Origin of the sequence: uncultured Paenibacillus sp., from assembly GCF_963515335.1 — a bacterium.
Taxonomy (GTDB): domain Bacteria; phylum Bacillota; class Bacilli; order Paenibacillales; family Paenibacillaceae; genus Paenibacillus_I.
The window spans coordinates 1-43,733 of sequence record NZ_CAUPYC010000033.1; the positions used below are offsets into that span (position 1 = coordinate 1).

At 55.4% G+C, this 43,733-nt stretch carries 35 protein-coding genes, 1 pseudogene and 1 riboswitch; of the genes and pseudogenes, 34 read left to right on the forward strand and 2 right to left on the reverse strand.

Annotated features, from left to right (window positions below):
* The first annotated feature begins 136 nt into the window (after positions 1-136).
* The 23 genes from RWM61_RS11905 to argH all read left to right on the forward strand — a co-directional run bounded on the left by RWM61_RS11905 (position 137) and on the right by argH (position 25,604).
* The gene (locus tag RWM61_RS11905; RefSeq protein ID WP_314000961.1) at positions 137-1,264 is read left to right on the forward strand and encodes a glycosyltransferase; all 1,128 of its coding nucleotides are present in this window, start codon (positions 137-139) and stop codon (positions 1,262-1,264) included.
* 75 nt (positions 1,265-1,339) lie between these two features.
* Positions 1,340-2,311 carry a GDP-mannose 4,6-dehydratase gene (gene gmd, locus RWM61_RS11910; protein ID WP_314000963.1) on the forward strand — a complete coding sequence of 324 codons (972 nt, stop codon included), beginning with the start codon at positions 1,340-1,342 and terminating at the stop codon, positions 2,309-2,311.
* Positions 2,312-2,321: 10 nt separating this feature from the next.
* Entirely contained in the window at positions 2,322-3,287 is a 966-nt protein-coding gene (locus tag RWM61_RS11915) for a GDP-mannose 4,6-dehydratase (RefSeq protein WP_314000965.1), read from the forward strand.
* Between the two features lie 15 nt (positions 3,288-3,302).
* Positions 3,303-4,664, forward strand: a complete 1,362-nt coding sequence (locus RWM61_RS11920; RefSeq protein WP_314000967.1) for a sugar phosphate nucleotidyltransferase — start codon at positions 3,303-3,305, stop codon at positions 4,662-4,664.
* Positions 4,661-5,812 (forward strand): glycosyltransferase family 4 protein, encoded by a 1,152-nt coding sequence (locus RWM61_RS11925; protein WP_314000969.1) that lies wholly within the window; start codon positions 4,661-4,663, stop codon positions 5,810-5,812. The genes RWM61_RS11920 and RWM61_RS11925 overlap by 4 nt, the downstream gene beginning before the upstream one ends.
* A gap of 8 nt (positions 5,813-5,820) precedes the next feature.
* Positions 5,821-6,534, forward strand: coding sequence for an HAD family hydrolase (locus RWM61_RS11930; RefSeq protein ID WP_314000971.1), 714 nt, complete (start codon positions 5,821-5,823; stop codon positions 6,532-6,534).
* 6 nt (positions 6,535-6,540) lie between these two features.
* Positions 6,541-7,272, forward strand: a complete 732-nt coding sequence (locus RWM61_RS11935) for a glycosyltransferase family protein (protein ID WP_314000973.1) — start codon at positions 6,541-6,543, stop codon at positions 7,270-7,272.
* 1 nt (position 7,273) lies between these two features.
* A complete protein-coding gene (gene pseG, locus RWM61_RS11940) occupies positions 7,274-8,356 on the forward strand; it encodes a UDP-2,4-diacetamido-2,4,6-trideoxy-beta-L-altropyranose hydrolase (RefSeq protein WP_314000976.1) in 1,083 nt (360 codons plus the stop codon).
* Positions 8,353-9,405, forward strand: a complete 1,053-nt coding sequence (pseI, locus tag RWM61_RS11945; protein ID WP_314000978.1) for a pseudaminic acid synthase — start codon at positions 8,353-8,355, stop codon at positions 9,403-9,405. The genes pseG and pseI overlap by 4 nt, the downstream gene beginning before the upstream one ends.
* Before the next feature lie 29 nt (positions 9,406-9,434).
* Positions 9,435-10,379 carry a GDP-mannose 4,6-dehydratase gene (locus RWM61_RS11950; protein ID WP_314000980.1) on the forward strand — a complete coding sequence of 315 codons (945 nt, stop codon included), beginning with the start codon at positions 9,435-9,437 and terminating at the stop codon, positions 10,377-10,379.
* Positions 10,380-10,424: 45 nt separating this feature from the next.
* Positions 10,425-11,606, forward strand: a complete 1,182-nt coding sequence (pseC, locus tag RWM61_RS11955) for a UDP-4-amino-4,6-dideoxy-N-acetyl-beta-L-altrosamine transaminase (RefSeq protein WP_314000982.1) — start codon at positions 10,425-10,427, stop codon at positions 11,604-11,606.
* 136 nt (positions 11,607-11,742) lie between these two features.
* The gene (locus tag RWM61_RS11960) at positions 11,743-11,940 is read left to right on the forward strand and encodes a cold-shock protein (protein WP_028599014.1); all 198 of its coding nucleotides are present in this window, start codon (positions 11,743-11,745) and stop codon (positions 11,938-11,940) included.
* A gap of 191 nt (positions 11,941-12,131) precedes the next feature.
* The gene (hpf, locus tag RWM61_RS11965; protein ID WP_314000988.1) at positions 12,132-12,686 is read left to right on the forward strand and encodes a ribosome hibernation-promoting factor, HPF/YfiA family; all 555 of its coding nucleotides are present in this window, start codon (positions 12,132-12,134) and stop codon (positions 12,684-12,686) included.
* A 227-nt stretch (positions 12,687-12,913) separates the two neighbouring features.
* On the forward strand, positions 12,914-15,430 hold the full coding sequence (gene secA / locus RWM61_RS11970; RefSeq protein ID WP_314000990.1) for a preprotein translocase subunit SecA: 2,517 nt from the start codon (positions 12,914-12,916) through the stop codon (positions 15,428-15,430).
* Between the two features lie 62 nt (positions 15,431-15,492).
* Positions 15,493-16,600 (forward strand): peptide chain release factor 2 gene (gene prfB, locus RWM61_RS11975; RefSeq protein WP_314000992.1). Its coding sequence is split into 2 segments (ribosomal slippage): positions 15,493-15,564 and positions 15,566-16,600, totalling 1,107 coding nucleotides; the frame shifts between segments, so codons are not numbered across the junction.
* Between the two features lie 139 nt (positions 16,601-16,739).
* The gene (locus tag RWM61_RS11980) at positions 16,740-17,042 is read left to right on the forward strand and encodes a hypothetical protein (protein WP_314000994.1); all 303 of its coding nucleotides are present in this window, start codon (positions 16,740-16,742) and stop codon (positions 17,040-17,042) included.
* 227 nt (positions 17,043-17,269) lie between these two features.
* Positions 17,270-18,319 carry an N-acetyl-gamma-glutamyl-phosphate reductase gene (argC, locus tag RWM61_RS11985; RefSeq protein ID WP_314000996.1) on the forward strand — a complete coding sequence of 350 codons (1,050 nt, stop codon included), beginning with the start codon at positions 17,270-17,272 and terminating at the stop codon, positions 18,317-18,319.
* Between the two features lie 63 nt (positions 18,320-18,382).
* On the forward strand, positions 18,383-19,621 hold the full coding sequence (gene argJ, locus RWM61_RS11990; protein ID WP_314000998.1) for a bifunctional ornithine acetyltransferase/N-acetylglutamate synthase: 1,239 nt from the start codon (positions 18,383-18,385) through the stop codon (positions 19,619-19,621).
* 46 nt (positions 19,622-19,667) lie between these two features.
* Complete coding sequence (gene argB, locus RWM61_RS11995; RefSeq protein WP_314001000.1) at positions 19,668-20,459, forward strand: acetylglutamate kinase; 792 nt, start codon at positions 19,668-19,670, stop codon at positions 20,457-20,459.
* 66 nt (positions 20,460-20,525) lie between these two features.
* Positions 20,526-21,719 carry an acetylornithine transaminase gene (locus RWM61_RS12000; protein ID WP_314001002.1) on the forward strand — a complete coding sequence of 398 codons (1,194 nt, stop codon included), beginning with the start codon at positions 20,526-20,528 and terminating at the stop codon, positions 21,717-21,719.
* 73 nt (positions 21,720-21,792) lie between these two features.
* Positions 21,793-22,725 (forward strand): ornithine carbamoyltransferase, encoded by a 933-nt coding sequence (gene argF, locus RWM61_RS12005; RefSeq protein WP_399538499.1) that lies wholly within the window; start codon positions 21,793-21,795, stop codon positions 22,723-22,725.
* A gap of 111 nt (positions 22,726-22,836) precedes the next feature.
* Entirely contained in the window at positions 22,837-24,075 is a 1,239-nt protein-coding gene (locus tag RWM61_RS12010; RefSeq protein ID WP_314001004.1) for an argininosuccinate synthase, read from the forward strand.
* A gap of 113 nt (positions 24,076-24,188) precedes the next feature.
* Positions 24,189-25,604: an argininosuccinate lyase gene (gene argH / locus RWM61_RS12015; RefSeq protein ID WP_314001007.1), complete on the forward strand. Its 1,416-nt coding sequence runs from the start codon at positions 24,189-24,191 to the stop codon at positions 25,602-25,604.
* Positions 25,605-25,992: 388 nt separating this feature from the next.
* Here the strand turns inward: argH and RWM61_RS12020 are convergent, their stop codons facing one another.
* Positions 25,993-27,492, reverse strand: coding sequence for a VanW family protein (locus RWM61_RS12020; protein WP_314001009.1), 1,500 nt, complete (start codon positions 27,490-27,492; stop codon positions 25,993-25,995).
* Positions 27,493-27,757: 265 nt separating this feature from the next.
* Here RWM61_RS12020 and ftsE point away from each other — a divergent pair, with 265 nt between their 5' ends.
* The 11 genes and pseudogenes from ftsE (at position 27,758) to merA (ending at position 42,736) form a co-directional block, all read left to right on the forward strand.
* Positions 27,758-28,444 (forward strand): cell division ATP-binding protein FtsE, encoded by a 687-nt coding sequence (gene ftsE / locus RWM61_RS12025; protein WP_314001011.1) that lies wholly within the window; start codon positions 27,758-27,760, stop codon positions 28,442-28,444.
* Positions 28,434-29,351 carry a permease-like cell division protein FtsX gene (ftsX, locus tag RWM61_RS12030; protein WP_314001012.1) on the forward strand — a complete coding sequence of 306 codons (918 nt, stop codon included), beginning with the start codon at positions 28,434-28,436 and terminating at the stop codon, positions 29,349-29,351. Before ftsE ends, ftsX begins: the two co-directional genes overlap by 11 nt.
* A 12-nt stretch (positions 29,352-29,363) precedes the next feature.
* Positions 29,364-30,572 (forward strand): peptidoglycan DD-metalloendopeptidase family protein, encoded by a 1,209-nt coding sequence (locus RWM61_RS12035; RefSeq protein ID WP_314001014.1) that lies wholly within the window; start codon positions 29,364-29,366, stop codon positions 30,570-30,572.
* A gap of 134 nt (positions 30,573-30,706) precedes the next feature.
* The gene (locus tag RWM61_RS12040) at positions 30,707-32,218 is read left to right on the forward strand and encodes a S41 family peptidase (protein ID WP_314001016.1); all 1,512 of its coding nucleotides are present in this window, start codon (positions 30,707-30,709) and stop codon (positions 32,216-32,218) included.
* Positions 32,219-32,337: 119 nt separating this feature from the next.
* Positions 32,338-33,618 (forward strand): PDZ domain-containing protein, encoded by a 1,281-nt coding sequence (locus RWM61_RS12045; protein WP_314001018.1) that lies wholly within the window; start codon positions 32,338-32,340, stop codon positions 33,616-33,618.
* 587 nt (positions 33,619-34,205) lie between these two features.
* Positions 34,206-36,191, forward strand: coding sequence for an excinuclease ABC subunit UvrB (gene uvrB, locus RWM61_RS12050; RefSeq protein ID WP_399538496.1), 1,986 nt, complete (start codon positions 34,206-34,208; stop codon positions 36,189-36,191).
* Between the two features lie 55 nt (positions 36,192-36,246).
* A complete protein-coding gene (gene uvrA / locus RWM61_RS12055) occupies positions 36,247-39,135 on the forward strand; it encodes an excinuclease ABC subunit UvrA (RefSeq protein WP_314001022.1) in 2,889 nt (962 codons plus the stop codon).
* 264 nt (positions 39,136-39,399) lie between these two features.
* Positions 39,400-40,375 (forward strand): annotated as a pseudogene (locus tag RWM61_RS12060) (arsenic resistance protein).
* Between the two features lie 97 nt (positions 40,376-40,472).
* On the forward strand, positions 40,473-40,814 hold the full coding sequence (locus RWM61_RS12065) for a metalloregulator ArsR/SmtB family transcription factor (protein ID WP_314001024.1): 342 nt from the start codon (positions 40,473-40,475) through the stop codon (positions 40,812-40,814).
* Positions 40,815-40,871: 57 nt separating this feature from the next.
* Positions 40,872-41,132, forward strand: a complete 261-nt coding sequence (locus RWM61_RS12070; RefSeq protein WP_314001026.1) for a hypothetical protein — start codon at positions 40,872-40,874, stop codon at positions 41,130-41,132.
* A gap of 71 nt (positions 41,133-41,203) precedes the next feature.
* Positions 41,204-42,736 (forward strand): mercury(II) reductase, encoded by a 1,533-nt coding sequence (gene merA, locus RWM61_RS12075; RefSeq protein ID WP_314001028.1) that lies wholly within the window; start codon positions 41,204-41,206, stop codon positions 42,734-42,736.
* An 85-nt stretch (positions 42,737-42,821) separates the two neighbouring features.
* On the opposite strand, the gene RWM61_RS12080 is transcribed toward merA, so the two are convergent.
* A complete protein-coding gene (locus RWM61_RS12080; protein WP_314001031.1) occupies positions 42,822-43,394 on the reverse strand; it encodes a M23 family metallopeptidase in 573 nt (190 codons plus the stop codon).
* Between the two features lie 10 nt (positions 43,395-43,404).
* Positions 43,405-43,567: riboswitch (cyclic di-AMP (ydaO/yuaA leader) on the reverse strand.
* Positions 43,568-43,733: the final 166 nt, after the last annotated feature.

The following is a 43,733-nucleotide window of genomic DNA, read 5'->3' on the forward strand; positions in this document are numbered from 1 at the left end:
ATATTGAAGATCAATATCCCGTAGCAAAGCATATCAATGAAAACGGCTTGTATATACCATGCCATCAAGGTATGAGTCTCGAAGATGTAGAATATGTCGCCGAATTGACGGAGTTCTTTTACAAGGGGATGTAACAATGAAAAGACCAAGCGGGATTGTATGGGCAGGGCCCGTAGCGGATATGGGTGGTTACGGAAATGTATCCAGGAACTTCTTGAAATCATTAAGTATGTTTAATATACCTATACACATTGTAAATTTTAGTTCAGTAGATCATGAAATTGGTAAAGAAGATTTAAAGTTTTTACAGGAGTTGAATCGGCCCCTATCGGAGTTAGGGAATGAATCTGTTCTCATCACGCACTGGACCCCGGAGTTGTTCTCGCAATTAAATTACCCGGGCATCGTAAAAAAAATTGGTGTGACTATTTTTGAAACAGACAGAATACCGGCTCACTGGACCTCTTTATGTAATAGGATGGATGAGGTTTGGCTGCCGAGCGAATTCAACTTTGATACATTTACGAAGTCAGGGGTAGACGTCCAAAAAGTACGAATTATTCCCTATGCATTAGACAGTAGAGACTATCTGAAAACATGGAATAAATTTAACTTTCCGGAAGGAACAAAAAAGTTTAAGTTTTTGTATACTTGCGCGTTTGATTACCGTAAAGGCATAGACTTATTGATTAGAGCCTATTGTAACGAATTTTCAGAATCGGAGGATGTCTCTCTGATATTGAAAATCTATGTTCCATCACACTACAAGAATTTTGATATCGATAAGTTTTTAAAAGATAATATACCGGCAAAAGAATCTAGGCCGCATATTTACGTATATACGGAACGTTTTCCAAGAGAGCAATTATATTCTTTGATGCAAAGTTGTGATGCTTATGTTTCGTCGGACCGTGCGAACGGATGGGGGATGCCTTGTATGGAAATGATGGCTTTCGGGATTCCAACGGCCACAATCAATTGGAGCGGTTCAACCGAGTTTATGAACGAAAATAATTCATTCTTGATAGAGCCTGAAAATGAATTTGAACCTGTCCATCCTATGCTGCAAGCAACCAGATTTGAGTTGTACGGCGGACATCAATGGAGAGTGGTGAGGGAAAAAACGATACAAACGGTATTGCGAGAGATATACGAAAATAAAGAAAAAAGAAATGTGATTGCAAGATGTGGGCAAGATACCATTATAGAACAATTTTCTGTAAAAGCTATATATGAGAAAATTTCAAAGATTATGTACATATAATGGTGAAACTCTTCAAATGCTTGATAACAAATATAGTGAATTTTATATGAACAAAGTTGAACAAGAGGTGTGTTTATGAAAAAAACAGCACTAATAACTGGAGTTACAGGTCAAGACGGCTCGTATTTAGCGGAGCTGCTGCTCCAGAAAGGCTATCAAGTGTACGGGCTCCGAAGACGGACAAGCATACCGATAATGGATAACCTGAAGCATATACAAAATGAAATCGAATTTATTGATGGCGATATATTGGATGCACCCTCCTTGTTTGAGGCCATAAGAAAATCAAAGCCCGATGAGGTTTATAATCTAGCGGCTCAATCGTTTGTCGGTTCCTCGTGGAACCAGCCGATACTGACGGGTGAAACAACAGCGCTTGGCGTAACGAATATGCTGGAAGCGGTCAGAATGATTAAGCCCGAAGCAAGGTTCTATCAAGCTTCCAGCAGCGAGATGTTCGGTAAAGTTCTCGAGACGCCCCAAACCGAAACGACCCCTTTTTATCCAAGAAGTCCTTACGGTGTCGCAAAGGTTTACGGTCACTGGATTACCGTCAATTACCGCGAAAGTTACAACATGTACACCTGCTCCGGCATTCTCTTCAACCATGAATCGCCGAGAAGAGGTATTGAGTTCGTAACAAGAAAAATAACCGATGCTGTAGCGAGAATAAAACTGGGAGCTGCAAATGAATTACGGTTGGGGAATCTCGATGCAAAGCGTGATTGGGGGTATGCGGGGGATTACGTTAAAGCAATGTGGTTGATGCTCCAGCAAGAACAACCGGGAGATTTTGTGATTGCAACCGGGGAGACCCATACTGTTCAAGAATTTGTTGAGATCGCTTTTGAGCATGCAGGCTTAAATTGGCGCGATTACGTTGTGATTGATCCCCGCTTTGTTCGGCCGGCTGAAGTGGACTTGCTCTTGGGCGACCCGAAGAAGGCTAAGAACCAGTTAGGCTGGAGGCAAGAGGTTAGTTTTGAACAACTTGTCGTTATGATGGTGGAGAATGACCTAGAGAGAGTTCATAAGTCACTAAAATAAGGTGAAGTTCATGAAAGCGATCATTACCGGAGTTAACGGTTTTGTGGGAGGTCATTTATCCAACTTGCTGTGTTCCGAAGGTGTGCAAGTTTGGGGAACAACAAGAGGGTTCAGTCACAATTATTATCTGAACAATAAGACGACATTGATCAAAACCGATATGAATGATGTAGATGAACTGGTCGGACTATTAAATCAAATCAAACCGGATTATCTTTTTCATTTGGCGGGAGAAAGCAATGTAAAAAAATCATGGGGAAATAAGGCGCAAACATTCGATGCGAATGTCATTAAGACATTGCGTCTACTCGAAGCAGTAAGAAAAAGCAAGGTAGCAGAGAATATACGGATATTGACGGTGGGTTCATCGGAAGAGTACGGAAGAGTTAACGCCAAAGCTGTTCCGATTCAGGAGAATACGCCACTTAAACCGGTCAGTCCTTATGGAATATCCAAGGCGACCATATCGATGATTGCCAGACAATATAATACGGCATATCAATTGAAAATTATACATGCGCGTCCCTTCAATCACATTGGCCCCGGACAAAAAACGGGATTCGTTGTTCCGGATTTTGCTGCGCAAATTGCGGCCATCGAAAAGGGAATGCAAAAGAATGTGCTCCGTGTCGGCAATTTGGACGCGCAACGTGATTTCAGCGACGTAAGAGATATCGTACGTGCTTACAAAATGTTGTTGGAACACGGTGAGTTCGGAGAAATCTACAATGTATGCTCGGGTGTCGGAGTAACGATCCAACATATTTTAGAAAGTCTGATTCGTTTATCAACGGTTTCAATTGAAGTGATCAAAGATGAAAACTTATTGAGACCTACAGATATCCCCGTGTATATAGGGGATAGTGGAAAAATAAAGAGTGAAGTAAATTGGAATCATGAAATTCCGTTAAATGACACTTTGTTTGATACATTACAGGACATAAGAAGACATCATAATAACGCAAGCTTGATATGAGAAGGATGGATGAATATGAAGCTGATCCTATTATCCGGCGGTTCCGGCACACGTCTGTGGCCAATCTCAAACGATGCGCGTTCGAAACAATTCTTAAAGGTTTTGGCGAATACACAGGGCGATAGGGTGTCGATGCTTCAGCGGGTATGGAGTCAGCTTGATGCTGTTGATTTGTCTCATTCGGCTATTATCGCTACAAGTAAATCCCAGGTTGACATGATTCATAACCAAATTGAAAATGATGTTCCTGTTATTGTTGAGCCGGAGCGCCGTGATACTTTTCCGGCCATTGCATTGGCCGCTGTTTATCTCTATTCCGTAGGAGGGGTCGGTTTAGATGAAGTCATTACGGTGTTGCCGGTAGATTCCTACGTGGAGGATGCATTTTTTCAAAAAGTAAAGGAATTGGAGCAGGTGGTACGGTCCTCCGGAGCGGAGTTTGCCTTAATGGGCGTTGAACCAACGTTTCCGTCGGAGAAATACGGTTATATCGCCGTCAACTCCGAGCATCCCGCAGAACCCTGCTTCACGGTTCGTGAATTTCATGAAAAGCCGAAAACTGCAAAAGCAAAAGCGCTCATAGAAGAAGGGGCGTTTTGGAACTGCGGTGTTTTTGCATTTAAGCTGGATACCATTATTTCTATTCTTTCGTATAAAGGTTTTCCTGTCGTATATGAGAAACTGTTGTCGAATTACAGCGATTTGCCGAAAATCAGTTTCGACTACGAGGTGTTAGAGAAAAGCGGCAACATTGTGGTCATTCGATACGATGGGCATTGGAAGGATCTTGGAACATGGAATACCCTTACTGAGGAAATGGTTGAACCCCTTACGGGTAAAGGAGTTATAAGCCCTGATTGCGTAAATACGCATGTGATGAACGAGCTGGATATTCCAATTGCTGTCCTGGGTTTATCGAATGTGATTGTCGCAGCAAGTCCGGATGGTATTCTCGTCACGGATAAAAATGAAAGCGCCAGATTAAAAGAATTAATACGCTTTGATCAAAGGCCCATGTACGAAGAAAGACGTTGGGGATGGTACCGCGTATTAGATTATACGAAGATTGATGACGGCAGTGAAGTGCTCACCAGACGAATTAAAATAGATGCCGGCAAAAATCTAAGTTATCAGCTGCATTACAAGCGCAGCGAGGTTTGGACAGTGATCAGCGGGGAAGGCGAAGCAGTGGTCGACGGGAACCTGTTAAAGGTTAAACCCGGTGATGTTGTTAAGATCCCTCAGGAGACTAAGCACGGCATCAAGGCAATCACGGATCTTGAATTTATCGAAGTTCAGACTGGGATCGAAGTAATGGATGAAGATGTTGTTCGCATGCATGCTACATGGGATGAAGTGATGGGAGTTATTGTATGAAAATACTTGAAATGACGACTTTCTTGCGTGGTGGAGCGGGTGTTTTTGTTACTCGTTTGACGGAAAGCTTAAGACGTAGAAACCATCATGTACATGTCGTATCGACTGGTGAAGTTGAACAGCTGACGGACTGGGATGAACTGCTAAACTGTTTAGGGCAGATTGACACAACGCACCATCAATTTAACTTTTTCAAAAGGGAACCTGATATATTTTGGGCAGAGACTGAAAGGCTTAGCGAACTGTTATTGAAAGAGCAATTTGATGTCATACATGCGCATGCAGGTGTACCGGCGTTAGGCGCCTCGATTGCCCGGAAAATGGCAGGGTTGAATATTCCGATCATTGCAACCTTTCATAGTTGGAGCAAAGATCGGCCAAACTGGATGAATGTTCAGGACACTTATGCCTTTAATCAATGTCAGCATGTTTTCTTTGATTCGCAAGCCTATATGGCTTATGGCAGCTCATTCGGGTTGACTTCCCGTCATGAAGTTATATATCCGGGTTTATTGATTGATCCGACTCCGTATTTAGACAAACGTCAAAACTGTCGGTTAGCACTTCTGGAACAATTAAACCTGCCGAATAACGTGAGATTGATTTCGAACTTGGCGGAAATTACGGAAAGAAAAGGGCAGCTTGATTTGATCAAGTCGCTACCTCTTGTTCTTGAACAGGAAGATGTATACTTGTTATTTATTGGCGAATGCCGGAATGAGCATTATAGAAACCTGATTAACCAGACGATTGATGAGCATAAGTTGAGCGAGAAGGTACGTTTTATGGGCTGGGTGGACGACCCTTATGAAATCGTAGCGGGAACCGATTTGTTTGTATTTCCATCCTATAGCGAAGGTTTGGGAATGGCGATTGCAGAGGCTATTTCCCTTGGCGTGCCAGCGGTATTTTCTTCTATCGAAGGAATGAAAGATATTGAAGACATTTTGGGAGAATACAGCATGGGGACTTTTGAAGCCGGAAACATACCGGATATCGCTGAAAAGATCTTACAGGTACTGAGAAAGGACGCTTCGCGCAAGAGCGTTATGATGGACAAGGGCGCTGAGTTAATTCGGACAGCTTTCGCGTTTGACACAACGGTTACAAAATACGAGAAGGCAATGTACCACCTGGTTAACAGGTAGCGAATGCCATGATCAAAGTGCTTGTATTTGACCTTGATGATACGTTGTATGAAGAGTTGACTTATGTAAAAAGCGGCTTTTTGGCGGTTTCCAGTTGGTTGGAGCGGAACCTGGGTATTGATAACTCGAAGGCGTTAGCTTTTCTGTCGAATGCCTTGGCACAAGGCCGAGGGCGTATTTTTGACGATCTTTTGCTTCATTTTCAGTGTTTCACGAAAAAAAACGTAACGAAATGTATTCAGATCTACCGCAGCCATACTCCAATGATTAAGTTGGACCTTGCCGCTGAACGCTGTCTGGAGCGCTTTAATGAGTACCCTTTGTATATCGTTACGGATGGGAATAAAATCGTTCAGCACAATAAATTATTGGCTTTGGGTTTGTACAAACGGGTCCGGCGATGTTTCATCACCCACCGTTTTGGTGTGAAACATGCCAAACCATCCCCATATTGTTTTGAGAGGATTAACCGACTTGAGGCGGTTTCTCCCGCAGAGGTAGTCTATATCGGTGACAATCCGGCCAAGGATTTCGTCGGCATTAAAGCAAAGGGTTATCTTACCGTGCGGATTATGCAGGGAAATCACAGGCTGGTCGAGAAAGAAGAAGATTACGAGGCGCATGCCCGTATCGATTCATTGGATGAATTGCAGCCGGAGTTTTTGGACCGTTTAAGCGACACAGTTCGAGGTTCGCGTGTTGAGCCTGCGCAAAAGGGTTGATGATAAGTGAAATCGATCGTAATTATACAAGCCCGGATGGGCTCTGAACGGCTTCCGGGCAAAGTGCTGCTTCCTTTGGGCTCTTCCGTCATCCTGGATTATGTCGTGTCCAGATGCCGGGCAATCCCGGAAATTGCAGAGGTGATCGTGGCTACTTCCATTTTGGAGCCGGATGAAGCGATTGCCGACTGGTGCAAGGAGAACGGGGTGCCTTGCTTCCGCGGTTCGGAGGACGATGTGCTGTCCCGCTATTATGAATGCGCCAAACCGTACCGGCCGGATTATGTGCTGCGGGTTACGGCCGACTGCCCGTTCGTCGATTATGAGATGGCGGCTCAGATGATACGGTTAATGGAGGAGTATCCCTCCGATATGGTTCAAATCATGAATGAAGACGGACTGACCAGAGGGCTGGTCGTGGAAATGGTATCGTTTGGTACTTTGGAATATATGTACCGCCACAGCAAGGAGCCTCGGCACCGGGAGCACGTCACCTACTATGCGAAGGAGTATCCGCAACAATTCAAGCTGCCGCCGTATATGCCGCCTGCTTATATGCATCATCCGCAGTTAAGGATAACCGTCGATACGACGGCGGATTACGACCTGTGCCGGGCGCTTGTGGCGCAAGCCGGCAACGACAAGCTGATTCTTTCGCGGGACATTGTCGGGTTGCTGCTGAAGCATCCGGAAATTGCCGCCCTGAACGCCCATATTTCACAGAAGCCGGTGGTGTAAGATGCGCATAGTGATTCGGGCGGATGCATCCTCTCGCGTGGGTACCGGTCATGTCATGCGCTGCCTGACGTTAGCCGACTTGTTAAGGCGGCAGGGCTGTGTTGTACGCTTTCTCATGCAGCGGCTCGACGGTCATTTGCAGGAACTGGTTACGGCGAGCGGCTATGACGTCACCATGCTGGAAATCTCCGAAGGTGCCTCTACATGGGAAGACGATGCGGAAGCCTCCATACAGGCAATCGAAGAGTGGCATGGGCGTGTGGAGTGGTGCGTGGTGGACCATTACGGCCTTGACAGCCGCTGGGAACACAAGCTTCGGGGCTTCGCCGAATCGATTATGGTGATCGATGACCTGGCAGACCGCAGTCATGATTGTGACCTGCTGCTGGATCAAAACTTTGTCGAACAAATGGAGTCCCGATATGACGGCTTGGTGCCGGACAGCTGCCTGCAATTGTTGGGACCTAAGCATATGCTGCTTCGGGATGAATTCATACAGGCGAAACCACTGGCTTTCAGGCGACGGCGTGAAGGAGTCCGTAAGGTTTTGCTTTTTTTTGGAGGAGCGGATCCTACGAATGAAACCGAGAAGGTGATAACAGCGATCAAGCCGTTTCTGAACGATGGTCCCGTGGTCGACGTCGTTGTCGGCCGCACGAACCCGAACCGGTCGACGATTGAGGCGATGTGCGCCGGACACGATCGTCTGCATTTTCACCTTCAGGTAAGCAACATGGCGGAAATGATGGGCTCGGCCGATTTTTCGTTCGGGGCGGGCGGCGTAACGATGTGGGAACGCTGCTACTTGGGATTGCCGTCCGCTGTCGTCATCGTTGCAGACAATCAAGCGGCGTCTGTTGAAGCGGCTGCCAAGCTGGGCGCGGTCTGGAATTTGGGCCGGCATGAAGCTGTAAAAATCCCCGATATTGCCGATATATTTTATAGAGCCGTCATTGGCCGGGCGGAATTGCTAGAAATGAGCAGGATCGGCATGCGACTAATCGACGAACATTCCCCGGAGGACGACCGTCCGGGCGCCGAAGTTGTTAAGGTTATGCTTCGTCATAAAGGAGACTCGGAATGAAACAGGAGTTCAAGATTGGAAACAGACAAGTAGGATCCGATCATCCGCCGTTCATCATCGCCGAAATGTCCGGCAATCATAATCAATCGCTTGATCGGGCATTGGCGATTGTAGAAGCCGCGGCCAAAGCCGGCGTCGACGCGCTCAAGCTGCAGACCTATACGGCGGACACTATGACGATCGATATAGACGAAGGCGATTTTTTCATTGACGACCCGAACAGCTTATGGAAAGGCACATCCTTGTATAAATTGTACCAGGAGGCTTATACGCCGTGGGAATGGCATAAGCCGATATTCGATCGGTGCAAGGAGCTTGGCTTGCTTGCATTCAGTACGCCCTTTGACGAAACGGCCGTCGACTTTCTGGAGGAGCTGAACGTGCCGTGCTACAAGGTCGCTTCGTTCGAAAACACGGATATCCCGCTGATCCGCAAAATTGCCGCAACCGGCAAACCGGTCATTATTTCAACGGGCATGGCTTCGATCGCCGAGCTGGATGAAACCGTCCGCGCCGCGCGTGATGCGGGCTGCAAGGATTTGGTGCTCTTGAAATGCACCAGCACGTATCCGGCCACTCCCGAGAATACCAATTTGAACACCATGCCTCATCTGAAACAGCTGTTCGATTGCCAGGTTGGCATTTCCGATCACACGATGGGGATCGGCGTGAGTGTCGGCAGCGTCGTGCTTGGCGGAACTGTGATTGAGAAGCATTTTACTTTGTCCAGAGCGGAAGGCGGGGTGGATTCGGCGTTCTCCATGGAGCCGCATGAGATGGAGGCGCTGGTCGTCGAATCCCGCAGGGTATGGCAAAGTCTCGGACAAGTCATGTACGGTCCCACCCAGGCGGAACGTCCTTCTTTGAAGCACCGCAGATCGCTATACATTGTGCAGGATCTCAAAGAAGGAGATGTGCTCACCAAGGACAATATCAAGGCCATTCGACCGGGAGCGGGCATGCCTCCGAAACATCTAGATGAGATATTGGGTAAGCGTGTAAGACGGAATGTTTCCAAAGGCACCCCGCTTTCTCTGGAACTGTTCTAGTTAAAATAAGGATAAGCGAGGAACGGAATGTGAATATTCTACTCACCGGCGGTGCCGGTTTCATCGGGCGCTGGGTTGCTAAGCGTCTGCTCGCCGACGGCCACAGCGTCCGGATACTTGACGATTTGTCCAACGGAGCGGAAGCCAATCTCGCAGAATTCCGGGACAACCCGAAATTGAAATTCAGCAAAGGATCGATATTGGACGAGAGTCTGCTTGCACAATTGTTCGAGAATGACCGCTACGATATCTGTTATCATCTTGGCGCTTCCATTAACGTACAGGATTCCATAGACGACCCGCTGACCACATTCAACAATGACACGGTCGGTACGTTCTATATTTTGGAGCAATGCCGACGTCACCATGTGAAGGTCGTCTTCATGAGCACTTGCATGGTATATGACCGTTGCATGGACGACAGCGGGATTAACGAATCGCATCCGATCAAGCCGGCTTCTCCTTATGCGGGCGCCAAAATAGCGGCTGAGAATATGGTCCTCTCTTATTGGCATGCTTACGGCTTGCCGACGGTAGTCATTCGGCCGTTCAATACGTACGGTCCGTATCAGAAAACGGGCGGCGAGGGCGGCGTAGTCGCGATCTTCGTGAAAAACAAGCTGGCCGGAAAAACATTGAATATTTACGGCGAAGGCACGCAGACAAGAGATCTGCTCTTTGTCGAGGATTGCGCAAGATTCGTCGTGGAAGCAGGCTATTCGGATAAGGTGAACGGCGAGATCGTCAACGCGGGTCTGGGGCGCGACATTTCGGTTAACGACCTTGCCCTGTTGATTGCGGGCGACGCGTCCCGCATCACTCACGTGGAGCACATCCACCCGCAAAGCGAAATTCAGAAGCTGCTCTGCGATTATTCCAAAGCGGAGAGACTGCTTGACTGGAAGCCCGAAATTACGCTGGAAGAAGGTATTCGGCAGACGGAAGCATGGATTCGCAAGACGGACTTGATTTAAGGCAGCCGGGAATCGGACGGGGAGGTAATACGGGGAGGTAATATTGTGCGTAATAATCATAAGCCGATCAGAGAGACGCTGCTCCCCTACGGCAAACAGTGGATCGATGACGAAGACATTGCCGCCGTTCTGCAAGTGCTCCGCAGCGATTTTATTACACAAGGGCCTGCCATTCAAGCCTTTGAGAGCAAGGTAGCCGATTACGTCGGGGCCCAATATGCGGTCGCCTATTGCAACGGCACCGCCGCGCTGCACGGCGCGTGCTTTGCCGCCGGCATCGGACCGGGCGATGAGGTCGTCACGTCGCCGTTGACCTTCCTGGCGAGCAGCAATTGTGTGCTCTACATGGGCGGCAAGCCGGTGTTTGCGGATATACGGCCGGATACGTATAATATCGATCCGGACGACATCGCGCGCAAACTATCGGATCGGACCAAAGCGATTATTGCCGTCGATTTTACCGGCCAGCCCGCGGAGATGGATCGGATTACGATGCTTGCAAGAGATCGCGGTCTGACGGTGATCCAGGATGCCGCCCATTCACTGGGCGCCAGTTACGCGGGCAGCAAGGTTGGCACCTTGGCAGATATGACGATGTTCAGCTTTCATCCGGTGAAGCACGTCACTACAGGCGAAGGCGGCATGATCGTAACCGACAGCGAGGAATTTTACAGAAAGCTGCTTCTGTTCCGCAATCACGGTATGACGCGGGATCCGGAGCTGCTTAAGCAGAACGACGGTCCATGGTGCTACGAGATGCGCGAGCTAGGCTATAATTACCGCATGACGGACCTTCAGGCGGCACTCGGCGTATCCCAAATGGACAAGCTGGAACGCTTCGTAGAACGCAGACGGGAGATTGCGGCCGCTTATGACGGAGCATTCGGAAGTATGGGCGGGTTGGTTATTCCGGCACAGCATGCCGACGCCCGGTCGAGTTGGCATTTATATGTGCTACGCTGGCGCAGGGAAGCTTTCAAAGCGGATCGCAAAGTGATCTTTGAGGCGTTGAGAGCCGAGAACATCGGGGTCAATGTGCACTATATTCCGGTTTACCGGCAGCCTTATTATCGGGCAAACGGCTATGCGGATGTGCGTTGCGATCATGCGGAGAAATACTATGAGACTTCGCTTTCATTACCGATCTTCCCGAAAATGACCGACGAGGATATCCGGGACGTTATACAAGCGGCAACAAAAATTTATCAAACCTATGCGGTGAAATGATCCGTATATCTATCGCCGTTGTTATCGCTTTCAATTACCGTTTGACATTTCTGGAATGCCGATGTATAGTCAGATTGTGGGCCACGTACATAGCTGACGCCTCACAGTTACTTGAAGACGAAGGGAATGTTCAAGCATGCAAGGTAAAGTTAAATGGTTTAACGCAGAAAAGGGTTACGGATTCATCGAGACTGAACAAGGCGGCGACGTTTTCGTTCATTTCTCCGCAATCCAATCCGAAGGCTTCAAAACGCTCGAAGAAGGCCAATCGGTCGAATTCGACATCGTTGAAGGCGCTCGCGGTCCACAAGCTGCAAACGTAGTCAAACTGTAATCATCCGGTCAATCGACCGACGGATAGATGGTACACTTGACAAAGTGCTGGAGACAGAACCCTGGGAAACCGGGGTTTTTTCTTTTCTCGTCACAAGTTATCAAATTATTCAAAACTATCACTCGATTCTTTTGTTAATGCTTCGTGAATATGTTATGATGGAGTCAGTTAAAGTGCGAGGAGGAATGCAGATGAAATACAATATCCGAGGTCAGCATATCTTGGTTACGGACGCGCTGAGAGAGCATGTCGAGAAGAAACTGAGTCGCCTGGAACGGTATTTTGAAGCACCTTTAACCTCCGAAGTAAATGTAACGCTTTCGGTCACCAAGAACCGGCAAGGTGTCGAAGTCACGATTCCGCTCAGGGGCGTCATGCTCCGCGCGGAAGAGAAGCACGACGATATGTATGCGGCTGTCGATCTGGTGGTCGACAAGCTGGAGCGTCAAATCCGCAAGCACAAAACGAAGGTGAACCGCAAGTTCCGTACGGACGGCGGTCTGAAAACATTATTCAGGGAGGATTCAGGAGCGGCGGTCAGCGTACTGGACGAGGATGAGGAACTGGATGTGGGCGTCGTTCGGACGAAGCGACATACGCTGAAGCCGATGGATGTGGAAGAGGCAATTCTCCAAATGAACATGGTCGGGCACAGCTTTTACGTTTTCGCCAATGCGGAGACGAAAGAGGTGAACGTCGTTTATAGAAGAGATGACGGAAAATACGGGTTGATTGAGCAAGCTTAACATAATTGATGAACGGCATGGCTGCAAAGCCGGATCCCGCTGCCGCGGGATCCGGCTTTGTGCGTCCGGGCCGGCTGGCGCAACTTCCGCGTGCTGGTCTTCGTATAGATGGAAGCGGCACGAACCGCTTGACGCGCCTTGACGAGCCTTGCGTGCGCGTTGCGGCAGTCTCTACAAACTGTTACAATTTAAGTTATGAGTCGACTTACGAAAGGGGCATCCTTCCCATGCTCGGATTGGTAAAGAAAATATTCGGCGATCCGAATGAGCGTGAAATCAAACGCTGCATGCGCATCGTCGAACAGATTAACGGCCTGGAGCCCGAGTTCGTCAAGCTTACCGACGATCAGCTGCGCGCCAAGACGGACGAATTCAAAGCCCGTCTGGAGAAGGGCGAAGAGCTCGACAGCTTGCTGCCGGAGGCGTTCGCGACCGTTCGCGAGGCATCCAAACGGACACTCGGCATGCGTCATTTCGACGTCCAACTGGTCGGCGGCATGGTGCTGCACGACGGCAAAATATCCGAAATGAAAACCGGCGAGGGCAAAACGCTCGTCGCGACCCTTCCGGTATATTTAAACGCGCTGACGGGGAAAGGCGTGCATGTCGTGACCGTCAACGATTATTTGGCGCAGCGCGACAGCAATATGATGGGTCAGCTGTATCAATTCCTCGGCATGACGGTCGGCTGCAACCTGCACGGCCTGAACCATGACGAGAAGCAGGCAGCCTACGCGGCCGACATTACGTACGGAACGAATAATGAATTCGGCTTTGACTATTTGCGCGACAACATGGTGCTGTACAAGGAGCAGATGGTGCAGCGCCCGCTTTATTTCGCGATTATTGACGAGGTGGATTCGATCCTGGTCGACGAAGCGCGCACACCGCTCATCATTTCCGGACAAGCGGCGAAGTCGACCGAGCTTTATTATGCGGCCGACCGTTTCGTTGGCCGCCTGCAAGAGGAAGAGGACTACACGGTCGACGTGAAGCTTCGCAGCGTCACGCTGTCCGAGGCGGGGGTGGAGAAGGCTGAGCGCGCCTTCGGAATCGAGAACCTGTTCGACCATGCCCACGTGCTGCTCAACCACCATATCCAGCAGGCGCTTAAAGCGCACGCGATCATGAAGCGCGACGTCGATTACGTCGTGCAGGATGACGAGGTTATTATCGTCGATGAGTTCACCGGGCGGCTGATGGCGGGACGCCGCTACAGCGACGGCCTGCATCAGGCGATCGAAGCCAAGGAGCAGCTCAAGGTTCAGAACGAGAGCATGACGCTGGCGACGATCACCTTCCAGAACTACTTCCGGATGTACCGCAAGCTGGCCGGCATGACCGGTACGGCGAAGACCGAAGAAGAGGAATTCAAGAAAATTTACGGCCTGGACGTCGTGCAGATTCCGACCAACCGGCCGAATATTCGTGTCGACATGCCCGATGTCGTCTACAAGTCGGAGAACGGCAAATTCAAGGCGGTCGTCGATGAAATCGCGGCCCGCCATGCCAACAAGCAGCCGATACTCGTCGGCACCATCTCAATCGAGAATTCCGAGAAGCTGTCCGATATGCTGAAACGCCGAGGCGTCCAGCATAAGGTGCTGAACGCAAAATATCATGCCGAGGAAGCGGAGATTATTTCGCGTGCGGGACAAGCCGGCGCAGTGACGATCGCCACGAACATGGCGGGCCGCGGCACGGACATCGTGCTCGGCGAAGCGGTTCCCGAAACCGGCGGCTTGCATATTATCGGTACGGAGCGTCACGAATCCCGCCGAATCGATAACCAGCTGCGCGGCCGTTCGGGACGTCAGGGCGACCCGGGCTCGACGCAATTTTATTTATCGCTTGAAGATGAGCTGATGCGCCGCTTCGGTTCCGAGAATATTATGGGCATGATGGATCGGCTCGGCTTCGAGGAGGACCAGCCGATCGAGAGCCGAATGATCACGCGCGCGATCGAGTCCGCCCAGAAGCGGGTCGAGGGCAACAACTTCGATTTGCGCAAGGTCGTTCTGCAGTATGACGACGTCATGAACCAGCAGCGGGAAATCATTTATAAGCAGCGGCGCGAGGTGCTGTACTCGGAGAATATCCGCGATGTCGTGCTCGAGATGATCAAGCCGGTGGTCGAGCGCATCGTCGAGGCCCACACGCCTGCGGACGAGGTGCCGGAGGATTGGGATCTCCAGGCGGTGGTCGATTACGCGCACGGAACCTTTCTCCAGGAAGGCACGCTGACCAAGGATGACCTGTGGGGCAAGGAACGCGAGGAAATCGTCGAATTCCTGCTCGGCAAGGTGGGCGCCCTCTATGACGCGCGCGAAGCGCAGATCGGCGAGGAGACGATGCGCGAATTCGAGAAGGTCGTCGTGCTGCGCGCGGTCGACAGCAAATGGATGGACCACATCGACGCGATGGACCAGCTTCGCCAGGGCATCCATCTGCGCGCATATGGCGGTACCGATCCGCTTCGCGAGTATCAATTCGAAGGCTTCGAGATGTTCAAAGAGATGATCGACCATATCCAGGAGGAAGTCACGAAGTACATCATGAAGGCGCATGTTGAGAATAATCTGGAGCGCCAAGAGGTGGCTAAAGGGCAGACGGAGTCGGGCGGCGGCGGAGAGCCGAAGCAGAAGCGTCCGGTGAAGCGCGATGAGCAGCGGGTCGGCCGGAACGATCCGTGCCCGTGCGGCAGCGGCAAAAAATATAAGCAGTGCCACGGTGCGAACGCGTAATTCCCGTTCCGGGACGGCGTTTGCGTCAGTGCGGCTGCATACATTGAGGTGAAGCGATAACCATGATCGACGTATCGGTAAAACAGGACCTGCGCGAGATGGCGAAGCGGCTCCAAGAACTCAGGGGGTCTCTTTGACTTGGATCTCAAGCAAGAGATGATAGCCAACTTTGAAGAAAAAATGACCGCGCCCGATTTCTGGGACGACAACGAAAAGGCGCAAAGCGTCATTTCGGAGCTGAATGCGGTCAAATCGGTCGTGGAGCAGTACGGCAAGCTGGTGGCCGAGCAAGAAGATTACGAGACGATGCTGGAGCTGGCGGAGGAGGAAGGAGATGACTCGCTGGAAGCCGAGCTGGCGAGCGGAGTCGAGGAGCTTGTCCGCAAGGTGGGCGCTTTCGAGCTGCAGCTGCTGCTGAACCAGCCGTATGACAAGCTGGACGCCATCCTTGAGCTGCATCCGGGCGCCGGCGGCACCGAGTCGCAGGACTGGGGCCAAATGCTGTACCGCATGTACACGCGATGGGCGGAGAAAAAAGGGTTCAAGGTCGAGGTGCTCGACTACTTGCCCGGCGATGAAGCGGGGATCAAGAGCGTGACGATCTCGATCAAGGGCTACAACGCATACGGCTATCTGAAGGCGGAAAAAGGCGTGCACCGGCTCGTGCGGATCTCGCCGTTCGACGCCTCGGGCCGCCGGCATACGTCCTTCGTGTCGTGCGACGTGATGCCGGAAATTTCCGATGATATCGAGATTGAGATCCGCAGCGAGGATCTGAAGGTGGATACGTACCGCTCGAGCGGCGCCGGCGGGCAGCACGTCAACAAGACGGAGTCGGCCATCCGGATTACGCACATGCCGACCGGCATCGTTGTGGCGTGCCAGACGCAGCGTTCGCAGATACAAAACCGTGAGCGGGCGATGCAGATGCTGCGCTCCAAGCTTTATGAGCTCAAGATCGAAGAGCAGCAGAAGCATCTGGCGGAAATCCGCGGCGAGCAGTCCGACATCGCATGGGGCAGCCAGATTCGTTCGTATGTTTTTCATCCGTACAGCATGGTGAAGGATCACCGCACGTCGGTCGAAACCGGCAACGTCGGCGCGGTCATGGACGGCGATCTGGACATCTTCATCGACGGCTATCTGCGCAGCCAAATTCGCTCCGAATAGCTTGTCAAGGCTAGTCTTAAACACACTTCTAATGTATAATCGTGTCAGGAACACCAAACCCGTGACGACAGCTGCCGCATCGCATACGCACGCCTGTTGTCCGTTCCTATTCCATATCTGGAAGAGGAGATGAAGGAAGATGGAACAAAGCATTTTGCAGGCGCTCGAGCAGATGGAGGGCCGGATTATCCGGCACGTCGACCAACGGATCGATGATCTGCGCACGGAATTGAAGGCGGAGATCAACGACCTGCGCATGGAGGTCAACGACCTGCGCACGGAGATGAACCGCCGGTTCGACGAGATCGAGGAAAAGCAGACGGAACTGCTTGCGATCCACACGGAGAAGCAGGCGATCAAGCTGAGCGTTATCCAGTTGGAGTTCGAAGCGCTGACCAAACGGGTCGAGAAGCAGGAGCTCATTACGAAGCATCTTTTATAAAGCTGTAACGTCCGATCCCCGATTGTCAGCAATCGGGGATTTTTAATGTGTTGGAGGTCCTGTCTTCTTTGTACTATATTGATGGGTGCGGCTGAAGAGAGTTCCCCAAAACCATTGTATTTAAATAAATCAGAATGTATAATAATACAATCTTGAGCGCTATTTATTCGAACGGCCGCTTGGTGTAGAATGGTTACTTAGGAAGTTCAGGGATAGGAGAGAATGTTATGGATTCCAAGATAAAAGCCGCGATCGTCGGATCGACCGGATACGGCGGCGTGGAGCTGATTCGGCTGCTTGCGTCGCATCCGCAGATAGAGGTGACGTCGGTCATTTCGTCCTCGAACGCCGGGTCTCCGATTGCGGAAGGTTATCCGCATCTGACGGAAATCCGCACCGAGCTGCTGGACGGCATCGAGCCGGCCGCAATCGCTGCCAAGGCGGATGTTGTTTTTCTCGCAGCACCCGCGGGCGTAGCAACGAAGCTCGCGCCCCAGCTGCTTGAGGTCGGGCTGAAGGTGATCGACGTGTCCGGTGATTTTCGGTTGAAGTCGCCGGCTTTATATGAGGAATGGTACAAAAAGGAGCCTGCCGGGCAAGCGCATCTGGATCGCGCCGTTTACGGCCTCGCCGAAGTGTTCGGGGAAGAGTCGAAGGGTGCGGACTTGATCGCCAATCCGGGCTGCTATCCGACTGCAGCGCTGCTGGGACTCATACCGGCCGTGGCGGAAGGCTGGATCGATCCGGCGACGATTATTATCGACGCCAAATCGGGCGTTTCGGGAGCCGGCCGCGGCGCGAGCCTCGGCACCCATTATGCGGAAATCAACGAAAATTTCAAAGCTTATAAGGTCAATAAGCATCAGCATATTCCGGAGATCGAGCAGGTGCTGAAGCGCGTGGCCGGCAAGCCGGTGACGACGACGTTCACCGCGCACCTGGTGCCGATGACGCGCGGCATCATGAGCACCATGTATGCCACGATCTCAGGCGATCGCAGCGATCGCGATTTTATCGACTTGTACCGTCGTTACTACGAGAACCGCCGCTTTGTTCGTATCCGAAGCGAAGGGGTTCTGCCGGCTACCAAAGAGGTGTTCGGCTCCAACTATTGCGACATCGGCTTTGCCGTCGATAAGCGGACCGGCCGGGTCACGATCGTGTCGGTTATCGACAACCTGGTGAAGGGCGCGGCCGGGCAGGCGGTCCAGAACCTGAATTTGCTGATGGGTTGGGACGAGCAGCTTGGACTGGAATTCGTGCCGGTCTATCCGTAAAGCATCGCATCGAATCATCAGCATCCCATTATCATGGCTTACGTGAAGGAGAATTCGATCGGAATGGAAAATGGAACGCCAGCTTCGTACAAGGTCGTGCCGGACGGCTCGATCACGACGCCCCAAGGCTTCAGAGCGGGCGGTCTGCACTGCGGCTTGAAGAAAACGACCCGCCATGACCTGGGCGCCATCGTCTGCGAGGTGCCGGCTTCGGCGGCGGGCGTATATACGACGAATGTGTTTCAAGCGGCGCCGCTGCTGGTTACGCGCGAGAGCATTGGCAAGGAAGGCAAGCTGCGCGCGGTGCTCGTCAACAGCGGCAATGCGAATGCCTGCACGGGCAAGCAGGGCGAGGCCGATGCGTACAAGATGCGCGATTCCTTCGCGGATTCGATCGGCGTTCCCGCGCATCACGTCGCGGTAGCCTCTACCGGCGTGATCGGCGAGCTGCTGAAGATGGACCGCGTGCTGGAGGGCATCGTCCGAATGCCGGCCCGTCTGAACGGCGGCAAGAACGGCGCGGACGATTTCAGCCAGGCGATTCTGACGACGGACCTGGTGGAGAAAACGGTTTGCGTCTCCGTCGAGATCGACGGCCGCACCGTGCACGTCGCGGGCGCAGCGAAGGGCTCCGGCATGATCCACCCGAACATGGCGACCATGCTGGGTTTCGTCACGACGGACGCGGCGATCGGCAACGAGTCGCTGCAATATTTGCTCCGCCACGCGACCGATCTTTCGTTTAACATGATCACGGTCGACGGAGACACGAGCACGAACGACATGCTGGTCGCGATGGCGAGCGGCCTCGCGGGCAATGAAGAGCTGACGCAGCGCCATCCGGATTGGAGCAAGTTCTCCGACGCGCTGCGCTACGTATGCGAGGTGCTGGCGAAAGCGATTGCGCGCGACGGCGAAGGCGCGACGAAGCTGATCGAGGTGCGCGTGCGCGGCGCCCTGACCGACGAATCCGCGCGGGCCATTGCGAAGACGGTCATCGGTTCGTCGCTTGTGAAATCGGCGGTGTTCGGCGCGGACGCCAACTGGGGCCGCATTATCGCGGCTGTTGGACGCGCGGGCCAGCCGGTCAATCCGGAGACGGTGGATATCCGGCTCGGCGACATCGCGGTGCTGGAGCAGTCCCGGCCGATTCCGTTCGACGAGGAGCGGGCGCTTGAATATTTGAAGGGCAGCACGGTTCAGATTCATGTCGAGCTCCATTACGGCGAAGGCGAAGCGACCGGCTGGGGCTGCGACCTGACGTACGACTACGTGCGGATCAACGCCGCCTATCGGACTTAAGCGAACGGAACGGAACGGAGCGGAAAGGAAAGGAACGGTAAAGGCGATGACGGAACAACGTTTTGTGATGAAATGCGGCGGAAGCACGCTCGCGGCGCTGCCGGCGTCGTTTTTCGGCGAGCTGCGGCAGCTGCAGGAGGAGGGCGTCAAGCCGGTCATCGTGCACGGCGGCGGCCCTGCGATCTCCGAGACGCTGACGAAGCTCGGCATCGAATCGGCATTCGTCAATGGCTTGCGCAAAACCGACGAGGCGACGCTCGACGTCGTCGAGATGGTATTGGCGGGCCGAATCAATAAAGAGATCGTGCGCAAAATCCAGCAGAGCGGCGCCAAGGCGCTCGGCCTGTCCGGCGTCGATGGGGAGCTCATTCAGTCGAAGCCCGTGGCGAACAGCGACGAGATCGGTTTCGTCGGCGACGTGACCGATGTGAACGCCGTCGTCATCGAGGGCGTCATGAGCATGGGCTACATTCCTGTAATTGCGCCGATCGGGATCGATGAGGCCGGCCAGCGCTACAACATTAATGCCGACACCGCCGCCGGCGCTGTGGCATCGCATCTCGGCGTAGAGCGGATGATCGTCGTGACGGACGTGCCCGGCATTCTGAAGACGGTGGACGGCGAGAAGCGGGTGCTGCCGACAGTGACGGTGGCGGACATCGAAGCGATGATCGCAAGCGGCGAAATATACGGCGGCATGATCCCGAAGGTTCGCGCGGCCATCCAGTGCATTCAGGGGCGGGTGCGCGAGGTCGTGATCGTGAACGGCGACGAGCCGGGCGTGCTCGGCAAGGCGGTGCGCGAAGGCGGGATCGGCACGCGAATCGTGCGCGAATAGCTTTTCATCGTATCGGCAGGTAACCGGCAATTTAACAGACGACCATTATCCGGAGGTGGAACGATTATGACTGAATCCAACGCGCAAAGCTCGCTTTTTCCGACTTACGGCCGTTATCCGGTCGCGCTTGTGAAAGGGCGGGGCAGCTGGCTGTGGGATGATCAGGGCAACAAATATTTGGACTTCATGTGCGGGCTGGCGGTAACGAACCTCGGCCATGTGCCGCCGAAGGTGAAGGACGCGCTGGTCAAGCAGCTCGATGAGCTGTGGCATGTGTCCAACCTGTTCCATATCCCGAACCAGGAGGCGGCGGCCAGGCTGCTGACCGACAACAGCCATGCGGAAGCGGTGTTCTTCTGCAACTCGGGAGCGGAAGCGAACGAAGCGGCGATCAAGCTTGCGCGCCGTTACCACCAGAAGGTGCTCGGCACCGGGCGTTACGAGGTCATTACGTTCACGAAATCGTTTCACGGCCGGACTTTGGCGACATTGACGGCAACCGGGCAGGAAAAGGTGAAAGAAGGCTTCGCCCCTCTGCCGGAAGGCTTCGTGACGGTGCCGCTGCATGACGTGCCGGCGCTGGAGGCGGCGATCAGCGGGAACACCGCGGCGGTCATGCTCGAGATGGTGCAGGCCGAGGGCGGCGTCCATCCGGTCGACCCGGCATTCCTGCAGACGGTCGTGGAGCTGTGCGACAAGCATGGCCTTCTGCTGATCGTCGACGAGATTCAGACCGGCATGGGCCGGACCGGCAAGCTGTTCGCGTTCGAGCATTACGGCATTCAGCCGGATATTTTCACATTGGCCAAAGGGCTCGGCAGCGGCTTCCCGGTCGGCGCCATGCTGGCGAAGGGCAAGCTGGCCGAAGCGTTCGGCGCCGGCAGCCACGGCTCGACGTTCGGAGGCACGCCGATTGCGGCCGCGGTCGTCAAGGCGACCGTCGAGACGATCGTCGGCGACAACGTACCGGCGCGCGCCGCGGAAGCGGGCGACTATTTGCGGGAGCAGCTGCGCGGGAAGCTCGGCGGCAATCCGTTCGTGAAGGAAGTGCGCGGCAAAGGGCTGCTGATCGGCATCGAGTGCGCCGGACCGGTCGGCGACTTGGTAACGGAAGCGCGCAGCCGGGGGCTGCTTGTCGTGACGGCGGGTCCGGACGTGATCCGTCTGCTGCCGAACCTGCTCGTTACCCATGAAGAGATCGACCAAGCGGTCGGCATTTTGTCCGGCGTGCTGGAGGGCCAGGCTGCGGCTGCGAAGTAGGGGCGACATTTTCCGCTTAAGCGGGTGAAATATTAAGGGAGTGAAGGAAGTGCAAGATACGGTAAAAGAAGAGATGGCCGTCAATTTGAAGGGGCGGGATTTCCTTGCGCTGGCCGATTACAAGCCGGAGGAAGTCCGTTACCTGATCGACCTTGCCATTGAGCTGAAGCGCAAGCGGAAGGCCGGGGAAACGTACCAGCCGCTTAAGGGAAAGACGCTGGGCATGATTTTCGAGAAATCGTCGACACGCACCCGCGTATCGTTCGAGGTGGGCATGTACCAGCTGGGCGGGCACGCGCTTTTTCTGAGCAAGAACGACCTGCAGCTGGGCCGCGGAGAGACGGTATGGGATACGGCGCAGACGATGTCGCGTTACCTCGACGGCATCATGATCCGCACCTATGCGCACCGGACGGTGATCGAGCTGGCGCGCGGCGCCACGGTTCCGGTCATCAACGGGCTGACCGATTACGCCCATCCGTGCCAAGCGCTGGCCGACTACCAGACGGTGCTCGAGCACAAGGGGCGCCTGGAAGGGCTCAAGATCGCGTACATCGGCGACGGCAACAACATGGTGCATTCGCTGATGGTGGGCGCGGCCAAGCTTGGCCTGCACATGTCCGTGGCATCGCCGGAAGGCTACGAGCCGGACAAGGACCTGACCAGGCAGGCGAAGGATATGGGCGCGGAAACGGGCTCGACCATCCGGGTGGTGCGCGACCCGCGGGAAGCGATTGAAGGAGCTGACATCGTCTATACCGATGTGTGGGCGAGCATGGGCTTCGAGGCCGAGCAGAAGGAGCGCGAGATTGCGTTCCGGAACTACCAGGTCAACGAGGAGCTCGTGAAATACGCCAAGAGCGACTATGTGTTCCTGCACTGCCTGCCCGCGCACCGCGGCGAGGAAGTGAGCGCGGAGATTATCGACGGCAGCCATTCCATCGTGTTCGACGAGGCCGAGAACCGGCTGCACGCGCAGAAGGCGATCATGGCTGCGATTATGTGAAATAGGCGGCTCCGGCCGGCACGGGCGGCTGACCGGCGAACGGATGGACGGACGGACGAACGGCCCGGAAGCTGCCGCATTCATTTTGGCGAAGGAGAGAGTGGAATCGTTATGGCGAAGGAAAAAATCGTGCTGGCCTATTCGGGCGGCCTCGACACCTCGGTCATTCTGAAGTGGCTGAAGGAAACATACGACGCGGAGATCATCGCATTCACGGCCGACATCGGACAAAAGGAAGAGCTGGACGGCCTTGAGGAGAAGGCGCTCGCGACCGGCGCATCCAAAGTATACATCGACGACCTGCGCGAGGAATTCGCGAAAGATTTCATCTATCCGATGTTCCAGGCGGGCGCGCTGTACGAAGGGCAATACCTGCTCGGCACGTCGATCGCGCGTCCGCTCATCGCGAAGCGGATGGTCGACATTGCCCGCGCCGAGGGCGCGACTGCGATCGCGCACGGCGCGACCGGCAAAGGCAACGACCAGGTGCGCTTCGAGCTGACGGCGGCGGCATTGGCGCCGGACATCGCGGTGATCGCGCCTTGGCGCATTGAGGCGTTCCGGGAGCAGTTCCCGGGCCGCGCGGAAATGATCGCCTATGCCGAGAAGCACGGCATTCCGGTTCAGGCTTCGGCGTCGAAGCCGTATTCGATGGACCGCAACCTGCTGCACATCAGCTTCGAGAGCGGCATGCTCGAGGATCCGTGGTTCGATCCGAGCGCGGAAGCGAACAAAGACATGTACGTACTGAGCGTGTCGCCGGAGGACGCGCCGGATCAGGCCGAATACGTCGAGCTGGCGTTTGACGCGGGCAACTGCGTCGCCGTCGACGGCGAGCGGCTTAATCCGCTTGGCGTGATGGAGAAGCTGAACGAGCTGGGCGGCAAGCACGGCATCGGCCGCGTCGACATGGTCGAGAACCGGTTCGTCGGCATGAAGAGCCGCGGCGTATACGAGACGCCGGGCGGGACGATCCTGTTCACCGCGCACCGCAAAATGGAGTCGCTCACGATGGACCGCGACGTCATGCATCTGCGCGACTCGCTCATTTCCAAATACGCGACTTTGGTATACAACGGCTTCTGGTTCGCGCCGGAGCGGCTGGCGCTGCAGGCGCTCGTGACGGAAAGCCAGAAGAACGTCTCCGGCGTCGTCCGGCTGAAGCTATACAAAGGCAACGTGATCGGCGCGGGCGTCAAAAGCCCGGTCAGCCTCTACAACCCGGACATCGCCACGATGGAGGCCGATCCGTCCAAGGCGTACGACCAAGGCGACGCGACGGGCTTCATCCGCCTGAACGCGCTGCGGCTTAAAGTGTCTTCGGGCGTCGAGCAATCGAAACGAAAGTAATCGTGCTTGTTTGCCCGGGCGCCCGACGCCCGGGCAAGCTTTTATGGGGTCCCCGAAAAGTAATATCGAAAGTTACATTGGGGATGATTTTGCGTAAAGGAGCGTAACGAGACGTGAGTAAATTGTGGGGCGGCCGGTTTACGAAAAAAACCGACCAACTGGTGGAGGAATATACGGCGTCGATCACGTTCGACAAGGAGTTGGCCGAGGAGGATATCCAGGGCAGCCTTGCGCATGTGACGATGCTCGGCAAGCAGGGAATCGTGCCGCAGGAAGACGTGGAGACGATCAAGAGCGGGCTGAACCGGGTGCTGGATAAAATCAGGCGCGGCGAGCTCGAGTACTCGATCTCCGACGAGGATATCCATATGAACATCGAGAAAACGCTGATCGACGATATCGGTCCGGTCGGCGGCAAGCTGCACACGGGCCGCAGCCGCAACGATCAGGTGGCGACCGATATGCACCTGTACCTGCGCAAGCGGGTCGTCGAGTTCGTCGACCTGCTGCACAAGCTCCAGGCCGCGCTGATCGGGCAGGCGAAGGCGAACCTCGACACGATCGTGCCGGGCTACACGCATCTGCAGCGCGCGCAGCCGATCCTTTTTGCGCATCATCTGATGGCGTACGTCTCGATGTTCGGCCGTGACGCCGAGCGGCTGCAGGACAGCTACAAGCGCATCGACATGCTGCCCTTGGGCGCGGGCGCGCTGGCCGGCACGACGTTCCCGATCGACCGCCATTTCGTGGCGTCGCAGCTGAACTTCGGCCGCGTGTACGAGAACAGCCTTGACGCGGTCAGCGACCGCGACTTCATCCTCGAGTTTCTGTCGCATGCGTCGATCATCATGATGCATTTGTCCCGTCTGAGCGAGGAGCTTATTCTGTGGTCGAGCACGGAGTTCCGCTTCGTCGAGCTGGACGACGCCTTCTGTACGGGCAGCAGCATCATGCCGCAGAAAAAAAATCCGGACGTGCCGGAGCTTGTCCGCGGCAAAACCGGCCGAGTATACGGCAATCTCGTCGGCCTGCTCACGGTGTTGAAGTCGCTGCCGCTTGCGTACAACAAGGACATGCAGGAGGACAAGGAAGGCATGTTCGATACGGTGCGCACGCTGCAGGGCGCTTTGCAGCTGTTCGCGCCGATGATCGCGACGATGAAGGTGAACAAGGCGCGGATGCGGGAAGCGGTCAACAAGGACTTCTCGAACGCGACCGACATCGCCGACTTCCTCGTCGGCCAAGGGCTGCCGTTCCGGCAGGCGCATGAGGTGATCGGCAAGACGGTGCTGTACTGCATCCAGCAGAACAAGTACCTGCTCGATCTGACGCTGGACGAGTACAAGCAGTTCTCGGAGCTGTTCGACGAGCGCATCTACGAGGTGCTGCAGCCGGAGAGTGTCGTCAACGCGCGCAACGTGTACGGCGGCACCGCGACCCCGCAGGTGACGGAGGCGATCGCCCGCGCCGAAGCGGAGCTGGAGCGCAGCGCCGCGTGGGTGAACGAGTATGCGGAGAAAAGCAAATAAAGCAGCAAGCGTGAAAAAAGGCTGTTCAGTCCGCAGGATGCGGGGTTGAACGGCCTTTTTACGCCAGAAGCGGAGGGGCGGCGGGAAATAAGCGGCGGAATGCAGGCTAGAGAGCGGCGGACGGGGTGGATGACGGAAATAAGCGGCGGAATGCAGGCTAGAGAGCGGCTAACGGGAGGGTGGACGGAAATAAGCGGCGGAATGCAGGTAAGAGAGCGGAACGGGAGGCAGTGGAGAAAGCTGCAAATGTCCTGGCGCACGTTAGCGGGGGAATTGGAGGTAGTGGAGGTAGTGTCCCGGGCGCACATAGTGCCTTGGCTGAGGGTCCGCCGAGAGCCGAAGGCAACGCAGCGCTTAAGGGCGGTCTTTGCAGACCGCCCCCTTACGGCTACTCTTGCGTCTGTACGCCGTCTTCCAGCAGCGGCGTCCTGTTCACGCCGCCGCCGCGGGCGCCTCCACCGCCGCCGTCTGCTGAGTCGGAGCCGGGGCGCGCGCCGCCGACGAGCACGACGCTCGGCGTCGGCCGGTACGTGTCGCGCGACACCCGTTCGCGGCTCACCTTTTTGCCGTCCCGCACAAGCGTGCGGTACGTCTCGACGACGAAGCCGGCTTTGCCGGCCTGCAGCACTCTTCGGCTGCCCGACGGGGCGTAAGCGTTGGGGATTTCACGCACCGGCGGCTCCAGCAGCCTCACTGTTCTCGACTCGATTTCATAGCGGACGTTCGCCGGCATCGTGCCGAAAAGCTTGACGGTGAGCTGCCGCCCTTCCACCTCGGAGCGGATGACGATATATTTGCCGGTCGTATTCTTGAACCGGAAGTTGATGGCGCCCTCGGCAAAGGTGGCGTCCTGCCCTTTGGGCACATAGGAGACGGGCAGCGAATGGTTTCGCCGCTCGACAATTTCCAGTCCGGCGCGCAGCACGGCGTTGTACAAGGTGCTGGACACCTGGCAAATCCCGCCGCCGATGCCCGGCACCAGTTTGCCGTTCAGGATGACGGGCGCCTCGCGGTAGCCGTATTTCACCTGAACGGCCTTGACGACCTTGCCGTAGTCGAACATCTCGCCGGGCGCAAGCGTCCAATCGTTCAATGTACGCGCGGTGATCGCGACATTGTGGATCCTTCCGGCGGCGCTGCTGCCGAGTCCGGTGGTGAACGTCATGATTTTCCGCTCTACGCCCTCCGCCTTCAAACGCTCCAGCGTCACGTCGGGCTCGATCTTTTTTAGCGGCAGCTTCACCCGGATATTCCGCGCGTCAACCGCCCCTGTCCCCGACTTCGGCTCATCGTCCGCCGACCGGGAAGCGTCACCCGAAGAAGTCCCCGAATTCGCCGCCTTCACAACCGCGGCGAACAATCCGTCATAATCGGCCCGATAGGCAACCGAATGCGGCCTGTACACGATCCGGTCGTCATCCGTAATCGTGCGGACCGCGTCAACCGGCTGAACCGCATCCAGCCAGCCCCATTCCCGCCGGGCAGCCGAGACGAACGTTTTTTCGTCCCATGCCGCTTCTGCGGCGAGCGATTTGGGGAATCCATAACGGTATCGCGCCCTTTTCCAAACGCCGCCCTCCCGCAGACGGCGGATCGCGTTCAACGATTCGTCCCGGCGGATGCGGAAGCCGAGCTCCGAGCGCGTCCATTGCGACGTTTTTCCGTTGATGCCTTCTACCGCTACGTTCCCCGACTCCAGATCGTCCCATGCCGCGACAAGCTTTTCCAACGCCCGGTCAACCGGCAGTCCGCCGATCGGAACCCCGCCCGCGATTACGCCGTCCGGTATGCTGTTCGGCGAGGCATACATAACCAGCGCACCCCAACCGGCTGTTGCGAGTACCGCTGCCGACAAGGCCGCGATGATGAGCACGCTTCTTTTTTTCATGGACAAGCCACCTCGATTGCCGCATCTTATTTCTCTCATAGGTATGAAAATCGAAGACAAACCATTCCAACCCCGCTTCTTCCGACCCTTGCCTCCCTGCCCCGTCGACAAATTGCGACTTCCTTTTTCTGCGAAAAAAGTCAGTCGGCATGCGGTGCAAACCGATTATGAGAATTGTTAAAAATGCAACTTTATGACCGGTTTTAAAGGAAATTCGATTTTTATGTCGAATTCATAAGACTGACTCTCAACAGGATGTGATACAGTGATCGAAATGCACGATGTTTGGAAGACCTATGCCGACGGCACACATGCGCTCCGCGGCGTATCGGTACTTATAGATCGAAACGAATTTGTCTATCTGGTCGGGCCGTCGGGCGCCGGCAAGTCGACGTTCATGAAGCTTATCTATCGGGAAGAGGTTCCGACGAAGGGACAGATTTCGGTCAACGGCTTTAACATCGGGAAGCTGAAGCAGCGCAAAATTCCGTTCGTCCGCCGCAATATCGGCGTCATTTTCCAGGATTTCCGGCTGCTCCCGAAGCTTTCCGCCTACGAGAACGTCGCGTTCGCGATGGAGGTCATCGAAGCGCCCCGCCGGCTGATCAGGAAACGGACGATGGAGGTGCTCGATCTCGTCGGCCTCAAAGCCAAGCATGCCAGCCTGCCCGCGCAGCTGTCGGGCGGCGAGCAGCAGCGGGTGGCGATCGCAAGGGCGATCGTTAACAGCCCGTCCGTCATCGTCGCCGACGAGCCGACGGGCAACCTCGACCCCGAGACGTCCTGGGGGATCATGAATTTGATGGAAGAAATCAATTTTCGCGGAACGACCATCGTCATGGCGACGCACAACAAAGAGATCGTCAACACGCTGCGCAAGCGCGTCATCGCGATCGAGAACGGCGTTATCGTGCGCGACCAGGCAAGAGGGGAGTATGGTTATGAGATTTAGCACCATTCTCCGCCATTTTCGCGAAGGCGCGCTGAACATCGTCCGGAACGGCTGGATGTCGTTCGCGTCGATCAGCTCGATTTTCATATCGCTGTTCATACTCGGCGTCTTTCTGCTGCTGGCGCTTAACGTCAACAACCTGACGAAGCAGATCGAAAGCCAGGTCCAAATCCGCGTCTTCCTTTCGCTCAATGTGGACGAGGCGAAGAAAGGCGCATTGAACAACGCGATCGGCAACCTGCCGGAGGTAAGCAAGGTGACGCCGGTATCCAAGGAGGAGGGGCTCGAAATTCTCCGCAAGAACCTTGGGGAAGACGGTGCGGAGCTGCTAGAGGGCTACGATAAGGAGAACAACCCGCTTCCGGATTCGTTCACGGTAGAGGTAGTCGATCCCGAGCAGATCGGCTTCGTAGCCAAGAAGATCAAGGCGATCGGCGACAACGATCCCTCGCAGCCGATCATGAGCGTGAAATACGGGCAAGGCGCCGTCGAGACGATGTTCAAGGTGACGACGGCGGTGCGCAATATCGGGCTCGTCATCGTGCTTGGCCTGGCCGTAACGGCGATGTTCCTCATTTCCAACACGATCAAGATGACGATATTCGCCCGCCGGCGCGAGATCGGCATCATGAAGCTGGTCGGCGCGACCAACCATTTCATCCGCTGGCCGTTCTTCATCGAAGGCGCGTTGATCGGACTGATCGGCTCGGGCATCACGGCCGCCATCTTGCTGTTCGGATATTCACGGCTTGTCGCCGTGTCGCAGTTCGAGCTCGGACTGATGATGATCAAGCTTGTAACGCTTCAGGAATCCGGTTTGTTGATAGGGTCGCTGCTGATCGGACTGGGCACGGCGATCGGCATTTGGGGCAGTACGATTTCCGTGCGCAAGTACTTGAAAGTGTAGGTGGTCGAAGTCGTGAGAAAAGGTTTGCTGTTTGCCGCAATGATCTTATTCGCATTCGTTGTTTTCCGGCCGGTGGAGGGCGCAGCCGAATCCGGGCTGGACAAGGTCCGCAGCGAAATGAGCCGCTTGAAGCAGGACATGAACGACGTCGAGAACAACCTCAAGAAGGTTGACCTCGACAAGCGGAACGTGGCCCAGGCCAAAACGGCCACAGCCGAATCGATCAATCTCATCAACGAGCAGATCGATTCCGTTAATGCCGAAATGCAGGCCGTGACCGACAACATCACAGCGTCCGAGAATGAGCTGCTTGCCGCCGGACAAGCCCTGGAAGATACGGAAGCGCGTATCGAATCAAGGGATGAGCTGCTGCAATCCAGAATGAGGCTCATGTACACAAACGGCTTCGTTTCCTATATGGACGTGCTGTTCAACGCAAGCAGTTTCTCCGATTTCCTCGATCGGTTCGATTTGCTGCAGTCCATATTGTCGCAGGACAAAGATATTTTGGGGCAGTTCCAGGCGGACAAGCTTATGATCGACGAGAAAAAGCGGCAGGTCGAGCGGCAGCTTGCGGATATCCGGCAGCTTTACAACAAGAAGGAAAAATATTACAATTCCCTTAAGCAAAAAGAGCAGGAAAAAGAAGTGATGATTCTCCAATATAACGCACAGATAGAGCAGTTAGACGACCGTTCCGAGGATCTGGAGACGATCTCCGCGGAGCAAAAGGCACAGATGCTCGAGTTGGCCAAGAAGGAAAAGGAAGAGATGGAGAAGCGGCGCAAGAAGAAAAACGTCGTGTATTATAACACCGGCGGCAAGCTGGCCCTGCCGCTTAAGGACGCATACCGCCTGACTTCCCCGTTCGGGCCTCGGGTAAATCCCATCACCGGGCGTAAAGGCTCCATGCATACCGGATGGGATATGGCCGCGCCGCTCGGCACGCCGATCTATGCGGCGGAGGCCGGTACGGTCATCCTCGCCCAAAGATGGAGCGGTTACGGCAACGCCGTCATTATCGATCACGGGAACGGTATGTGGACGCTGTATGCCCACATACGAGAAGGCGGGATTATGGTGGAGAAAGGCCAAACGGTCAAGCGGGGCGAGAAAATCGCGGAGGTCGGCAGCACCGGCAACTCAACCGGCAACCATGTGCATTTTGAGGTCCGGTTGAACGACAAGGCGGTTAGCCCGGCCAGCTATGTAAAAGGTTAACCGCGTCATCAGGCCACGGACGATCGGCCGCCAACCGGGTGTGACGGCACGCGCGGTTGGCGGTTTTCCGTTCCTTGCGGAGAATGCTTCCGATGTTCGTTCTGCTCCGCCGAACCTTGAGATGGAGGGGTGTCATGTTTTTTCGGGGCCGGACGGTAGCGATTTTTATTTTAATTGCCGTGATGGGCTCGGTGCTGGTCACGCTGACGGTCGCCGACCGGCTGCTGACGGTGCCGGAATTGCGGGAGTTAACGGGCGGAACGGAAACGCCGACTGCCGGGAACGGATTGAACGGAAAAGAAATCGACAAGCTGAACGCCGTATTCAAGTTGATCGACGACGTGTTTTATCGGGACGTCGACCGCGACCGGTTAGTCGACGGCGCGATCACCGGCATGGTGTCCGCGCTTCAGGATCCTTACTCCGTTTATATGGACGACGAGGAAGCCCGTCAACTGTCGGAGTCGATCGAAGGCTCCTTTTCCGGGATCGGCGCCGAACTGACCGTGAAGGACGGCAAGATCGTCGTCCTATCGGCCATGAAGGATTCCCCGGCGGAGCGCGCCGGCCTGCGCTCGCAGGACGTGCTGCTTACGGTTAACGGCGAATCGCTTGCGGGGCTCGATCTGAGCGCGGCCGTCGCCAAGATCCGCGGACCCAAAGGCACAAAGGCGAAGCTGACGGTGCAGCGCAAAGGCGTGAACCGGCCGATGCAGCTCATTCTCGTGCGCGACGCTATCGATCTGGAGACGGTGTCTGCGCAAATGCTGCCCGGGGGCATCGGCAAGATCGAAATCCGGCTGTTTTCCCTGAGCACGCCCGACCGGTTCCAAGAGGAGCTGCGGGCGCTTGAAGAGCAAGGGCTGCAGGCTTTGCTGATCGACGTACGGGACAATCCGGGCGGGGTGCTGCCGGCGGCGGTGTCGATCGCCCAGACTTTCGTCGAGCGGGGCAAGCCGATTGTCTTCAAGGAAGACAGGACGGGCAAAAGGCAGCAGACGCTGTCCAAGGGCAGCGCCAAGCCGTATCCGGTCGGCGTGCTGATCAATAAAGGCAGCGCGAGCGCGTCCGAGGTATTGGCCGGCGCCTTGAAGGAGTCGGCGGGGGCGCTTCTCGTCGGGGAAGCCTCGTTCGGCAAAGGGACGGTTCAAACGAGCGATTACGAGGTCACGGGCGACGGAAGCCTGGTGAAAATGACGGTCGCGAAATGGCTGACGCCAAGCGGCGCCTGGGTTCAGGACAAAGGCATCGTGCCGGATGTCGTCGCGGCGCAGCCCGATTATTTTTCGGTAGCCCGCATTTCGAAGACGGATACGCTGCGAAGGGATATGGTGGACGAAGACGTCCGAGGCTTGCAGGTGATGCTTGACGCGCTCGGCTACAAGCCCGGCAGGAAGGATGGCTACTTCAGCCCCGAAACGGAAGCGGCGGTGCGCGCTTTTCAGGCGGCGGCCGGGTTGCCGGCTACGGGTCGGGCGGACGCCAAGACGGCGGAGGAGCTGGAGGAACGTATCGTCGAACGAATCATGGATGAGGCCAACGATGCGCAGCTGGTGAAGGCCGTGGAGCGTCTGCAGGCGCAGATCGCCGGCACTGCCGCTGCTCAAGCCGTGCCGCTGTCGTCGGCAGCCCGGCTTGCGCCTTGACCATGGCTGCCGGGCAGGAGAAACGGCCCGCCGCGTCGAATGAATAGAAGGCCGGTTCGCGCACGGGCGCACGGCCTTTTTTCCTTTTTTCAGACCTTTCAGCATGGGAGTGGACGCAATTGGACGCAGCACTGGAGTTGCTGGGGCAAGCGGGGACGGCGGCAGGCCGCCTGCTGCTGCAGCCTTTTACTTATATAGCAGTCCTGTTGATCGGCATGCTGGCCGCCAGGCAAACGAGGCTGGAACGCCGGCTGTTTTACGTGCGGCTGACCGTTTGGCCGAGAATAGTGGGGCCGGCGGTACTGGGCGGCCTTGCCGCGGGCATCGTGCTGTCCGCCGCTTCGCTTCTGCTCGGTGTAACGCTTAACGGCGAGGCGGTGTACTGGCTGTGGGGCGCCTCGCTGCTGCTGATGCTGCTTCGCATCCGGTTTATGAGCTTTGTTTATGGAGCGGGTTTGATTGCGCTGCTCCAGTGGACGCTCGGCCGCTTCGAGCCGGCCGCCTCGTCCGAATGGTACGGCCCGTTCGCCGCTTCGCTGGCGGAGCAGGATGCGGCGGGCCTGCTGCTCATCGCCGGGCTGCTGCAGCTGGCCGAAGCGAGTCTCGTCGCCTGGCGGGGCGGACGCGGCGCAGGGCCTCTCGCGGTCGAAGGCAAACGCGGTCGGCTCGTCGGCGGCTACCAGCTCCAAACTTTCTGGCCGGTGCCGCTTTTGCTTCTTGTCCCCTCCGCCGCGGCGGATGCGGTGTTGCCCTGGACGCCGCTGTTAGGGGAGGGGCCGGCGGGCGGCTGGTCGATGCTCGGACTGCCGGCCCTAATCGGGTTCAGCGGCTTGACCACGTCGCTGTTGCCTCGCGAGAAGGCGCGTCAGGCCTCCGTCAAGCTGCTGCTGTCGGGCGCGGCCTCGACGGCTCTGGCGGCCGCCTCTTTTTGGTGGACGCCTTTCGTGCCGGTGGCTGCGCTCGCCGCGCCGCTTTTGCACGAGCTGGTTTATCATATCGAGCGGCGAAGGGAAGAACGGACGCCGCCGCTGTATATCCAGGATGACCGCGGATTGCGGGTGTTGGCTGTCGTTCCCGGCACGCCGGCCGACCGGATGGGCATACGGGCCGGGGAGATTTTGCACAAGGTAAACGGTGTTCGTGTCCGCTCGCACGAGGATCTGTACCGGGGGCTGCTCGAGAACTCCGCCTTCAGCAAGCTGGAGGTGCTGAATCTGGAGGGCCAGCTCAAGTTTGTTCAGCGGGCGCGGTTTGAAGGCGAGCATCATCAGCTCGGCGTCGTGCTGGCGCCGGACGAGAGGGCGGCGCATGTCGCGGGCGGCGTTCCGCGCTCGCTGTTCGATCTGTTCCGGCAAAGCGGCGGTGCCCGCAAGCGCGGGGGTTCGTCGGTATCGCTGTGAAGCAGGCGGCGGAGTCCGTAGGCGCGGGGGTTCGTCGATATTGCTGTGATGCAGGCGGCGGGCTTCTGTAATCCTGCAGCCTTTGACCGACCCGGATCGTTAGGCTGTAAATTGTCCAGCAGCATTGCCTCCTTTTCGCTTATCCCAACGCCTATGCTGGATTCCATCCAGTCAAAAGAAGGGATTTCGGTTTCTTACATCTCTGTTGTCGGTTTTCATTGGATCAAATCCAGGATAGCTTAAGCAAGAGAGTCGGGACGATCGTTTGATTGGACAAAATCCAGCGACCGAGCCCAGGCATCGCCGAAGTCCATGTTAACAAATGAGCAATACCCTGACAGTATGCTGTCAGGGTATTGCTCTATAATGGATAAGTAAGCAAAACCCGGCCATTGGCATCAACCTCCGATTGCGCGGGCGGCTCGTCATCGGTTATAATGGCAGGGGAACATTTATTCCCATTTGCCTGGTTGGCCGCTTATTATATGCCGCTACCGTCTAACGGAGCCCGAATATAGGGTATACAAGAATATATAGATAAGCTTGAGCAAGGGAGTGGGGAACGGACCATGGGAGACGGCCTGAAAGTGACGGAAGTAAAGTTTGAGCTCGTGTCCGGCTACAAGCCGCAGGGCGACCAGCCGGCCGCGATCAGGCGGCTCGTCGAGGGCGTGAAGAACGGAGAACGCCATCAGACGCTGCTCGGGGCGACGGGAACGGGGAAAACATACACGGTTGCGAACATGATCTATGAGCTGAACCGCCCGACGCTCGTCATCGCGCACAACAAGACGCTCGCCGCACAGCTGTGCAGCGAGTTTCAGGAGTTTTTTCCGAACAACGCGGTGTCGTATTTCGTCAGCTACTATGACTACTATCAGCCCGAAGCATACATTCCTTCTTCGGATACGTACATCGAGAAGGATTCCAGCATCAACGACGAGATCGACAAGCTGCGGCATTCCGCCACGAGCTCGCTGTTCGAACGCCGCGACGTTATCATCGTCGCAAGCGTCTCGTGCATATACGGCCTCGGTTCGCCGATGGAATACAAAAATCTCGTGCTGTCGCTGCGGGTCGGCATGGAGAAGCCGCGCAACGCGATTCTGCACAAGCTGGTGGACATCCAGTATCAGCGCAACGACATCAACTTCGTGCGGGGCACGTTCCGCGTGCGCGGCGACGTGATCGAGATTTTCCCGGTGGCGAACAACGAGCGCGCCGTCCGCGTCGAGCTGTTCGGCGACGAGATCGAGCGCATAACGGAAATCGATACGCTGACCGGCGAAATCGCAGGCGAACGCGACCATGCCGCGATTTTCCCAGCGTCCCACTTCGTTACGCACGAGGATACGATGCGTCTGGCGCTGGTGAATATCGAGCGCGAGCTCGAGGAACGGCTCGCCGAGCTGCGCGGGCAGGGCAAGCTGCTGGAAGCCCAGCGGCTCGAACAGCGGACGCGGTACGATATCGAGATGATGCAGGAAATGGGCTTCTGCTCCGGCATCGAGAACTATTCCGGGCCGCTTACGTTCCGCGAGCGGGGAGCGACGCCTTACACGCTGCTCGACTACTTCCCGGACGACATGCTGATCGTCATCGACGAGTCGCACGTCACGCTGCCGCAGATCCGGGCAATGTACAACGGCGACCGGGCGCGCAAAGAAGTGCTCGTCGAGCACGGCTTCCGTTTACCGTCAGCGATGGACAACCGTCCGCTCCGGTTCGAGGAATTCGAGGCGAAAGCCGGCCAGCTCGTCTATGTATCGGCAACCCCGGGACCTTATGAGATCGAGCACACGCCGGAGATGGTCGAGCAGATCATCCGTCCGACGGGCCTGCTCGATCCGGTCATCGAGGTGCGGAAGACGAAGGGGCAGATCGACGACCTGCTCGGCGAAATCCGCGACCGGATCGCCAAGGATGAGCGGGTGCTCGTTACGACGCTCACGAAGAAGATGGCGGAGGATCTGACCGATTATCTCAAAGAGGTCGGCATCAAGGTGCGCTATCTGCATTCCGATATTAAGACGCTTGAACGGATGGCGATCCTTCGCGACCTGCGGGTCGGCACGTTCCACGTGCTGGTCGGCATCAACCTGCTCCGGGAAGGGCTTGATCTGCCGGAGGTATCGCTCGTGGCCATTCTCGATGCGGACAAGGAGGGCTTCCTGCGGTCCGAGCGGTCGCTGATCCAGACGATCGGCCGGGCGGCGCGGAACAGCGAGGGACGCGTCATCATGTACGGGGACAAGATAACGGACTCGATGGATAAGGCGATCCGCGAGACGGAGCGCCGCCGTGAAATCCAGATCGCCTACAACGAGAAGCACGGGATTACACCCCAGACGATCCGCAAAAAGGTGCACGATGTCATCGAGGCGACGAAGGTGGCCGAGCAGAAAGCGGATTACCTGGCGAACGAATACGGCAAGCTGTCGAAGAAGGAGAAGCAGTCGCTGATCCAGCGGCTTGAGGCCGAAATGAAGGAAGCGGCGAAAAGCCTTCAATTCGAGCGGGCGGCCGAGCTGCGCGACGCGCTGCTCGAGCTCAAGGCGGAAGCCGGGGCGTAAGCGCGGGATCGGCGATGCAAGGCAGGCAATGCGACAATCAGGGAGGGACACTGTTTTGGCTAGTGAGAGTATCGTCATCAAAGGGGCTCGCGCCCACAACTTGAAAAATATCGACGTCACGATCCCGCGCGACAAGTTCGTCGTCTTGACCGGGCTGAGCGGCTCAGGCAAATCTTCCCTGGCGTTCGATACGATATACGCGGAGGGACAGCGCCGTTACGTCGAGTCGCTGTCCGCGTACGCGCGGCAATTTCTCGGCCAGATGGAGAAGCCCGACGTCGATTCGATCGACGGATTGTCGCCGGCCATCTCCATCGACCAGAAGACGACGAGCCGCAACCCGCGCTCGACCGTCGGCACAGTCACCGAGATTTACGATTACCTGCGGCTGCTGTTCGCCCGGGTCGGGAAGCCGCATTGTCCCGAGCACGGAATCGAGATCACGTCGCAGACGGTCGAGCAGATGGTCGACCGGATCATGGAATATCCGGAGAGGACGCGGCTGCAGATTCTCTCGCCGGTCGTTTCGGGACGGAAGGGCGAGCATGCGAAGGTGTTCGCCGACCTGCAGAAGCAGGGCTTCGTGCGGGTCCGCGTGAACGGCGAAATCCGCGAGCTGGGCGAGCAGATAGAGCTCGAGAAGAACAAGAAGCACAGCATCGAGGTCGTCGTCGACCGGATCGTCGTCAAGAGCGACGTCGAGTCGCGGCTGGCGGATTCGCTCGAGATGGCGCTCAAGCTGTCCGACGGACAGGTTATCGTCGACGTCATGGACAAGGAGGAGCTGCTGTTCAGCTCCAACCTGGCCTGCCCGGTATGCGGCTTCAGCATCGACGAGCTTGCGCCGCGCATGTTCTCGTTCAACAGCCCTTACGGCGCCTGCCCCGAGTGCGACGGTCTGGGCGCGAAGATGATCGTCGATCCGGACCTGCTCGTTCCCGATCCTCGCCGCACGATTGATCAGGGCGCGTTCGAGGCTTGGGCGGGCAGCACGTCGAACTATTATCCGCAGTTTCTGGAGTCGGTTTGCAAGCATTACAAGATCCCGACGAACGTCCCGGTTTCCGAGCTGACGGCCGAACAGATGAAGAAACTGCTGCACGGAACCGGCGGGGAACGGGTGAAATTCCGCTATCAGAACGATTTCGGCCATTCCAAGGAAGCGTATGTGCCGTTCGAGGGCATCGTGCACAACCTGGAGCGGCGTTACCGCGACACGGCCTCCGACGGCATTCGTGAATATATCGAAGCTTATATGAGCGCCAAGCCTTGCGGCACCTGCAAGGGCCATCGCTTGAAGAAAGAAAGCCTGGCCGTTACGGTCGGCAAACAGAACATGGCGTATGTAACGTCGCTGTCGATCGGCGAGGCGCAGCAGTTTTTTGAAGGGCTGGAGCTGAACGAGAAGGACCGGACGATCGCCCATTTGATTTTGAAGGAAATCAACGGCCGTCTGGGCTTCCTCGTCAATGTCGGCCTGCAGTACCTGACGCTCAGCCGGGCGGCGGGCACGCTGTCCGGCGGGGAAGCGCAGCGGATCCGGCTGGCCACGCAGATCGGCTCGAGCCTGATGGGCGTGCTGTATATTCTGGACGAGCCGAGCATCGGCCTGCATCAGCGCGACAACGACCGGCTGATCAGCACGCTCGTTCATATGCGCGACCTCGGCAATACGCTGATCGTCGTCGAGCATGACGAGGACACGATGCTGGCCGCCGATTATATTATCGATATCGGGCCGGGCGCCGGCATGCACGGCGGCAAGGTCGTCGCTGCCGGCACGCCGGAGGAGGTCATGAAAGACGACAACTCGCTGACCGGTCAATATTTGAGCGGCCGCAGGTTCATTCCGGTGCCGCTTGCCCGCCGGGAGACGGACGACCGCTGGCTGGAAATTCGCGGGGCAAAGGAGAATAACCTGAGAGGGATCAACGTCAAGATCCCGCTCGGCGTATTTACCGCGGTGACCGGCGTATCCGGCTCGGGCAAGTCGACGCTGGTGAATGAGATCCTGTATAAGACGCTCGCCCGGGATTTGAACGGAGCCAAGATCAGGCCGGGCCAATATAAGGAAATGAACGGGCTGGAGCATCTGGAGAAGGTCATCGACATCGACCAATCGCCGATCGGCCGCACGCCGCGCTCCAACCCGGCGACGTATACCGGCGTTTTCGACGATATCCGCGACGTATTCGCCAACACGAACGAGGCGAAGGTGCGCGGCTACAAGAAAGGCCGGTTCAGCTTCAATGTGAAGGGCGGCCGCTGCGAGGCATGCCGGGGCGACGGCATCATCAAGATCGAGATGCACTTCCTGCCGGACGTTTACGTGCCTTGCGAGATTTGCAAAGGCAAGCGCTATAACCGGGAAACGCTGGAGGTCAAATACAAAGGCCGCAGCATTGCCGATGTGCTGGAGATGACGATCGAGGACGCGACCGATTTCTTCCGCAACATTCCGAAAATACACCGGAAGCTGCAGACGCTGCTCGACGTCGGTTTGGGTTACATGAACATGGGCCAGCCGGCGACGACGCTGTCCGGAGGCGAGGCGCAGCGGGTCAAGCTGGCGGCCGAGCTGTACCGCCGCAGCACCGGCAAGACGCTGTATATTCTGGACGAGCCGACGACCGGCCTGCACGTGGATGATATCGACCGGCTGCTGCACGTGCTTCATCGTCTGGTCGATTCGGGCGAGTCGGTGCTCGTGATCGAGCATAATCTGGACGTCATCAAGACGGCCGATTACCTGGTCGACCTCGGACCGGAGGGCGGCAGCGGCGGAGGATCGATCGTTGCCGCCGGCACGCCGGAAGCCGTGTGCAAGGTGAAAGGCTCGTACACGGGCCAGTATTTGAAGCCGGTTTTGGAACGCGACCGCCGGCGCACGGAAGAGCGTCGCAAGGTCGAGGACGGGGTCGCGGCAGCCGTGGCGGAGCGCTGAGGCCCTCACGGCATGTCCTGCGGGAAATGAACGACATACGCAATAGCATCGTTGGGGGCGCGGAACCCGGTTGATCGGGTGGACATGAGCAAGGCGGATTTGTCAAAAGATCCGAACGGGATTTGTTGAAGATAAGCCGGCAATCGAAAGGGGGCCTCCACGATTGCCGGCTATTTTTTATGAAGCCGCCGTGTTTTTTCGTGACTTGACCGTTCGCCGCTTGCGGTCGTACAAATACATGGGAAAAATACGAGGAGGGGGAGAATGATTTCAAGAAAAAAATTAGAAAACAATCAGGTTTGGCTCTACACGCTAACACAGATCATTGCCGCTGGAATCGGTTTCTTATGGCCGGCATTCAGTGCGAGTTTAGATGATGCCGTTTCTTTTGTGCTCGCCGTCTTGATGTACAGTATGTTTACTCAAATCCCGTTCTCCCGGCTAAAAGAGGCATTGGCGAATCGGCGGTTTATTTACGCGCTGCTTATCATGAATTACGTCAATGGTACCCGTCCTGGTCTGGGGATTGACACGCTTTCTTTCAGCAGACCCCGCTTTGCTGCTCGGTGTGTATCTTGTATTGCTTGCGCCGTGTATTGATTACGTCATTGTATTTACACACCTTGGCCGCGGGGACGAGAAGCTCGTCCTGATGGCAACACCGTTGCTATTTGCAACACAAATGCTGTTATTACCCCTTTACATATGGATTTTCATGGGTGCGGAAGCGGCAGAAATTGTGAGTGTCGAACTGTTTCTTGAAGCGTTTTTAATTCTTATTGTTCTGCCTTTAGTACTGGCTCTTCTTACACAATGGTTTGCAAGGAGGCAGCCGCGCTGCGAAGGTTTGCTGGATGCCGCGGCATGGCTTTGCGTCCCTTTTATGGCGCTGACTCTGTTGGTTGTCGTGACGTCGCAAATTGGCAAAATTTATTCCTCTTTTGCTTTCATTCTCCAGGTAATTCCTGTCTATGCAGCGTATATGGCGGTTACACCGATTCTGGCGCTTATGGTCTCCCGTGTATTCCGTTTGGATGCCGGTGCCGGACGGGCGCTTATCTTTAGTGCGGGAACCCGCAATTCTCTTGTTGTTCTTCCGGTTGCCTTGGCGCTGCCCGAACCTTTGAAGGGGCTGGTGGCCGCCGTGATCGTCACGCAAACCATTGTAGAGCTTGCAGGAGAACTCATTTATATTCGGCTTGTCCCAAATGTCCTTTTGCGAGAAACGCTGGAGCAGTGAAAATCCCGGCTTTTTTGTTCTCATAAAAGGAGAAAAACCATTTTCTTTGATTTTAATATTTAAATATTATAATATAAATATGGGGGGGTGTTCTTACATGGCTAACGAACAAACAACTTTACAGCTAGCGGAATTGCACAACGAATTGATTGCCAAGTTTTTTCACGGACTTTCAAATCCCGCACGTTTCAAAATTGCCCTTTCACTCTTGCAATCAGAAAAAAATGTAAGTGAACTGATGAACGAACTGGGGATGAAACAGTCGCAAATTTCCAATCAACTCGCTTGTTTGAAATGGTGCGGCTATGTTTCTACTCGACAGGACGGTAAATTTGTTTACTACCGTATTACAGACGAAAGAGTGCGCACCATCATTCAACTGGCTCGTGAGGTTGTCGCCGACAATGCGGAGCAAATCAATTGTTGTACAAGAATTTAAGGTTTAACGCATGGGTAAGACAATCAACTTAAATCAAACTGGGGGAGAGGAATGTTCGTGAAGGAGAAATTCAAAGGCTGGGGTTGGGGCGTTCTGGCTTTCCTCACTTGCCCTTGTCATCTGCTGCTGCTCATACCTTTATTGGCGGGTACAGCATTGGGGAGCTACTTGGCTGCCTACAAAACGCCGGCTTTCATTATTCTGGGCGTATTGTTTGCCCTGTCCCTTTACCGGATCCTAAGCAAAATGTTTGCGGACAAAGCAGAAAGCCAATCGATGGATTGTTGTCAGCCTGCACGGAAGGAAATGAAATCATGAAAGCCGTATCTGCGCTGAAATAAAGGTTCATGCACGCACAAAATACATTCATGGAGTGAGGCGAGTTCATCATGAGTGAAAAAAACATTGAAGTTCGCATCCCGGTTCAAGGCATGACTTGCACAGGCTGTGAAGACCACGATACCGGGTATAAGCCGGGCGATGCGGAAATGATTTTTGCTGAAGTCGACCGGGAAATCCGCCAGGAAGGCGACTACGATCTACTTATTATCGGTTCGGGCGGGGCGGCTTTTTCCGCGGCGATCGAAGCCGTCCAGCAAGGAGCCCGGGTAGCCATGGTCGAGCGCGGCACGATCGGCGGAACCTGTGTCAATATCGGGTGTGTTCCTTCCAAAACACTGCTCCGCGCCGGGGAAATCAATCACCTTGCCCGCCGCAATCCTTTTGCCGGCATTGAAACTTCAGCGGGGCGGGCCGATATGGCTGCACTCGTAAGGAACAAGAATGAACTCGTTGCCATGCTTCGCCGGCAAAAGTATGTAAATTTGATCGACGATTACGGTTTTGAGCTGATTCAAGGCGAAGCAAGATTCGTTGATGATCAAACCGTAGAGGTGAATGGGCGGAAGATCACAGCGAAAAGCTTCCTGATTGCGACCGGTGCCGCACCGCAGACGCCGGACATCGCAGGACTGCAAGATACGGATTATTTGACGAGCACCACCGCCCTTGAACTGCAGGAAGTTCCCAAGCGCCTCGCTGTTATCGGTTCGGGTTACATAGCGATGGAGTTGGGACAGCTCTTTCACAATCTCGGAGCGGAAGTGACGTTGATGCAACGAAGTACACGTGTTTTGAAAACCTATGATCCGGAAATTTCCGAAGCGGTAACCGAAGCCTTAACGGAGCAGGGGGTTCATTTAATTACCGGTGCCGCGTTTGAGAAAGTGGAAGCGGACGGGGACATCAAACGGGTTCACATTATGGTGAACGGCGAGAAACAGGTAATTGAAGCCGAGCAGCTGCTTGTTGCAACAGGCCGTAAACCAAATACCGCTGCGCTTCAACTTGATGCCGCCGGCGTTAAGACCGGAGCGCGGGGAGAGGTTATCGTTGATGAATATTTGCGGACAAGCAATCCGCGCATTTATGCGGCAGGCGATGTGACATTGGGTCCGCAATTCGTATATGTGGCGGCCTATGAAGGCGGCGTTGCCGCGAGAAACGCACTCGGCGCGCCGGAACAAAAAATCGATCTTCGCGTCGTTCCCGGCGTCACCTTTACGAATCCTGCGATTGCGACGGTGGGCCTCACCGAGCAACAGGCGAAGGCGGAAGGCTATGAAGTGAAGACGTCCGTTGTGCCGTTGGATGCGGTTCCCAGGGCGATTGTCAACCGTGAAACAACAGGCGTGTTCAAGCTGGTGGCTGACGCTGAAACACGAAAAGTGCTCGGCGCTCATATTGTGGCCGAAAATGCGGGGGATGTCATTTATGCGGCAACATTAGCGGTGAAATTCGGTTTAACGGTTCAAGATTTACGCGAAAGTCTTGCACCGTATCTGACCATGGCGGAAGGCCTCAAATTAGCCGCCCTTACGTTCGATAAAGATGTATCCAAATTATCGTGCTGCGCAGGGTAATCGATTAAGCCAAAACAACCGTCAGGATGATGGATGCCTGACGGTTGTTATTTTTACATTCCCTGGTATCGACCGGGAGATTGGATTACTCCCACTTTTTCAAGTACGGGAACGGATTTGTTAAGGAGCCGTTTTTAAAGAGGCCGAAATGCAAATGGGGGGCTTTCATGCCTTGGGTTCCCACCGGACCGTAGCCTGTTTTCCCTACGTAGCCGATCAATTGCCCCTTTTTAACGGTTGCGCCGTTAGACAATCCTTTTGCATAACGATCCATGTGTGCGTAATACAGCGTATAGTTGCCGGATTTGATCGTTATGCGCCAGCCGCCGTACTGGTTCCAGCCGTAACGAATGATCTTTCCGTCAGTCGCGCTATAAATGGGAGTGCCTTTCGGAGCCGAGATGTCGATGCCTTGATGCGGACGGTTCTGGCGTCCTTGGGGAGTCCAAGTGCGTTTTTCACCGAAGTTGTTCCGGAATTTGTAGCCTTTTCCTACTGGAAACACGCCGTTGTTAAGAGCATCGGTGCGCTGGACCGCCGCCGTTTGATTCGTTTTTGCCGAAACATCCTTGGCAAAGGCTTGTCCGCTTAAGGGAAGAGAGGAACCTATAATGGATAATCCCAATGCCACCGCAATAATCGATTTTTTTGTATTCATTTTCACTTGTAGCTCTCCTTTTCTTAGCCTGCGAGGTTAGTTGTCGGATTCGGATTGAGGATACAACCCTACGCGTGATTCGCGATACACCCCACCAAGAACGTCAGGCAGACGAACTTGGAAAATCGTCCCCCGCACTTCCTGCATTGAAGAAGTCTAGGCTTGATTTTTAAGCTGAAACGATGACGAAGTGGATAGTTGCATGAAGTAATGAGCATTTAAATCGTATAAATCGTCCTCCCTTCAACACATATTATTGTAATTTATCTTATTTTATTTTTAAACGTAACTATTCAGTAAACCCGCTTAAATAAGCTGAAGCTGTTTTCGGAATTGCTT

Bases quoted from the DNA above. Each gene is read 5' to 3' on its own strand.
- RWM61_RS11980 (WP_314000994.1), top strand. From the start codon at position 16,740: ATGGAACAAAGCATTTTGCAGGCGCTCGAGCAGATGGAGGGCCGGATT.
- RWM61_RS12040 (WP_314001016.1), top strand. From the start codon at position 30,707: ATGTTTTTTCGGGGCCGGACGGTAGCGATTTTTATTTTAATTGCCGTG.
- hpf (WP_314000988.1), top strand. From the start codon at position 12,132: ATGAAATACAATATCCGAGGTCAGCATATCTTGGTTACGGACGCGCTG.
- RWM61_RS11960 (WP_028599014.1), top strand. From the start codon at position 11,743: ATGCAAGGTAAAGTTAAATGGTTTAACGCAGAAAAGGGTTACGGATTC.
- RWM61_RS12080 (WP_314001031.1), bottom strand. From the start codon at position 43,394: ATGAATACAAAAAAATCGATTATTGCGGTGGCATTGGGATTATCCATT.
- ftsX (WP_314001012.1), top strand. From the start codon at position 28,434: ATGAGATTTAGCACCATTCTCCGCCATTTTCGCGAAGGCGCGCTGAAC.
- RWM61_RS12000 (WP_314001002.1), top strand. From the start codon at position 20,526: ATGACTGAATCCAACGCGCAAAGCTCGCTTTTTCCGACTTACGGCCGT.
- RWM61_RS12020 (WP_314001009.1), bottom strand. From the start codon at position 27,492: ATGAAAAAAAGAAGCGTGCTCATCATCGCGGCCTTGTCGGCAGCGGTA.
- RWM61_RS11915 (WP_314000965.1), top strand. From the start codon at position 2,322: ATGAAAGCGATCATTACCGGAGTTAACGGTTTTGTGGGAGGTCATTTA.
- RWM61_RS11930 (WP_314000971.1), top strand. From the start codon at position 5,821: ATGATCAAAGTGCTTGTATTTGACCTTGATGATACGTTGTATGAAGAG.
- RWM61_RS12010 (WP_314001004.1), top strand. From the start codon at position 22,837: ATGGCGAAGGAAAAAATCGTGCTGGCCTATTCGGGCGGCCTCGACACC.
- secA (WP_314000990.1), top strand. From the start codon at position 12,914: ATGCTCGGATTGGTAAAGAAAATATTCGGCGATCCGAATGAGCGTGAA.
- merA (WP_314001028.1), top strand. From the start codon at position 41,204: ATGAGTGAAAAAAACATTGAAGTTCGCATCCCGGTTCAAGGCATGACT.
- pseG (WP_314000976.1), top strand. From the start codon at position 7,274: ATGCGCATAGTGATTCGGGCGGATGCATCCTCTCGCGTGGGTACCGGT.
- RWM61_RS11925 (WP_314000969.1), top strand. From the start codon at position 4,661: ATGAAAATACTTGAAATGACGACTTTCTTGCGTGGTGGAGCGGGTGTT.
- pseI (WP_314000978.1), top strand. From the start codon at position 8,353: ATGAAACAGGAGTTCAAGATTGGAAACAGACAAGTAGGATCCGATCAT.
- RWM61_RS11920 (WP_314000967.1), top strand. From the start codon at position 3,303: ATGAAGCTGATCCTATTATCCGGCGGTTCCGGCACACGTCTGTGGCCA.
- RWM61_RS11905 (WP_314000961.1), top strand. From the start codon at position 137: ATGAAAAGACCAAGCGGGATTGTATGGGCAGGGCCCGTAGCGGATATG.
- argC (WP_314000996.1), top strand. From the start codon at position 17,270: ATGGATTCCAAGATAAAAGCCGCGATCGTCGGATCGACCGGATACGGC.
- argF (WP_399538499.1), top strand. From the start codon at position 21,793: ATGGCCGTCAATTTGAAGGGGCGGGATTTCCTTGCGCTGGCCGATTAC.
- RWM61_RS12065 (WP_314001024.1), top strand. From the start codon at position 40,473: ATGGCTAACGAACAAACAACTTTACAGCTAGCGGAATTGCACAACGAA.
- argJ (WP_314000998.1), top strand. From the start codon at position 18,383: ATGGAAAATGGAACGCCAGCTTCGTACAAGGTCGTGCCGGACGGCTCG.
- argB (WP_314001000.1), top strand. From the start codon at position 19,668: ATGACGGAACAACGTTTTGTGATGAAATGCGGCGGAAGCACGCTCGCG.
- gmd (WP_314000963.1), top strand. From the start codon at position 1,340: ATGAAAAAAACAGCACTAATAACTGGAGTTACAGGTCAAGACGGCTCG.